The 54,869-nt window shown below is 62.2% G+C and carries 41 protein-coding genes and 2 pseudogenes (1 of these 43 cut by a window edge); 17 read left to right on the top strand and 26 right to left on the bottom strand.

All coding sequences use genetic code 11. The annotated features are described in order from the left end of the window. The 5 genes and pseudogenes from ACTHN9_RS01135 to ACTHN9_RS01115 form a co-directional block, all read left to right on the top strand. Window positions 1–352: pseudogene (locus ACTHN9_RS01135) on the top strand (peptidase S53); the annotation flags it as partial. A 231-nt stretch (window positions 353–583) separates the two neighbouring features. Next, the gene (locus ACTHN9_RS01130) at window positions 584–2,239 is read left to right on the top strand and encodes a S10 family peptidase (RefSeq protein WP_440534908.1); all 1,656 of its coding nucleotides are present in this window, start codon (window positions 584–586) and stop codon (window positions 2,237–2,239) included. Window positions 2,240–2,548: 309 nt separating this feature from the next. Next, window positions 2,549–2,836 carry an H-NS histone family protein gene (locus ACTHN9_RS01125; protein WP_440534907.1) on the top strand — a complete coding sequence of 96 codons (288 nt, stop codon included), beginning with the start codon at window positions 2,549–2,551 and terminating at the stop codon, window positions 2,834–2,836. 163 nt (window positions 2,837–2,999) lie between these two features. Further along, complete coding sequence (locus ACTHN9_RS01120) at window positions 3,000–3,707, top strand: winged helix-turn-helix domain-containing protein (RefSeq protein WP_440534906.1); 708 nt, start codon at window positions 3,000–3,002, stop codon at window positions 3,705–3,707. Then, window positions 3,704–4,882, top strand: a complete 1,179-nt coding sequence (locus tag ACTHN9_RS01115) for an ATP-binding protein (RefSeq protein ID WP_440534905.1) — start codon at window positions 3,704–3,706, stop codon at window positions 4,880–4,882. The genes ACTHN9_RS01120 and ACTHN9_RS01115 overlap by 4 nt, the downstream gene beginning before the upstream one ends. Window positions 4,883–4,918: 36 nt before the next feature. Here the strand turns inward: ACTHN9_RS01115 and ACTHN9_RS01110 are convergent, their stop codons facing one another. From ACTHN9_RS01110 to ACTHN9_RS01100, 3 genes are all read right to left on the bottom strand, one after another. Then, entirely contained in the window at window positions 4,919–8,038 is a 3,120-nt protein-coding gene (locus ACTHN9_RS01110; RefSeq protein WP_440534904.1) for an ATP-binding protein, read from the bottom strand. A gap of 296 nt (window positions 8,039–8,334) precedes the next feature. Then, window positions 8,335–10,623, bottom strand: coding sequence for a patatin-like phospholipase family protein (locus tag ACTHN9_RS01105; RefSeq protein ID WP_440534903.1), 2,289 nt, complete (start codon window positions 10,621–10,623; stop codon window positions 8,335–8,337). A gap of 97 nt (window positions 10,624–10,720) precedes the next feature. Next, window positions 10,721–11,464, bottom strand: coding sequence for a response regulator transcription factor (locus ACTHN9_RS01100; RefSeq protein ID WP_440534913.1), 744 nt, complete (start codon window positions 11,462–11,464; stop codon window positions 10,721–10,723). 411 nt (window positions 11,465–11,875) lie between these two features. Here ACTHN9_RS01100 and ACTHN9_RS01095 point away from each other — a divergent pair, with 411 nt between their 5' ends. The 6 genes from ACTHN9_RS01095 to ACTHN9_RS01070 all read left to right on the top strand — a co-directional run bounded on the left by ACTHN9_RS01095 (window position 11,876) and on the right by ACTHN9_RS01070 (window position 20,238). Continuing rightward, on the top strand, window positions 11,876–13,330 hold the full coding sequence (locus tag ACTHN9_RS01095) for a FecR domain-containing protein (protein WP_440534902.1): 1,455 nt from the start codon (window positions 11,876–11,878) through the stop codon (window positions 13,328–13,330). Between the two features lie 5 nt (window positions 13,331–13,335). Further along, window positions 13,336–15,780 carry a CHASE2 domain-containing protein gene (locus ACTHN9_RS01090; protein WP_440534901.1) on the top strand — a complete coding sequence of 815 codons (2,445 nt, stop codon included), beginning with the start codon at window positions 13,336–13,338 and terminating at the stop codon, window positions 15,778–15,780. A gap of 30 nt (window positions 15,781–15,810) precedes the next feature. Continuing rightward, complete coding sequence (locus tag ACTHN9_RS01085) at window positions 15,811–16,440, top strand: DUF4136 domain-containing protein (protein WP_440534900.1); 630 nt, start codon at window positions 15,811–15,813, stop codon at window positions 16,438–16,440. 242 nt (window positions 16,441–16,682) lie between these two features. After that, window positions 16,683–18,095: a GGDEF domain-containing protein gene (locus ACTHN9_RS01080; protein ID WP_440534899.1), complete on the top strand. Its 1,413-nt coding sequence runs from the start codon at window positions 16,683–16,685 to the stop codon at window positions 18,093–18,095. A gap of 140 nt (window positions 18,096–18,235) precedes the next feature. Next, complete coding sequence (locus tag ACTHN9_RS01075) at window positions 18,236–18,898, top strand: response regulator (protein WP_440534898.1); 663 nt, start codon at window positions 18,236–18,238, stop codon at window positions 18,896–18,898. Further along, window positions 18,895–20,238 (top strand): ATP-binding protein, encoded by a 1,344-nt coding sequence (locus ACTHN9_RS01070; protein ID WP_440534897.1) that lies wholly within the window; start codon window positions 18,895–18,897, stop codon window positions 20,236–20,238. Before ACTHN9_RS01075 ends, ACTHN9_RS01070 begins: the two co-directional genes overlap by 4 nt. Before the next feature lie 52 nt (window positions 20,239–20,290). Here ACTHN9_RS01070 and ACTHN9_RS01065 read toward each other — a convergent pair whose 3' ends face one another. The 10 genes and pseudogenes from ACTHN9_RS01065 to ACTHN9_RS01020 form a co-directional block, all read right to left on the bottom strand. Continuing rightward, window positions 20,291–20,455, bottom strand: coding sequence for a hypothetical protein (locus ACTHN9_RS01065; RefSeq protein WP_440534896.1), 165 nt, complete (start codon window positions 20,453–20,455; stop codon window positions 20,291–20,293). A gap of 253 nt (window positions 20,456–20,708) precedes the next feature. Next, on the bottom strand, window positions 20,709–21,020 hold the full coding sequence (locus ACTHN9_RS01060) for a hypothetical protein (protein ID WP_440534895.1): 312 nt from the start codon (window positions 21,018–21,020) through the stop codon (window positions 20,709–20,711). Window positions 21,021–21,168: 148 nt separating this feature from the next. After that, window positions 21,169–21,714: a thioredoxin family protein gene (locus tag ACTHN9_RS01055; protein ID WP_440534894.1), complete on the bottom strand. Its 546-nt coding sequence runs from the start codon at window positions 21,712–21,714 to the stop codon at window positions 21,169–21,171. A 172-nt stretch (window positions 21,715–21,886) separates the two neighbouring features. Beyond that, window positions 21,887–22,783, bottom strand: coding sequence for an oxidoreductase (locus ACTHN9_RS01050; RefSeq protein WP_440534893.1), 897 nt, complete (start codon window positions 22,781–22,783; stop codon window positions 21,887–21,889). Further along, the gene (locus ACTHN9_RS01045; protein ID WP_440534892.1) at window positions 22,780–24,000 is read right to left on the bottom strand and encodes an MFS transporter; all 1,221 of its coding nucleotides are present in this window, start codon (window positions 23,998–24,000) and stop codon (window positions 22,780–22,782) included. Before ACTHN9_RS01045 ends, ACTHN9_RS01050 begins: the two co-directional genes overlap by 4 nt. 150 nt (window positions 24,001–24,150) lie before the next feature. Next, entirely contained in the window at window positions 24,151–24,447 is a 297-nt protein-coding gene (locus ACTHN9_RS01040) for a hypothetical protein (protein ID WP_440534891.1), read from the bottom strand. Continuing rightward, entirely contained in the window at window positions 24,441–25,181 is a 741-nt protein-coding gene (locus ACTHN9_RS01035) for a hypothetical protein (RefSeq protein ID WP_440534890.1), read from the bottom strand. Before ACTHN9_RS01035 ends, ACTHN9_RS01040 begins: the two co-directional genes overlap by 7 nt. Before the next feature lie 494 nt (window positions 25,182–25,675). Next, window positions 25,676–25,945, bottom strand: a pseudogene (locus ACTHN9_RS01030) (transposase); the annotation flags it as partial. Between the two features lie 106 nt (window positions 25,946–26,051). After that, window positions 26,052–26,675: a Shedu immune nuclease family protein gene (locus tag ACTHN9_RS01025; protein WP_440534889.1), complete on the bottom strand. Its 624-nt coding sequence runs from the start codon at window positions 26,673–26,675 to the stop codon at window positions 26,052–26,054. 292 nt (window positions 26,676–26,967) lie between these two features. After that, the gene (locus ACTHN9_RS01020; RefSeq protein ID WP_440534888.1) at window positions 26,968–29,277 is read right to left on the bottom strand and encodes a 3'-5' exonuclease; all 2,310 of its coding nucleotides are present in this window, start codon (window positions 29,275–29,277) and stop codon (window positions 26,968–26,970) included. 988 nt (window positions 29,278–30,265) lie between these two features. Here ACTHN9_RS01020 and ACTHN9_RS01015 point away from each other — a divergent pair. After that, window positions 30,266–31,564 carry a tetratricopeptide repeat protein gene (locus ACTHN9_RS01015; protein WP_440534887.1) on the top strand — a complete coding sequence of 433 codons (1,299 nt, stop codon included), beginning with the start codon at window positions 30,266–30,268 and terminating at the stop codon, window positions 31,562–31,564. A gap of 20 nt (window positions 31,565–31,584) precedes the next feature. On the opposite strand, the gene fusA is transcribed toward ACTHN9_RS01015, so the two are convergent. Then, the gene (gene fusA, locus ACTHN9_RS01010) at window positions 31,585–33,636 is read right to left on the bottom strand and encodes an elongation factor G (RefSeq protein ID WP_440534886.1); all 2,052 of its coding nucleotides are present in this window, start codon (window positions 33,634–33,636) and stop codon (window positions 31,585–31,587) included. A 1,227-nt stretch (window positions 33,637–34,863) separates the two neighbouring features. On the opposite strand from fusA, the gene ACTHN9_RS01005 reads away from it, so the two are divergent. Beyond that, window positions 34,864–35,529, top strand: a complete 666-nt coding sequence (locus ACTHN9_RS01005) for a hypothetical protein (RefSeq protein WP_440534885.1) — start codon at window positions 34,864–34,866, stop codon at window positions 35,527–35,529. A 64-nt stretch (window positions 35,530–35,593) separates the two neighbouring features. Here the strand turns inward: ACTHN9_RS01005 and ACTHN9_RS01000 are convergent, their stop codons facing one another. The 6 genes from ACTHN9_RS01000 to ACTHN9_RS00975 all read right to left on the bottom strand — a co-directional run bounded on the left by ACTHN9_RS01000 (window position 35,594) and on the right by ACTHN9_RS00975 (window position 43,337). Further along, window positions 35,594–36,664 (bottom strand): ABC transporter ATP-binding protein, encoded by a 1,071-nt coding sequence (locus ACTHN9_RS01000; protein WP_440534884.1) that lies wholly within the window; start codon window positions 36,662–36,664, stop codon window positions 35,594–35,596. A gap of 39 nt (window positions 36,665–36,703) precedes the next feature. Continuing rightward, window positions 36,704–38,308, bottom strand: a complete 1,605-nt coding sequence (locus tag ACTHN9_RS00995) for an ABC transporter permease (RefSeq protein WP_440534883.1) — start codon at window positions 38,306–38,308, stop codon at window positions 36,704–36,706. Next, on the bottom strand, window positions 38,309–39,334 hold the full coding sequence (locus ACTHN9_RS00990; RefSeq protein ID WP_440534882.1) for an iron ABC transporter substrate-binding protein: 1,026 nt from the start codon (window positions 39,332–39,334) through the stop codon (window positions 38,309–38,311). It lies immediately after the preceding gene. 83 nt (window positions 39,335–39,417) lie between these two features. Beyond that, the gene (efeB, locus tag ACTHN9_RS00985) at window positions 39,418–40,722 is read right to left on the bottom strand and encodes an iron uptake transporter deferrochelatase/peroxidase subunit (RefSeq protein WP_440534881.1); all 1,305 of its coding nucleotides are present in this window, start codon (window positions 40,720–40,722) and stop codon (window positions 39,418–39,420) included. Between the two features lies 1 nt (window position 40,723). After that, entirely contained in the window at window positions 40,724–41,860 is a 1,137-nt protein-coding gene (locus ACTHN9_RS00980; RefSeq protein ID WP_440534880.1) for a hypothetical protein, read from the bottom strand. Window positions 41,861–41,879: 19 nt separating this feature from the next. Next, window positions 41,880–43,337 (bottom strand): carbohydrate porin, encoded by a 1,458-nt coding sequence (locus ACTHN9_RS00975; RefSeq protein ID WP_440534879.1) that lies wholly within the window; start codon window positions 43,335–43,337, stop codon window positions 41,880–41,882. A gap of 392 nt (window positions 43,338–43,729) precedes the next feature. Here ACTHN9_RS00975 and ACTHN9_RS00970 point away from each other — a divergent pair, with 392 nt between their 5' ends. The 4 genes from ACTHN9_RS00970 (at window position 43,730) to ACTHN9_RS00955 (ending at window position 48,188) form a co-directional block, all read left to right on the top strand. After that, a complete protein-coding gene (locus ACTHN9_RS00970) occupies window positions 43,730–44,935 on the top strand; it encodes a Bcr/CflA family efflux MFS transporter (protein ID WP_440534878.1) in 1,206 nt (401 codons plus the stop codon). A gap of 437 nt (window positions 44,936–45,372) precedes the next feature. Next, a complete protein-coding gene (tauA, locus tag ACTHN9_RS00965; protein ID WP_440534877.1) occupies window positions 45,373–46,416 on the top strand; it encodes a taurine ABC transporter substrate-binding protein in 1,044 nt (347 codons plus the stop codon). A 42-nt stretch (window positions 46,417–46,458) separates the two neighbouring features. Beyond that, window positions 46,459–47,280: a taurine ABC transporter ATP-binding protein gene (locus ACTHN9_RS00960; protein ID WP_440534876.1), complete on the top strand. Its 822-nt coding sequence runs from the start codon at window positions 46,459–46,461 to the stop codon at window positions 47,278–47,280. Continuing rightward, on the top strand, window positions 47,277–48,188 hold the full coding sequence (locus tag ACTHN9_RS00955) for an ABC transporter permease subunit (RefSeq protein ID WP_440534875.1): 912 nt from the start codon (window positions 47,277–47,279) through the stop codon (window positions 48,186–48,188). The genes ACTHN9_RS00960 and ACTHN9_RS00955 overlap by 4 nt, the downstream gene beginning before the upstream one ends. Window positions 48,189–48,413: 225 nt before the next feature. Here the strand turns inward: ACTHN9_RS00955 and araH are convergent, their stop codons facing one another. From araH to yjfF, 6 genes are all read right to left on the bottom strand, one after another. Continuing rightward, a complete protein-coding gene (gene araH, locus ACTHN9_RS00950; protein ID WP_440534874.1) occupies window positions 48,414–49,409 on the bottom strand; it encodes an L-arabinose ABC transporter permease AraH in 996 nt (331 codons plus the stop codon). A gap of 85 nt (window positions 49,410–49,494) precedes the next feature. Beyond that, window positions 49,495–51,024 (bottom strand): L-arabinose ABC transporter ATP-binding protein AraG, encoded by a 1,530-nt coding sequence (gene araG / locus ACTHN9_RS00945; protein ID WP_440534873.1) that lies wholly within the window; start codon window positions 51,022–51,024, stop codon window positions 49,495–49,497. After that, entirely contained in the window at window positions 51,017–52,033 is a 1,017-nt protein-coding gene (locus tag ACTHN9_RS00940) for an arabinose ABC transporter substrate-binding protein (protein ID WP_440534872.1), read from the bottom strand. The genes araG and ACTHN9_RS00940 overlap by 8 nt, the downstream gene beginning before the upstream one ends. Window positions 52,034–52,203: 170 nt before the next feature. Then, window positions 52,204–53,130 carry a Gfo/Idh/MocA family protein gene (locus ACTHN9_RS00935; RefSeq protein WP_440534871.1) on the bottom strand — a complete coding sequence of 309 codons (927 nt, stop codon included), beginning with the start codon at window positions 53,128–53,130 and terminating at the stop codon, window positions 52,204–52,206. A gap of 14 nt (window positions 53,131–53,144) precedes the next feature. Beyond that, a complete protein-coding gene (locus ACTHN9_RS00930; RefSeq protein WP_440534870.1) occupies window positions 53,145–54,071 on the bottom strand; it encodes a dihydrodipicolinate synthase family protein in 927 nt (308 codons plus the stop codon). Between the two features lie 21 nt (window positions 54,072–54,092). Next, on the bottom strand, window positions 54,093–54,869 hold the 3' portion of the coding sequence (gene yjfF / locus ACTHN9_RS00925) for a galactofuranose ABC transporter, permease protein YjfF (RefSeq protein WP_440534869.1). 333 nt of this gene lie beyond the right edge of the window; 777 of the gene's 1,110 nt are visible here — the last part of the coding sequence; the start codon falls outside the window, past its right edge; the stop codon is at window positions 54,093–54,095.

Below are 54,869 nucleotides of genomic sequence, written 5' to 3'. Positions count from 1 at the left end.
TCGCGGCGTGCCCGACGTCGCGGCCGATGCGTCGCCGGCTTCCGGCTACGAAGTGTTGATCGACGGGCAGTCCGTGCCGGTGGGCGGAACGAGCGCCGTCGCCCCGCTTTTCGCGGGCCTCGTCGCGCGCGTGAACGCGTTATCGGGCCGGCCGGCAGGGTTCGTGAATCAAAAGCTCTACCGCGCGTCCAATGCGTTCAACGACATCACGTCGGGCAACAACGGAACTTATGCGGCAGCGGCCGGCTGGGACGCGTGCACCGGGCTCGGTAGTCCGAAAGGGCGCGGGATTGCGGCCGCTTTGGGGGCCCCGGCCGCACCGAGTGCGTCGGGCGCTCCGACTCCGGGTTAGCTATCGCGGCAGCAGGCGCGTATCGGATAGGCGGAGCCAGGCGCCTCGGCACTTGATCGGCTAGGCATCGAGGCGCCGCGTAGGTATTCGAGCAGTGGGAATTTCAAACGGTAAGGGTAATCGCCGGCCCGCTTCGGGCGGGGTGTGCCGGCGTATTTGAGGGCAGTTCGTCAACACAGCCGCGCACGCGCTCGGACCCGCGGGCCGGCCATAACTGATGGAGCGATCACGATGAATTCCGATACCGGCAGCCCGCAATCCACTCACAACTCTCATGCGCCGTCGCCGGGCAGGGCCTCGATGCCGCACGTCTTCCTGCGTCGACAGGACGATCAACCGTTTCACGACGATGTGGCCTACGGCAACGGGCCCGACGATTTCGTGACCGACACGAGCGAGACCGCGGCGATTACCCACCATACGATTTCGATCGGCGGCCGAAGGATCGACTATACGGCGACGGCCGGGCATCTCGTCACCGTCGACGAATCGAGTTCGAAACCGAGCGCGAAAATGTTCTACGTCGCGTTCACCGAAGACAACCAGAAGGAAGAAACGCGGCCGGTCACGTTCTTCTACAACGGCGGGCCGGGCTCGTCTTCCGTCTTCGTCTTGCTCGGCTCGTTCGCGCCCAAGCGCATCAAGACGTCGATGCCTAGCTTCACGCCGCCCGCGCCGTATTCGCTGGAGGACAATCCGGACAGCCTGCTCGACAAGAGCGATCTCGTATTCATCAACCCGGTCGGCACGGGTTATTCGGCGGCGATCTCCCCGAATAAGAATCGCGATTTCTGGGGTGTGGATCAGGACGCTCGCTCGATCAAGCAGTTCATCAAGCGTTTCTTGACGAAGAACGATCGCTGGAATTCGCCGAAATACCTGTTCGGCGAATCGTACGGTACGGCGCGCAGTTGCGTGCTGGCCTACATGCTGCACGAAGACGGCATCGATCTGAACGGCGTGACGCTGCAATCGTCGATTCTCGATTACACGCAAGCGGGCAATCCGGTGGGGGCGCTACCGACCGCCGCGGCCGATGCGTGGTACCACAAGCGGCTCGGCGTGGCACCCACGCCCGCTGACCTTGGCAGCTTCGTCGAAGAGGTCGCGCAATTCGCCCGTACCGATTACCTGGCGGCGCTGCGCAAGTTTCCGCAAACGGACGATGCCGTGGTCGAGAAGTTGTCGCAGTACACGGGGATCGACAAGACGACGTTGCTCGCGTGGAGTCTCGATATCGCAGGCTACGACAGCCGGGGCAATTCGCTGTTTCTCACTACGCTGCTCAAGTCGAAAGGCGTCGCGCTCGGGTCATACGACGGCCGCGTCACGGCCATCGACACCGGCATCGCGGGCCAGATCGATCCGAACTCGGGCGGCAACGATCCAACCATGACGGCCGTGACCGGCGTATATACGACGATGTGGAACGAGTATCTGAACGAGCAGTTGAAGTACACGTCGACATCCTCGTTTACCGATCTGAACGATCAGGCCTTCCGAAACTGGGATTTCGGACACATCGATCCGACGGGCGCACAAAAAGGCAAGGATGCACAAGGCAACATCATTTTGTATACGGCGGGCGATCTCGCCGCGGTCATGGCGCTGAACATCGACCTGAAAGTGTTGTCCGCGAACGGCTTTTACGACTTCGTGACGCCGTTCTATCAAACCGTCCTCGATTTGCAGCAGATGCCGTTGATCGAACAAACGGTGCGCAACAATTTATCGGCGCGTTTCTATCCGTCGGGTCACATGGTCTATCTCGACGGTGGCTCGCGTACCGCGCTCAAAGCCGACCTGTCGAAGATGTACGACACGATCGGTAGCGACGCGTCCGCGATGGCACGCGTGCGAACGTTGCAGCAACGGCATCGCGCGTAACGCGTAAGGGTCTGGAGGCTCGACCGACGATCGAGGTGGCGGCATTTTAGAGGCCGCCGCCTCTTTTTTATACCGCCGATTTCGCTTCGCCCCACCTCATGCGACACCGCAGCCGCGGTTCCCTCCACACGCGAATTAAATGGGCGATAGGTGGGCATGTATATTGCTTATGGTGTGCCTCGCCATGTCCAAGGGGCATGGCAGATTTGGCGCGCGACGCGCCGTCGATGCTAGGGGAAGGCGGGTTCTTCGCGCTAGCGTGACGACGGAACGCGCGGGCCTAGGACAACCGTAAGGAGGATTGAGTCCGTGGCGACGTACAAGGAATTGCTAGCAAGAAAACATGAACTCGACGCCGAAATCGAAGCGGCGCGCCAAGCCGAAGCGGATGCCGCGTTGGCCACCGTGCGGGAAACCATTGCCGCATTTGGGTTTAGCGCGGACGATGTGTTCGGCACGCGGCGCAAGGCGCGTGGCACGTCGAGCGGGGCCCCGCGGTTCCGCCATCCGGAGACCGGCGAAACGTGGGGGGGGCGGGGGCCTCGGCCACGGTGGTTGAAAGGCAAGGACCCGGAGCAATTCCGCGTGAGAGAGTAACGCGTTCGGGCTAGTTCGGCCGAGTTCGGGGCTGATTTCCGGGGCTGAATTCGGGGCTGACTAAGCGCGCGGCGGGCGGTAAAATTGCGCCTCGTTTCTCGTAAGTTTTTCCGGTCAGCGTGTTGACCGTCGATAAAAAAATCAGACCTCGAGCCGCGCCGTCATGTCCCACTCCATTTTGCTTGTCGAGGACGACGCTCGTCTGTCCTCGCTCGTCGCAGGCTACCTACGCAAGCACGGCTACGAAGTCCGTACCGTCTTGCACGGGAGCATTGCTGTGCCGGCGATCGTCGAGCACCGCCCCGATCTTGTCATCCTCGACATCAATTTGCCCGGCAAGGATGGTTTTTCCATCCTGCGCGAGGCGCGCGAACGTTTCGACGGCGTGATCATCATGGTCACGGCGCGGGACGATCGATTCGACGAGGTGCTCGGCCTCGAATTCGGCGCCGACGATTACGTTCATAAACCCGTGGAGCCGCGCGTGCTGCTCGCGCGCGTCAAAGCGCAACTGCGCCGCACGCCCGGGCGCGGCGGCGATGGGCACGATCAGCCCGATTCGTATCGGTTCGGCAAATTCCAGATCAGCCGCGCGACGCGAGCGGTCGTGCTGCCCGACGGCACGACCCCCGAGTTGACTTCGGCCGAGTTCGACTTGCTTTGGGCGCTGGTGCGCAACGCGGGCGAGGTGGCGAACCGCGACGATCTCTTGCGCGAGCTTCGCGGAATCGGCTTCGACGGCCTCGATCGCACGGTGGACGGTTGCATTTCCCGGCTGCGGCGCAAGCTCGGCGACGACGCCGCTAATCCTCAGCGCATCAAGACCGTGCGCGGCAAAGGCTATCAATTCAGCAAGGTCGCGTGGGAATGACCGGGACGCACGCGCGCGCCCAAGGCGAGGGCAAGAGCCATAGCGAGGGCCGAGCGAGCGGGCAAGCCGCCACGTTATCGGCGTACCGGTATTGCAAATGGCGCTGGCTGCGCTTTAGGCGGTCGTGGACGGACACGCGGGCCGATCGCATCCCGAGTTGGTCCAAGCTTTATCTGCGTGCTTATTTGCATGTGCTCGGTCTCGTCCTGACCGTCGTGGCGGCTGTGCTGGCGATGCTCTGGTTCGCGCTCGGTCCCGGCGTCCTGCGTCACGCGGTGGCGGCGTTGCCGGGTGGCGGTTTGCCGATCGTCGGCGTGGCGTGCGTCGCAACGGCTTATGCCACCTACCGCTGGATTCGGCCGATCTGGCTGGATCTCGTCATGGTGCGCGAGCGCGCGATCGATTTCACCGGCGGGCGTTTCAATACGCGTGCGCGCGAGTCGCATAGCGTGTTCATCGGCCCGCTTGCGCGGACCCTCAATGCACTGGCCGAACGCATGGAGCGGTTGATCGCCGCGCAGCGGGACCTCACGAACGGCATTTCGCACGAACTGCGTACGCCACTGGCGCGCACGCGCTTCGCGTTGGAAATTTTGCGCGATCCCGGCTCCGCGCGCGAATACGAAGGCGCGATCGCGAGCATCGAGCAGGACGTGACCGAACTCGACGAATTGATCGATATGAGCCTGACTTACGCTCGGCTCGAATATAGTTCGCTGCAATCGAATCTGGAGCCGACCCCGCTCGCCGCCTGGCTCGAGGCTCAAGTGCGCGATTCGGCCGTGCTCTATGCCGACAAGGCGGTCGCGCTCTCGATCGAACTCGATCGCCAGGTGCGGGCGACGATGGACAAGCGCTTGATGTCGTATGCGATCCGCAACTTGTTGCGCAACGCGGGGCGCTACGCGCGTGCGAATATCCACATCGCGCTGGCCACCGCGCACGGCAATGTCACGATCGCGGTCGAGGACGATGGCAACGGTGTCTCGGTCGCGGAGCGAGAGCGGATCTTCGATGCGTTCGTGCGGCTTGATCGCCACACGGGCGGCTATGGCCTCGGGCTCGCGATCACGCGCCAAGTGCTGCATGCGCACAACGGACGCATCGTTGCCGCGGATCCCCAGGTGCTGACCGGGGCGCGTTTCGAGCTGAGCTGGCCCGCCGCCCGGGTGTAAGCCCGGCGCGACGGGCGGGCCGCCGCGCGTGCCGCGTTATGCGGGCGGCTCTAGGTCGGCGGTGAGCGTCATGCCGCGCACGAGTTCGATCGTCTGCCGATACGCGGCGTCGAACCGCGCGCCGAACTGCCCGAGGTCGTCGGTTTCGCCTTTCGACGCAGCGGCTTCGATGTCGGCGCATAGATCGCCGAGCGGCAAGGCGCCGATCGAGCGCGACGACGATTTGAGCTTGTGCGCGATCGCGCCCGCTTCATGTGCTCGGCCCTCGGCCAAGCGCGCTAGCAACTGATTCGCTAGCGCGGCCGAGCATTCCAGATATTCGATCAACAAAGCCTGCACGGTTTCCATGTCGTCGCCGACGATCTCTTTCAGCACGCCGATGTCGAGGATCGCTCGGGTATCGGGACGCCCTTGCTCGCGCCGATCGGACGCGATTGTCGCGTCTTCGCCGAGTCCGAGTGCTCGCTGTTCGGTCGCGTCCGCCGAAGCGGGCTGCGGCGAAGGCAAAGCGGGGCGAGCGCCGGCAGTGCCCGCCACGGCGTGTGTCGTATCCATCGCGCCGATGCGTCGCGACGTCGTCCATTGCGTCAGCGCGTGTGCAAGCAGATCGAGCTTCAGCGGTTTGGTCAGGTAATCGTCGATGCCGAGCGCTCTAGCGCGGTTCGCCTCACCGGTGATGGCGTTGGCTGTCAGCGCGACGATCGGTACGCGCTCGCGTGCACCGCTCGCTTCCTCCGCGCGAATCGCTTGCGCGAGTTCGTAGCCGTCGCGCCGGGGCATGTGCAAATCGGTGAGGACCAGCGTGTAAGACTTCTCGCGCCACATCTCGAGGGCTTGCTCGCCGTCGGCGGCCATATCCGCCGCGTAGCCGAGCAGCGTCAGTTGCCGAGAAATCACGCGCCGGTTGACTTCGTCGTCTTCCGCCACGAGCAGCCTGACGTTATCGTTTGGCGGCGCATCGGCGCTAAGATCGTCCTGGCCGCGCGACGCGGCAAGCGCCCCGACATCGGCGCGTCCCGCGGCCAGCGCTACCGCGTCGATCAGGACGCGCCGGCGCAGCGCTTGCGCCCCGATCGACACGGTCTTGCCCGTGCGCGTCATCAAGACGAGGTTGCGCGACGCCGAGATCTGGACGTCGCCCAACAGCCGGCCGCGCTCGCTGGATCCGTTCGGCGCGACGGTATCCGCCGGGCTGCGTGCGTCATGCACAAGCACGCGTGGGCCGTCGGCCCGCGCCAGTGCTTGCTGCGCATCGTAGGCATCGGCCGCGATCTCGACGGTGGCACCGGCGTGGCGCAGATAGTCGGCCGTATCGTCGCAGCGCCAGTCGGGCGAGGCGACGACAATGCACGCGAGGCCCGAGAGGTCGGCCAACTGACGCGGCTCGGCACCGTCGACGGTGTGCAGCGGCAGTTCGACGGTGAATGTCGAGCCCTGGCCTGGCTCGCTTTGCACCGATAGGCACCCGCCCATCAGCGCGACAAGACGACGGCAGATCGCGAGACCGAGACCCGTGCCGCCGAAACGCCGAGTGGTCGACGCCTCCGCCTGGCTGAACGGCTGGAACAGTTTGGCGAGCGTCTCGGCGGTCATGCCGATACCGTTGTCGGAAATATCGAAGCGGACCTGCGGCACGTCGCCCTCGACGAACGCCGCGCGCAGGGCAACGTGGCCCTGAACGCCGCTGCGTCCGGCCGAAAACTTGATAGCGTTGCCGACGAGGTTGTAGAGAATTTCGCGCAGGCGCGTATCGTCGAACATCGCGCTCGGCGGCAGCATAGGCGAAACGTAGGTCCGCAGCGCAACGCCGCGCGCATCGGCGACGGTGGCGAGCGACGATGCCATGCCATCGACGACGTCTTCGATCGAGGTCGGCACGCAATCGATCTGCAGCTTGCCGGCTTCGATCTTCGAGAAATCGAGGATATCGTCGATGATCTTAAGCAGGGCCGAGGCGCAATCGCGAATCGTGCAGACCATCTCCTTCTGATCGGCCGACAGCGGCGAGCGCGTCAATACCTCGCTCATGCCGATAACCCCGTTCATCGGCGTGCGGATTTCGTGGCTCATGGTGGCGAGGAACGCGCTCTTTGCGCGCGATCCGGCTTCGGCGTCGGAGCGCGCCTGCTCCAGCTGCGCCCCTTTGGCGATCTCGCGGTCGTGCGCGGCGGCGAGGTTCATGAGCAGCGTTTTCGTGCGTCGCTCTGTCGTCACGATCAGGATCGTGAGCAGTACCGCCGCCGTCAGCAGCAATAAACATCGGGTGCGCCAAGCGACGAGATATTCGCGCGTGGAGTAGCCGACCGCGACGGCGAGCGGGTAGTCGCTGAGCGTGCGGTAGCTGATGATGGTGTCGTGCGCATCGATGAACGAGGCGGTGCGCAAGTTGCCCGAACGAGCGTGGGCCAACGCGCGCCGGAACGGATCGTTCTTGGGCAGTTCGGCGCCGACCGCTCGATCGCTTCCCGAGCGCAGCGCGCGCACGATATAGTCGTCCGTGCCCACGACGGCCACGACGCCGTCTCCGCCGATTCGCAGGCCGTTGTAAAGCTCCGTGAAATAGCTCGGGTTGACCGAAACGACAACCACGCCTAGGAAGCGGCCGTCGAGCGAGCTGATTCGCTGGGAGAGCTGCAGTTCGGCCCTGCCGCTCGCGCGGCCCACGACGGGGCGCCCGACCATCAGCTCCGTGCTCGGGTTATGGACGTGAATGCGAAAATGCTCGCGGTCGGATAGGTTGATCGCCCTGAAGCCCGGTACGGTGGACGCGCGCAAATACCCCTGCGAATCGATGACGGCGACCTGCACGAACACGTCGAGCTTGAGCAGGCCGGATGCCACGTAATACGCGAGCGGAATCGAAACGCCGTCGTTTTGCACCTGCCACGACACGAGGGCGGCCACCTGTTCGGCTTCGCGCATCACGCGGACGGTGTGAGCGGACAGCGCATCGGCGAGCGCGGTGGCACCTACGCGTGCGCTGCGCATCTCGGCGTTCGCGTCCCAAATCGTCAACGCGCCGAATGCGAACCATAACGAGGCGATCAGCAACAGCGTCTGCAGCTTGACGTGCGTGAATCGGCGGCGCAACGATTTCGGCGCCGGATCGATGGCCGGCGCGGGCGAAAGATTGGATGGGTCGAGCGGGGCGTCCATGTTCGACGTTTTATCAACGTGGAGGCTTAGTCAGCCGGAAGCGAGCGTTTAGCGTCGGAATGACTTGTTCTACGGCACCCGCCAAAAAAACTTCATACGGATTGTTACGAGCGGCCGGATTTTTTCGTTGATATCGATCAATGAAAAACCGGCACGGCTCGCACGGATATTGCAGAGAACACAGGGAAGGCTGAAGCGCCCGCGGCGCTCGGCGAAGCGAATAAGCGTTCGGTTTTTTGTTGTTTGGGCACCGATTATTTCAGGTGCCGCCGCTTTTGCCGCGGGATCGAAACCGTTTAATAGGTATGCCCGAGTTGGAAGTAAATATTGCGACGTCCGCTCGGCGCCAAGGCGATCCCTAAGTACAAGGGCCCGAACGAACTCGTGACGCTCGTAAAAAAGGTCACGCTTCGTTTGAGCGCACCGCTCGCGAAACGATCGCCTTGCTGCCAGACGTTACCGGCTTCGAAACTCACCCCGGCGTACAAGCCCTCGAGCGGCGCGGTGTCGAAACGCATCAACCGATTCAAATAAGTGATCTGCGCGTAGAGCATCGAATTGCCCGCCAACTGATCGGCCGCATAGGCGGACAAGTGCTGAAAACCGCCAAGCGTGAAGCCGAGCGGATTCGCCGCGTTTTGTCCCCCTATATCGCCGCCCGCTTCGACGCTGGCATTGAAACTGTGTCGTCCGAAGCTCACTGCGCCTATTGCCTTGCCGTAAAGCTCTGTAAATGGGCTGCTTTGGCCGAACACGGAGCGTTCCGCGCGCAATTCGGCGAAGTAGCCGGTGCGCGGAAAGAGCGGATCGTCGAGCTGATCGATGACGAGCTTCGCGCGCGCCGAGACTTCGCGTCCGTAGACATCGGGAAACAGCAGCGTTCCATCGTCGAGCGGCAGGTTATAGACCGCCGATCCGAACGCGTGCGAATAAGCCAGGCCGATGCGGAAATCGCCGAGCCGCGCCAGCGGCAGACCGAAGTCGATGCCCACGCGTTCGGTCTGCAAGTGGTACTGGGTCAGGCGCACGCCGGTGGAGTCGTCGTAGAGGTTGGCGAAGCGGCGCTCGAATTCGGCGTACGGCGCGACGTAGTAACCGATCGACGTCGAGAGCGGTTGACGCAATTCCGTATTGAAGTGGAGCAGGTCGCTGCCGAGCGTGGCATCGGCGCGCAACTCCAGGCCCAACTGGGTAAGCCACGGGCGACGGTACCCGAGGTTCAACCTGAAACCGCCTTCGTCCTCGGAACTGCTCGACAAGCCGAGACCGAACAGAATGAAGTTGGGCCCCCAGGATTTTTCGTTGGCGTCGATGACCAGGCGCGGCCCGTCTTTGTCGTCGATCAACTGTTGCGTCGCACTCTCGAAATCGCCCGAGGTGACGAGCGCTTGCAGATCTCGGTTCACGGTAAGCGGATCGTAAGTGTCGCCGGGGTGCAAACCGAGGAACCTGCGTACGCGCTCGGCCGGCACGCTGCCGCGCGTGCGGACTTCGATCCGCGCGAGCTTGACGGGGCGAGGCATCTGGGCGACGTGGTCGGCCCGATAGGCGGCGTACTGTTCGGGCGACAACGCGAACTGGCGCAAGCGGGGCAGCGCGTCGCGCGCGGCGGCCGCACCGCCCTCGATCGCTTCGGTCGCGTGGGCGAAATCGGCGAAGCGCAGATTGCCGAGCGACGGTTTGATCAGCACGTCCTTCGGCGTCAATTGCGCACGATGGCGGCCGACATTCTGGTGGATCAGAATGCCGAGCATTTGTTGCGCAACGTCGGTCGGCGAAGACAGCGCATCGAGTGGGCGCAAGGGCGAACTGATGTCGACGGCAATCAGGATATCGGCGCCCATTGCTCGCGCGACATCGGTCGGCAGATTGTTGACGAGGCCGCCGTCGACGAGTGCCGTCCCGTTGAAATCGGCCGGGGCGAACAGCCCCGGCATCGCAACGCTCGCGCGGATCGCAAGCGGCAGCGAACCGCGATCGAGCACGACTTCGTCGCCGGTACTGAGATTGGTCGCCACGGCCCGGTAGGGGATCGGCAGTGTGTCGAACGGGGCATTGGCGGGCACGGAGGAGGTCCATTCCTGCAACAACGCTTGTAGCCGGTTGCCTTGTACGAGGCCGGCTGGCAGCTTCATGCCGTCGGTGCCGAAGCCGACGCTGCCGACATAGAGCCGCGAGTCTTCTCGCTGCGATTGGGGCAGATCCGAGCGCTTCTCGACGTCGAACGCGATATCGGCGAGATTGACTTTGGCAAGCCGCGCCTGCAGCGTCTCGGCGCTCATTCCGCTCGCGTACAGCCCGCCGACCACCGCCCCCATGCTCGTGGCCGCAATGCAATCGACGGGGATGCGATTTTCCTCGAGCACGCGCAGCACGCCCAGATGCGCATACCCGCGCGCGCCGCCGCCCGATAGGACGAGACCGATCGACGGCCGGCCGGCGGGGCCGCCCAGGGCGCGGCAAACGGTGTCGGCCGCTTGCGCGCCCAGCGGGGCAGTCAGGATCGCAGCGGCGAGCGTGAGCAGCGCGGCATGACGGGTTCCCGACGCTGCGAGCGCTGTGCGGTTCGACAAGGCTTGCCCCATGCGGCCCCAAAAAATACGAAATATTACACGGGCCGTGCTGCTCGCGTCACGACGCGACAGGTCGATGACAACTTCGATGGGGTGCCGCGATGGGGCGTTACGCGTGCCCTGCGTGAATCGGCGTTTGTCCGGGGGGAGCGCCTAGCGCGTCCGGTATGATTTCGAGCCGGTAGCCGTGGCCGTAGACCGGCGCAAGGCGTACCCCGTTGTCGGGCTTCAGTTGGAGCTTCGTGCGCACGCGCGACATGTGCGTATCGAGCGTGCGGGAGATCGCGCTTTGCGGTTGCCCCCAGAGCGTTCCGCCGATGTGCTCGCGCGAAAGCACGCGTCCGGCGTGTTGGAACAACAACAGAACGAGATCGAATTCGCGCCCGGTCAATTCGATCGGGGTTTCGCGCAGAAAGCAGGTGCGGCTGACCGGATCGATGCGATAACTGCCGATTTCGATCAGCGTTTGCGGGGCCGCATCCGTATCGGGGTAGGCGCGACGGCTCAGCGCCTCGATTCGCGCCAGCAACTCGCCGTTGCGAATGGGCTTGATCATGTAATCGTCGGCGCCCGCGGCCAGCGCCGTGACGACGTCGGCTTCGAGCGAGCGGCTTGTCATGAACAAGATCGGCACGCGTTCGCTGAGATTGGCGCGTGCCCAGATCGTGACCTGGTGACCCGTCACACCCGGCACGCACCAGTCGAGCAGAATGAAGTCGAAACGATCGCGTTTCAGGCGGCGGATCAGTTGGCTGCCGTCGCGAAACAGCTCGCATTCATGGCCGGCCGAACGCAGTATCTCGCCGATGTGTTCGGCGAGCACGTCATCGTCTTCCAAATAGGCGATTTTCATTTCTTTCAAGTCTCGCTCGCAAGCATCGGATAGGCTTTCGCATTTCGTGAGACCGCATCCGATCGGCAGTCATAGGCATCGGATTGTACCGCTCTCGCCGCAAAAAGGGATTGCGGCGAGTGTTGCAAAAAGTGGGGCATTGACGTTTGTTTGCAATTTTCGATGGATCGGCCGCTTGCGCCTGCCATTCGCATGCCGCGGTTAAAACGATAAATGTTAGGACAGCTCAGTTTAGCGATGCACGATCGCTTGAAATTCGTTAAGCTCGCGGCTTTGGTGTCCCGAACCGGTCCGCGCGGGGGACGCCGGCAAGAGAGGCCGGCTCGAGTTCGGAGTTCGGCGCGCCATCTGGCCGATACCGCTGTCGGCACCGCTTCGACAGATAACAAATGCGCAATCATAGATACGACAATGCATAACCCACCTGCCGTCACTGCGCCTTCGACCGGGCAATGGGGGGCTTTCCCGGCAGCCGGGGGGCGAAAACGGGGGCGCTGCTACGCGCCGGCGGCAATCGTTGCGGCGTTGGCTGGGTTCGCGGTGTCGCCGGCCCATGCTCAAACGACGATCGATGCCCACGCAACGGCGGCTTATGTGACGGCCGCCGGCGACACGCTCTACGAGGTGGCTCAGCGCTACTTGACCGACGCGGGCGGCTGGCGTGCGCTGGCGCGGCTGAATAACGTGAGCGCGCCGAGACGCTTGCCCGCCGGCATGACGTTGCGGTTGCCGCTCGACTTGTTGCGCCGCGATTCGATGTCCGCGAGCATCGTCGCGTTGAGTGGGCTCGTCACGGCACGTTGGCATGGCACCGCGAAGGGGCAAAAGGCCATGCCTGCCGTGCCGCTGCTGCTCGGACGCCTGCTGGGCGAGAACGATACGATCTCGACGGGGCCCGATGGCTTCGCGACGCTCGAACTCGACGACGGCTCCTACGTCAGCCTCGTGCCGAACAGCCGTATCGTGTTGGCAAGCTTGCGCAAGATGGCACTGACGGGCATCGAAGATCACGTCATCGAATTGCAAAAAGGCGAAGTCAGCAACGAAGTGACGCACGCGAAGCAGCCCGGGGATCGCTTCGAAGTGCGCACGCCTTCGATCGTGGCCGGCGTGAGGGGAACGCGTTTTCGTGTCAACGAGATGTCGGCGATGACCGCCGTCGAAGTGCTCGACGGAACGGTGGCGGTCGGCACCTCGGCGCACACCGAGCCAGGCAATGCCGAGCGGCCGAACGTTCCTTCGCAGTTCGTGGGCGCGGGCCAAGGCAGCGCGACGCCGACCGGCGGGGCGGTGGGTGCGCCTAAGGCGCTGTTGCCTGCACCCACGCTCGTCGATCCGGGGAAAGTCCAAGACGGCAAGACCGTGACCTTCAACGTTGCGCCGGCGCCCGGTGCCGACGGCTATCGTATCCAGATCGCGCGCGACGCCGATCTGCTCGATTTGATCCGCGACGCGCGCGCGGCCTCGCCCCACGCCAGCTTCGACGATGTGCCCGACGGCACGTACTTCGTGCGCATTTCCGCCATCGATGCCAACGGTCTCGAGGGCCTGCCGCGCGTCTACGCGTTCGAGCGGCGGACGAACGAGCTGAGCGCATCGGCTACCGCGCACGCCGGTACGCACGCGTATCGCTTCTCGTGGCGCGCGTCGCGCGCCGATGCAAAGACGCGCTTTCGCCTCGTGTTGTCGCGCTACGCGGACCTCCACGATCCCGTCGTGGACGCGGTGGACCTGACGGACGACTCGCTCGTCGTATCCGACTTGCCGTCAGGCGACTATTACTGGCGTGTCGTTTCCGAGCAATACGATGATGGCCGATTCTATGAAACGAACGGCCCGGTGCGCAGCTTCACGCTCGCTAAGTGAACGATATGGGAACGGCAACTGACGAGTCGCTAGCTCCGGCCCCGCGCGCACGCCTGAGCTGGCGCCCGTCGCTGAGCGTTTGGCAGCGTTTCGTGTGGGAGTGGTTGGCCATCGGCTGCTTCGGCGTCGCCGCGGTTTTCGTTTGCGTGTACGGCGGCGTGGCCACGAACTTCAATCGGCTCGTCTACGACCGAATGCTGACGCTGCGCTCGCAACCGCTCGCGCCGGGAATCGCCGTCGTGCGCATCGACGACGAGAGCGTCGGCGAGCTCGGCCGTTGGCCGTGGCCACGGGCCTTGCAAGCGCGCGTGCTCGACGCCGTCGCCAACGAGGGTGCGGCTGCGATCGTCTATGACGTATTACTGACCGAGCCGTCGCCGGGCGACGACCAGTTGGCGCAGGCGCTACGCTCGGTCCCGACCTACCTGCCGGTGCTCGCCGATTCGAGCGGACGCGGGGAGGCGGTGCTGCCGGTGCCGCAGTTGGCCGCGGCCGCGGCCGGCCTGGGCCATATCGACGTGCAGCCGGATTCGGACGGCATCGTGCGCGGCGTGGCGCTACGCGAAGGCGCGGCCGGCGTGCAGTGGCCTTATCTGGTCGTGCCTTTGCTCGACGATATTCGGAGCGGCAAGATCCCACTCGAGCGCGGGCGATATCGAGCCGACGATACGCGTGCCATTCCGACGTCGGATGCATCGCCCGACGGCTCCGTGGAAGAAGGCTCGTCGCGTGTACTCATTCCCTTTTCGGGCCGCGTGCCGCGCGATGCCGAAGTTTCGGCGCGCGATTTACTCGATGGCCATGTGCCGGCCGGCACGCTGCGCGGGAAGGTCGTATTCGTCGGCTTGACCGCATCGGGCTTACTCACGCATTTGGCGACGCCGATCACCGGGACTTGGGGGCCGACCGCCGACACGCTGCTGCACGCCAACGCGTTGAGCGCGCTATTGATGGAGCGAGAGATTCGGCCGGTGCGCCCGCGCTGGCTCTTTGCCGCATCGCTGGTGCCGCTCGCGGCGTTGCTCGCCGGCTTGCTGTTCTTGTCCCCGTGGCGAACGTTGCTGCTTACGCTCGGGCTGGCCGTTGCTTGTCTCGTGCTCAGCGCGGTGTTGCTCGAAAGCGCATGCGTCTGGCTCTCGCCGGTGCCGGCGGTGATCGCGGTGCTGGCCGTGTACCCGTTATGGAGTTGGCGCCGGCTCGAAATGACGATGTCGCGCCTGCAGCGCGAACTGCAGCGCCTCGCGGACGACGCCGACATCCTGCCGAGCATGCCGCCCTCGCCGCGCAATGTGCGCGGCGACGTGCTCGAACGGCACATCGCACTCGTGGAGCACGCGGCCGATCGCATGCAAGACATGAAGCGCTTTGTTTGGGACTGCTTGAATAGCTTGCCCGAGCCGATCCTGGTCGCGGATCGGCAAGGCCGCATTTGCGTCGCGAACAAGGCCGCGCACGAATGCTTTGCGCGCGTCAGCCATTCGGCGCTCGACGGCCGGCTGTTGACCGAGACGCTCGGCGAAATGACGTTCATCAAGACGATCGCTCACGAGAACGTCTCCGAAGCGGAAATCCTCGCGAAATGGCCCCAGGTACTCGATCCTACCGATCTGCAGCGCGTCTGGATCGTAAAGCGCGGTATCGAAGTGCGCGATCGCGCCGAGCGCGATTTCCTGTTGCGCTATGCACGCTGCCGCAATGCGCGCGGGGAAGCGTCGGGATACTGGGTGGTGGGCCTAGTCGAAGTCACGGAGCTGCATACCGCCGAACAAGCGCGAGAGGATGCGTTGAGGCTGCTCTCGCACGATATGCGGTCGCCGCATGCGTCCGTGCTTGCACTGATCGAAGAGGAAGTGGCGGTTACCCGGTCCGATCGGGTGCGTACGCTGCTCGAACACATCGAGCGCTATACGCGCCGCGCCCTGACGCTGGCCGACGACTTCGTGCAACTGACGCGAGCCGAATCGCAGGCCTACGTGTTCGAGCCGGTCAATCTGGCCGACGTCGTGCTCGATGCGAGCGACGAGATTTGGCCGCAAGCGCGCGCCAAAGGCATCTTCGTCGAAACGCATTTCGAAGGAGAGGGCCATTGGGTACACGCGGACCGCTCGTTGATGACGCGCGCGGTGACGAATCTGCTCAACAACGCGGTGAAGTACAGCCCAACCGAAACCGTTGTGCATGTCTCGGTGGCGAACGTCGCGCCGGATCGTGTCCAGTGCCGCATCGCCGATCAAGGCTACGGCATGACCGAGGATGCTTGCGCGCATCTATTCGAACGTTTTCGTCGCTTCCGGGTGCCGGGTCAGCCGCAAACGCAAGGCGCCGGGCTGGGAATGGCGCTCGTGAAGACCGTGGTCACGCGGCACGAGGGAGAGGTGTCGGTCGCCAGCGAACTAGGACGCGGCACGACGGTCACCGTATCGCTGCCGCAGTGGGACGGCGACGTTTGAGGGATGGCATGGCGATGAGGGCCGCATGAAATGAGAACGATATTGCTCCTAGCGGCTTGTACGGCCGCGTTGACGGCGTGCGCGGGGAACGAAGCGGCTGTGCGTGCAAGCGCGACGCACGCATTCGGCGAGGGCGCGCGCACATACGCGTTGGCGACCGATTCGGCGACGGCAGCGGATGCCGAAACCGAGGCCTATGCGTCGGCGATCGAGCGCCGGCTAACCGAACTCGGCTTCGCCGCGACACCCGCGAAGACGGCGCACTATCGCATTGCCCTATCGCACGAGACGCGTCCCGCCTCGGTCGGCATCGACTATACGCGTTGTGCCGAGGCGATGCCGTGCGGTGCGCCGGTGTTGCCGCCCGGTTTCGAATGGCCCGGCCGCAAAGCGTATGTTCACTCGCTGACCCTACGGTTCTTCGATCCGGCCGACGGGCGGGAGATCTATAAAGTGAGCGCGGCGAAGCGCGATCGCGCCCCGGATGCGCGCGGCGATGTCGACGACCTCGTTGCCAGTGCGTTGGCGCAAGTGCCGTTCGCGGGCCCCGAGCCTGCGACGCGGGAAAGCGGGGGCAAGACCGATTGGAAAGTCACCCTGAGCCAGCCCGACGCGGGCGGCGCCGTCCGCATCAAGGGTATCGTTCCGCTGGCCCGCTGAATCCGCCGCGCTGAGCCGGGTTTACTTTCGAGCGATGGGGATGGACGGCAACGTCCGCTCGGCCCGGCGCACGCGACTCGTACTCGTTGCTATTCTTCCGTAGAATGCTTGTGCGAAGCGCGCATGCGCTGGCGGTAGCCCTGCTTGGGCGAACATGCCGAGCGCATCGCGACGGACGGGACGCGCAAGCTCGAGACCGGAGCGGGCGCAGTTGGCGCAGATCAGCCGACAGGAGACGAACAATGAATACGACAACGACGACGATCGCGGCGGCCGGCGATCCCCCGCAAGCGGTGCGCCGCATCACGCGCTGGTACGCAAGCTTTCTACGCGCCGCCTTCGCGCTGCTGCCGGCTTACCTCATCGCCTATCTCTACTTTTTCCAAGACCCGCACCTGCTGTACGAAAGCCACGTTTTCCACGAAGTGGCGATCGCGGCCGCGACGCTCGAAGGCCTGTTCGTCAGTTACGTGACGTGGCAGTGTTACCGGCTCTCCGGCGAGCCGATCTTGCGCTGGATGACGCTCGGCTTCGTGGGGTTCGTTCTGATCTATATGATGCACGGCGCGTTCACGCCGCTCGCGCATCACGACATGTGGCTCTTCTTGCTGTATGGTCCGGCCTCGCGGCTGGCCATGTCGATACTGCTGTTCATCGGATTGCTGTCCTATGAAGCGAAGGCCGATTCCGTCGAGCGGCGCACGGATCGCTTGCTGTGGGGCATCTGGTTTGGCGCGTTCGTCGTGATCGACTTACTCGTCGCCGTGCTCGCGAATTCGCCGATCGCCGGCACGCTGGCAGTTCGCCTGACGCTCGAAGGCGGGGCGATGGTCGTGTCGCTCGTGAACGTCGCGTGCCTGATCGTGCGTCGGATTCGCTCGCCGCTCATGCAGATCTTCGGCATTTCCGTCATGGCGTTCGCGCTCTCGTCGCTCGCGTTCCTGCTCGGCAAGCCTTGGAACCATATGTGGTGGCTGGCCCATGCCATCTTCGCGGGCGGCTTTTTCCTGCTCAGCTACGGCATCGTCCAAGCGTTTCATACGACGCGTTCGTTTTCGACCATCTATAGTCAGGAAGAGCTGCTGGCCCGCCTGCGCGACGAAATGGCACGTACCGAAAGCGCACTGCAAGAGCTGCAGCGCAGCAATCAAAAGCTCGAATCGCTCGCGGCGGCCGATCCGCTCACGGGGGCGACGAATCGGCGCACGTTCGTCGACCGCCTCGAAACCGAGGTCGGGGCGGCGAAGCGCGGCGGTGCACCGTTCGCGTTGCTGGCCGTGGATGTCGACAACTTGCGGCGCATCAACGAGCGCTTCGGCGAGCAGGTCGGCGACAGCATTTTGCGGACCGTCGCCACCACGTGCACCGACGCGATGCGGCCGTATCATGGGCTAGCACGGGTGGACGGCGGCCAGTTTATGGCCGTGCTGCCCAACGCTGCGCTCGATGCGGCGCTCATGATCGGCGAGCGGATCCGGGCGGCGATCCAGGCACTCCAATTCGACGGCGCGCAAGAGCGGTTTTCGGTGACGGCCAGTGTCGGGATCGCGCAATTCGGGCCCGACGGCACGACGGTCGACGCCATCATGCGCGCGGCCGGCGAACGCTTGAAACGCGCGAAGACGCACGGGCGCAATTGCGTCATCGCCGTATAAAGGAGGCGGCGCAGCGCTGCCCGCCATGCCTTTAGGGCGGTACTGCCCGCGGCGCGGCGCTCGCTAAGCCGGCTTAAGGCTCGGTTAAGCCGGTCTATGCGATGCTCGACCCGGACACCTCATCTTGGGACGGACGAAACATGCGCTTGCTGCTGGTCGAAGACGATCGAATGATCGCCGAACCCGTGGTCGACACCATGCGCCGGGCCGGCTACGCGATCGATTGGGCACAAGACGGCCGCGCCGCGGAGCTTTCGCTCGACAACGGCGTGTACGACTTGGTGCTGCTCGACCTGGGCTTGCCGAAAAAAGACGGCATTGCCGTGCTGCAGGGCTACCGCAATGCGGGCGGGGCGGCGCCCGTCATCATCCTGACCGCGCGCGATGCCGTGGACGAACGGGTGCGCGGCCTCGATACGGGGGCCGACGATTACCTCGTCAAACCGTTCGAACTCGACGAACTGGCTGCTCGCGTGCGCGCCTTGCTGCGTCGGCGGACAGGGCAAAAGCAACCGATCTATACGCACGGCGAACTCTCGCTCGATCCGGCCGCGCACGAAGTGACGAAGAACGGTGTGCCCGTCGCGCTCGTGCCGCGCGAGTTCGCGCTGCTGCGCGCGTTGATCGAATCGCCGACCCAAGTCCATACGAAGGCCCAAATAGAGGAAAAGCTGTATGGCTGGGGCGAGGAGGTCGGCAGCAACGCTGTCGAAGTGCACGTCCATAGCTTGCGGCGCAAACTGGGCGCCGAGCAAATCGTCACGGTGCGCGGCGTCGGATATCGCTTGAGGCGGGCCGAATGACGTCGATTCGGCGTTGGTTGTTCGGGTGGCTCATCTTCGGATTTGCCGCGGCCTCGGCCATCGCGGGCTACGCCATCTTTCGAACGGCCCACGAAGAGGCGAGCGAACTGTTCGATTACGAGCTGCACGCGGTGGCCGTTTCGTTGCCGCCGGGCATGGCGGCGACCGATGCCTTGGCACAAGGCCCCGCCATGCAGGACCTCTCCGACGACCGGATCGCGATCGACATATGGGACGCGCAGGGCCGGCTCGTCTATCGCTCGATACGCTCGCCGAACATCGTGCGTCTGGCCGAGGGCTTTCGCACGATCGAGCGCGACGAGAAGCATTGGCGCGTATTCGGATTGCGGCAGCCGGACCGCTTCGTACAAGTCGCCCAACCTGTCTCGGTGCGAGAAGCGCTTGCGTTGCGGCTTGCCTTGCGCACGCTCTGGCCGCTCGGCATACTGCTGCCGCTGACGGTGGCGCTCGTGCTGATCGTCGTGACGCGCGGCTTGGCGCCGATCCGCGCGTTGTCGCGCATGTTGTCCACGCGCTCGCTCGATGCGCTGGAGCCGGTGCGACTCGCGGGCCGCGTGCCGGTTGAGATGCTGCCGCTGATCGAAGCCCTGAACGATTTGCTCTCGCGGCTCAGTGCGGCGTCGAGCGCGCAGCGCACATTCGTGGCCGATGCGGCCCATGAGTTGCGATCCCCGTTGACGGCGCTGAAGCTGCAACTCCAAGCGGCTGAACGCAACGGCACGCTCAAGGCGGAAGGCACGACCCTCGCGCGTATCGAGGAACGCCTGAATCGGATCATCCGTCTCGTCCAGCAGTTGCTGGCACTGGCGCGCGAGGATGCGGAGAGTACCGGGGCCGCATTGGCGCGTGTCTCGTTGCGCCGCATCGCGGAGCAGGCCGTCAGCGATTTCTCGCTGCTGGCGGAAGAGAAGTCAATCGATTTAGGTTTGGAAATCGCGCCGCCGGCGCAAGAAGGCGATACGTTCGACATTCTTGGCGAACCGCAGGCTTTATCGGTGCTGCTCAACAATCTGCTCGACAACGCCATCAAACATACGCCGAACGCGGGCCGCGTCGATCTCGTGCTGCGCCGCGATGGGACATGCGTTTCGGTCCAGGTGACGGATACCGGCCCGGGTATCCCGGAGAGCGAAATTCCACGCGTGAGCGATCGGTTTTATCGCGGGATGGAGACGCAAGGCGAGGGCAGCGGCCTTGGGTTGGCGATCGTTTCGCGCGTGGCGAGCCGTCATGGTGCGCAGCTTTCTCTGCGGAACAATGCCGACGGGCGGGGGCTTACGGTAACCGTGTCGCCGTTCAGGCCTGCAACCGGCGCGTAGGTTGCGCGAGTGCCTCGTTGCGCTCGCGCTGCCGATTTTCAGATGGATGGACTCAATAGCCGCCGCTGCTGCCGCCGCCGCTATTGCTACTGCCGCTGCTGCTACCGCCCGACGAATTCATATCGCTGCCGGGCGACGAGCATCCGGACGCCGATAGCGAGGACAGCGCGAGCGCTAGCATGACGAATAGTGCCGAAATGACCTTGTGCGATCTCATCTTCATTCCTCCTGTGAGTGCGGCGCACGTACGCCGCGCGATTCGGCGAATCGGCCGCTCCGCGATGGGATCGGCCGTACCCTTGCTCGTTAACGTGGCGACGGGACCGATTATTCCGCTTCTGACGGATCGAGCGGACGAGGATTGCCGCTGGTGGCCGGCGTTTCGCTTGTAGCATAGAACGCGCTTGGGCAATGCAACAGGGCCGGCACGCAATGTTGCGTGCCGGCCCTGGCTTCATGTCGCCTGACGTTTAGTACCGGTTGTCGGGCGGCGGACGGTGGTCGAAATCGCGCCCGTGCTCATGGAAGCGGCGCGGATCGCGGTCGTGCGGATGATGATGCATCCATTCGTCGTGTTCCCAGTATCGGTGGCCGTCCCAGTAGCGATCGCCATGCCAGCCGATCGAAACGTTGAGATCCACCGGCACCAAATGCGCTTGCGGATAAGCGGCCGGGGTTCGGTCAGGCGCGTCCTGTGCGAATGTACTGCTGGCGCCGAGCAGCGCGCCCCCTGCCACTAGCGCGATCAGAATCGAACGGGATGGGCGGTTCGAGCGTTTCATCGCGATTCTCCCTACTAAAGTTGCGATGGAGCAGCGGCGGAATCGAAGGCCGTTGCGTTGCGATTCCTGCTGTCTGCGTAACGCCCACCTTAGCAGCCACGACTTTTAACAAGCGTGACCACTTGTAAGCAAAATTGAGTGGCCGAACCTACTGTGCGAGCAGTTTCTCGATCCAAGCCTGCGTCTGTTCGTATTGGCCCTCGCCGACGTGCGTATAGACGACGTGCCCCGTCTTATCGATCAGATAAAACGCCGGCCAATACTGATTGCCGTACGCATTCCAGGTGGCATAGTCGTTGTCTTGGGCGACGGGAAAACGTATACCGTATCGGCGGATCGCCTCTTTCACGTTTTCAGTATTGCGCTCGTTCGGAAACTCCGGCGTATGGACGCCGATGATCGTCAATCCTTTGCTCCGGTACTGCTGGTCCCATGCTTCGACATGCGGCAACGTATGAAAGCAATTGATGCAACCGTAGGTCCAGAAATCCACCAAGACGACTTTGCCGCGCAAGCTTTGCATCGTCAGCGGCGGGCTGTTGAGCCAGTGATCGATGCCGGTGAATTCCGGTGCTGTGCCTTGGGCAGTTGTCGTGCGTCCGGACGGAGCCGCTTCGACGAGAACCGGGCCCGCCGTCGCGGCAACTAATATCGATGCGGCGATGATGCTTAACGGTGTAGCGGGAATACGCATGTCGGCCTCCATTGCCATTGGGTTCGCGTCTAGTTCTAGTTATACGGACGGGGTAGGCGATTGGATGCAAGCGGGATGCATGCTTGCGACGTGGCGTATGCTACGGCCTGCCGACTCGTTCAAAGATCAAAGCCATGCAGGGTCAATTCGGAGGGCCTTCTTCTCCTTGCTGTTAGCCGGGACCGTCGCTGGCGGCTGCGAGTAGCGGCACGACTAGGTCGCTGATTGGCGTCGGAATGCGGTGAAGTCGGCCGTATCGTTGCACAACGCCATTGCGGCAGTCCCATTCGAGCGGACGATTGGCCACTCGGTCGGCAAGGATGGACGAACCTAGATCCGGCGGATAGCGATGGAACCCATCCACGATCTCCCGCGGTACGTTATCGCCTAGCTTCGCGCCCGCCGCACGGGCAACCTCGAGACACTCGCGCAGGTAGGCCAGTGCGAGTTCGGTGATGTCGCTTCGGGAGAACATGCCGGCGCGGCGACCGGTCAACACCATCAGTCCCGCCACCGCGTTCTGCAACAGTTTGCGCCATGCGAGCGAGATGAAATCCTCCGCAACCTCGACCGAGCATCGCGTACCGCGCAGCGCCAATGCCACGACGTTGCTCGCTGGCGTGTCGGGCACCGTAAGCCTAGGTTCGCCCCGCAACCACACTGACGAATCCGATTCGCGTTGAGCTGGGAACCAGACGACCGATGGCACGACCGCAGCGCCGGCCGCATAGGGTGCGAAAGTGGCTATTTGCTCGACGCCGTTTTGCAGCACGCAAACAACCGTGTTGGCATCGCACAGCGCGGAGACCCAGGGTGCCGCGCTTGCTACCTGCGTCGACTTGACCGCAACGAACACGAGATCGAATTTTTCTGTGACCGCTTGCGGATCCGTGAGTACGGGCCCCGGCACGACGATCTCGCCGCCATCGAAGCGCAACTTCAGTTGTTCTCGCGCCGAGCGGCCGCAGATCGCCGGCGTGCGGCCGGCTTCGTGAAGGGCCGCGGCTACGGTCGTGCCGATTGCCCCGGGGCCGACAAGGGCGACCGTTGGGTAGCCAGACTTTGTCATTGCGTTCCTCCGGATGGGTCATGCGTAAGATGCGGGCGCAGTGCGAGGGCGAGCGGAAAAATCGCCAAGGCGGTGAGCGCGGTGGCATACGTGGCGCCATGCACGCCGATGCTGTCGCCCAGGAAGCCGTAGAAGATGGGAGATATCGCGCCCGATGCGATTGTCCCCGTATAGAAGATCGCGAATGCGCGTTCGGTGCGTTCGGGGGCGGACATCTCTGGAACCGTTCCGTATAGCACGGAGGACGTGCCGTTGAGCATCATGCCGAGCATCGGCAGTAGCGCCATGGCAAGCGTCAACGGGAGATACATCACCGCCATGATGCACGCGGCGGTAGCGCCTTCCGTGAGCAGTACCGTCCTCACCACGCCCATGCGCGCACCCAGCCAGCCACAGATAAATTTGCCGGCCGCGCCGCCGATGAAAACAAGCGCGAGGGCCGTTCCCACCAGTTGAGGCGAGATGCCCTTTGCTTTGAGCAAGAAAGGCAGGAAGGTTAGCAATCCCATGCGTACGGCTGTATCGAGCACGCCGATCGAAAACAGCGCGGAAAATCCGCTTCCCCAAGTGCCGCTGCGTTGTGCGGACGCTTGCTCGTTTTCCGTCGTTTTTCCGGCGGCGCGTGGCACCGTGGGAAACGAAAGGGCGATAACGGCCGCAACGCCGAAGCCTAGTCCAGCGACGATCCATAGCGCGTGACGCCACGGCATTAGGGTGATGAGCAGCGATATGGCTGCCGGGAGCGCGGATTTGCCCAGATCGCCGGAGAAGTTGTAGATGCTCAGCGGACCTCTCGCATCCCTCCCATAGATGCGGGAGACGGCACCCGACGCGATTGGATGCTGCGTGCTGGACCCGCCGCCCGAAATCGCCAATGCCACGCATAAACCGAGCAGGCCACCCGACATGCCCGCGATGGCATAGCCCAGCGCTGCAAGCACCGTGCCGATTGCGAGGGTGGCGCGGCTGCCCAGGTGCTGCGCGAGACGCCCCGCAGGCAACTGCAACGCTGCCATCGTGCCGGCATAGACGCCGCGCAGGATAGCCAAGGCCGCAAAGTCGAGTCCGAAATCCGACTGCCATACGGGGAGCAGCGCGTAGATCATGTCTGTGTAGCCGTCGTGCAGTGCGTGGGCGGTGCATGATAGCCAGAGGACGCGCGGGCGTGATGGGGTGGTGTTTCGGGTAAGGGGAGAGGAGAAAGCGGGTGGGGGCATCGGCGTTCTCTGGGGCGAGGGGGAGTGGAGGCCGCTCGAGATGTTGGGTTCAAGCTCGACGTCCAAATTCTACGGCTGTGACGCGAGCGTCGTCAGCGCAAGAGAATGACGCCCGAGGGCGGCGGCTGGATGCCTGATGACCATACCTAGTCAACCTGCGCGTCCACTCGGCGGAGCGGGTGGTTCCCAGGTCATCGGTTCCTTCGTCGTGATTTGGAGCCGTGCCCGCATTTCCGGATAACCGGCTGCGAGAATCAGAAACGTCGTTCCACCTAGCAGCCTCGCGTCTTCGTCAGTGATCGGAGCATCGGCTGCCTCGGGCGCTACGGAGTGCTGCACGGCGCGGTCGATTGCGCCCTGCACTCGATCCTTAAGCACGACGCAGGTTTTAACAGTCTGCGTCTCGCTGTCGTAGTACGTCACTACGGCTCTGTCTTTCGTTACCATGAATACCCCCTGCAAGCCTGATAGTTGCCGAATGCGTTGTCTGTGCACTGCTTGTATGTCCGAAAATCGCCGCCATACATGGCGGCTCTAACGCTGCACATCTCCATCTCCATTTCGTATTGCGCGTGGCACTCGGCCTCGTCTGCCTCGCTGACGCCACGCGCGGCCACTTCCTGCACGTTTTCGAGCGGGGAATCCTCTCTGTACTCGAACGGTTGCGCATCGGTGAGAGCCATCGACGGAGCAGCGTCGGTGGCAGCAGCCTCAGTCGCCGTCCCACCGACTACGCTTTGAATGTAATTGATTAAATCGTCAGCGCTAACGTCGTTGTAGTTTCGTGGCCAATCGTAAGAGTACGACTTACGAGCCGGAGCTGTTCGAGCGGCTTTCTTCCGCATTTCGAGTGGATACGGGGGGCACGTTGGCCCGGAGGCGTTGATCCCACCGCCTGTCGGCGCGACGCGCTCGATCACAACTAGCACCTTGCCGCTCTTCACAGCGGCCCGGAGTTGGGCGCTTGTATCGCTCGGATTCACGCCGGGGGAGGGCTGCCCGACGTGAAGCCCGAGTCGTCGGAGGTAACTGCTCTCCTGTTCGATGGATCGAGCCAGAGGCCAGCGCCGCAAAAATTTCTCGGCGTCCTGTTGATGCTTTGCGGTTGCAACCCCTGCGGCGGCTCGTTCCGAAAGAATGGCTTGTTCACCAAAACCCAAGTCGATTTTGACCGAGGCCATCGATTACACTCCTCTGTCTGAGGGGATGGGCCGCTATCGTAGCACCCGCCCGCTAGACGAACCTGTATTGATTGGCGGAACGGAATGTCCAATACACTCTCGTGCCGATCAAATCCGCGACTTGCGCGGCGGCTAAGAAATTGCCAAGCCGATGGTGAGGGCGACGAAATTCTGTTGCTCGGTGACGGTGTTTCGCATTGGGTGTGGGACAATCTTAGAAAATAAAATTCGAACCGAAGCATTACGTGCCCACACGTAATGCGCGATATTCTGCGTCGGACAAAGCGCAGTGAGTTCCAGCGATTACAAGAATGGAGAAAAGAGATGTATGGCCGAAAACATCAAGCACTGGCGGGAAACAGCTTCTAGCAGGCTGTGGAAGTATCCCCCTCCTGGCGCGACGGTAGCTTTCCAAACAACTGCCACGCCGATTTTGGGGGCGCCGATTTGATGCTGGATTTCCTTAATTCGGGCCGATTCGATGTCGTTTTTTCCAAGCCGACAAACCAACGAAACAGCATGTTGTAGGAGACTTGCTCCATCAGCATGCATCTCGCTGCGAATCGAATACAGCACTTGCAGCAACAACGCGCGAATCAGCTTCTCGGGCGCGATGCTCGGCCTGCCGCCTTTCGCTCCGCTCTCGTACATGCGCGCGAACGCGCCGTCCCCATATGCTTCAAAGGATCGTTCAACCAGAGGCGAATCGGTCGCAGCGGATGGTTGGCCGGCACGAAGCCATCGAGTTTCGCCATCGTGGACATCGTTTCGGTTAGCCGTCCGCTTTGCTCTCAGTGTTGGTCGATTCCTTGTTTCGACGTTTACCCCTCCCGCTCCGATGACGTCTGTGGGAGGTATTTCAACAACATGCTAGACCCCGTGATAGGTTTTCAACCAGTGATCAAGATCCTCCGCCAGGTCGTCGAATGAAACCATAGAAACAGCATTGGAATCAATCATTGTACGATCCATGCGCCATTTTAATCGATCCCTTTCTTGCTGTGAAAGATTCATATTTTTGCCGATTACAATAAGACCTTGAAAATTTGCGCGACGACTGCCAAAAGTGTTCTCAAAATCGGCAGTGCTGCGCTTGTCTTCAAGTTTCCACAGCCAGTCAACTAGTTGTGAATATGCTCCCTCAAATCGTGGTGCCCAATCTGGCGTCGACTTTTTTCCCTTCGTTTTAAAAACGCTATCAGGAGTGCCATTTTCAAATTCCACCAGAAGGTAGTGATGTGCCTTCGAATCCCCCACCACTAGGTCAGCGATGAAGTCCCCGTCTAACTCATATTCATGGGCAAAATGATCTGGTGTCTTGATTTTTGGAAAGTAGCTGCAGATAAGAAGAGAGAGATCCTTATTTTTCTTGAAAAACGGCAACACGTCCTTTTGTTCTGATAAGATGGGTTTGGTTGCGAGCAACGCTTTATAAGCATTCCACTCGCTGCGGCAATTGATAGAATTTAACGTGTGAGGCTGCAGGTTTTTCATTCCTGTCCCTCTCTCTTGACTAGTCGATCCAGGCGATCGTGATCGACGATGTCCTCGAGAACGCAAATCTCGTTATCGAACGAAAGCACCAAGCGCAGCTTGGGACTCCCTCTGTAGACAAATAATTTTCTACCCGAGGTGCTCGACATAAGCATGTGGATCTTTGGACCACGCTGTAGGTTCACCCTATCGACTGCGAGCAACTCGCCAAGGGCCCTGTCGATATACTTCCGCTCCATTTTCTGCAATGAGCGCAAGGCGATCTCCGCACGACGCTCGATACGTAGCTGCATTATTGGCTTAGCCTCCGCAACTCGCCGTCCCGCAAAAATGCCTCGTCGCAATCTCGCTGAATAGCGGTAAGGAATCGCGACGCTGCAAAGTTGGGTCGCGGACTGTAGGTAATGACAAGGCTCTCTCTAGCACGGGTCATCGCCACGTAGAGCCTAGCCGCTTCTCGAGGGAGATCATCCAAGGCAATCCCAATAGAAGGTAGGACTCCCTCAACGAGCCCCATGATAAAAACGGAGCCAAACTCGTGCCCTTTGGCAGATTCAATCGTACTAACCTTGACGCGCTCGCTTTCATAGTCTGCGTCTTGACGAAGTTCTGCGAACTGCACACCAAGTGAATCGAGCGCGTACTTCACTTCCTCTCGTGTCTTGGTACTGGGTCCGATGATGCAGATCTGCCCGGGCGTTTGCCCCATTGCGAGCAATGATCTTACGTTATTCGCGATTGCATTTGCCTCTTCCGTAAGATTGGTGCATCGTAAGAGAAGGGGTCTCGTACCATGACGTTTCGCGAAGTCAGGGGGGGAAGGCCGAGAGATATTTTCCTCGTCCACATCGGCAAACTCGTACTGCGAAACAAGCCCAAATGCCGCCGTCAGTATTTCATGCGTATTGCGATAGTTCTTTCGGAGACTATAGCTTCGTCCGAGGACGTCGATGCCGAGACGCCGTAATGCAAAGCCCCGCTTGTAGATGCTTTGTGCACCGTCACCTGCGAGGAATAAACCATTCTCTGCCACGGAGATGCCCTCTCCGTTCGGCGTCTTCAAGTTACCAATCAGCGCGACGTCAAGTTCTGACAGATCCTGAACTTCATCGCAGAGTACACATCTAAACTGTCCGTTTCCACTTGGAGATTTGTCCAAAACGCTAAGCACGGAGGAAACGAGGCCCTCGTGATCTATCAGCTTACTCGCTTGCAGTATCTCTACATAATGTTTAATGCCACTGAGCGCAACGCGTCGACTAATTTGATTCAATGGAATTCCGCGGCCGCGTCGTTGAAACGCATGTGCGTCGATGTACGAGTTGAAATCTGCCTCGCGGAGTCGTCCTCGCACGTATGAAATTTCATCGCGCATGAAAATTTGCAAGTCTGCTTGATCCATCGAATGAAATGGCGTTTGTTCCACTTCGCTATGTTTTCTGACATAGGCTGCCGCGGCTTCGACAAACTGAACTTGCCGCTCTGCTGGGATTGATGGCGGCAAAGCAGCTTTGCCAAGATGCGACTCATGAAGAATGTCTTTGGCCAGCATGCTCATCGTCTTAGTGGTGATAAGTGAACGCTCGACCCCACACATATCGTCAGCTAATCGATCCAGTAGTTTGCGCATGCTCTCCGTCAAAGTAACAAGCAGAATGGGTTCGCGGTATTTTTTTGCAAGATATCGCGCACGATGGACAAGGACACATGTCTTCCCACTCCCTGATATTCCCCGCAACCGCGCGGGGCCGCGCAAGTCCCTGTAAGCAATCGTTTTTTGATCGGGGTGGAGGAATAGCATCCAATCTGCGAGCGTGTGCTTCGAAAAGAACTCATCGAGCAATTCTTTGTCATCAAATGTAATGAATGACTCACTGTTTTCTATCGCTGACATGGCGACAGCAGCTTCAGTTGCAGCGGAAACGGCCGAGCTGCCATCGAGAAGTTCAACGCGCCTGTGCAGTTCGGCCCACTCCTTCGTATGGGCATGCCACATAAGATCGAATAATAGACTGGCTTGCGTATATCCGGCAACCAGATCTAATTTTTCCAAAATTCCGTCTGCATCCTGCTGAAAATCTGAACCTGAAACCGTGCTTGCAATTTGCCGAGCGGAGGCGGGCAATCCAATGCGCAGCCATTCACCTTCCGACAAGAATCGCAAGAGAGGGAGTTCCAGTAATTCGTCGGGCGATTCCAGGTCTAACCGGTCCGCCGGAACATGCCGATGGTTTTCGGCTACGGTTACGAGCACGAAGTTCAGTGTTCCATCAGTCCCGCTTTTAACCCAACTGTAATTGCGGTGGGTGTCAAGCCAATGTTCGGCGTCTGCATGATTCCCGACAAACAGAAAAGCTCTAGTCTTTTCCGTACCATCGACCAATTGTACAACTAGGCGAAAAGCGTCCGGCAAATCGTACTTCTCGACATCTGGCACTCTCGACTCGCCGTGCTTAGTTCTCGGAATCGAATTAATTTCCCCGCTGGTGCCGGCTTCGGTCATCGCCGCGCGCACCGCTTGAACCGTTTTTTTATGTCCATGCGCCAAGAGCTTCTTCAAGTCCCCGCTGAACGATTTTGTTAGGATAACTTTATACGTCATCGGATTGAGTCCCCATTATAATGAATTATTTGCCATTTGTAGCGAACAGCGGTTCGCCTTGTCTCGCATGAAGGTAAGGATGATCGTTGCGGTAGGCCGCGGTTGAGCGTCCGGTTCCGCGCGAAAAGCCGCCACGACACCTACTTATCTCGGTCGCAAAACAACGCACCTCACTGTTCCCCCCGTTTCCACGGCCTAACTTCAACATCGTCAGCAGGCACAACCATAGCGCCTCCCCCGCGGCAGCACGCGTGACGTTCACCGAGCATGCTTTCCTATCCTCAACCATATGCGCCACATACGGCGCATTCTTCTCGGATGTGAATGCAATCGTCGTATTGCATCCTCCGGCGATAAATGCCACTGGCAACGAAATGATCACACGATCGACTCTCATGGTCACTGGCATGGCTGCCCCCGCTCGCGCAACAATGCCTTTTGTCGCACCCGGCCTCAACACCCCTCATGCCGCGACGAGCAAGCTCTTGCGACATCGTAAACCTGTATCGCCGCCGTCGAATTCATGTATCGATCAAAAGTTATCTTCGCGGCATCCCCGGGCGAGGGCAGCGCATGCGGACTCACACAGCCCCGACTCAACTAACCATAGCCAACCGCCGCCAACACGCAGAATCCCCATATCCGGAAAGCTTCCAAAAAGGTTTATGTAAGAATGATTATCGAGCAATGTATCGGGGAGCATATCACGACGATTCCCCGCTGCAACTATTCAGTTTTGACGCGCCACGCCGATAACTCCGATGTCCATCATCAGAACACGAATCAGTTGAAATCCATACCCTCAAATGTTGTTCTCGCGTTGTTGGCCCTGTCATCGGGTACGGCGTGCGCGAACATGCACGGCATCGCCCGCGAGCCGCAGGAACTGCCGAGCCTTGGTCCTGCTGGCACCTCAATCCAGCGGGCCCGCGAACAACGCCCATCACAAACCCCGCTAGCCAAAAGCAACCGCTATTTCCAAGCGGGCGTGCAAGCCCTACACGCCGACAATTACGCCGACGCCATCGCCGATTTCACCGAAGTCCTCGCTCTGCGCCGAAGCACCGCAGCGTTGATCAACCGTGGATTCGCCTACCGCCAGCTTGGCGACCCCAAAACGGCGATCGCAAGCTACACGGCGGCGCTCGAAAACAATCCGCGATCCGCGGATGCGCTGGTCGGTCGAGCAAACGCCTACGCCATGCTCGGCAAATACAACAGTGCCTTGGCGGATTGCGATTCGGCGCTGTCTATACAGCCCGATAAAACCGACGCACACACCGCGCGCGGGTACGTCTTGGCGTCGCTGAAAGAATTCGAGCGGGCAGGCGATGACTATCTATTCGTCGCCAGGCAGCAATCGACAATAGCGGACGCATACCGACTCGCCGGCGACTTATACGCCAGAGCACGCCGATACGACAAGGCGATCGCCGCCTATAACGAAGCGATCGGGCTCGCCCCGACGCAAACGCGGTCGTACGGCATGCGAGCGAGAGCCTTCAGCGCTCTCCACAACCCGACCGCCGCGCTAGCCGATTTCGCCATCGCGTTGCGCATCGATCCAACCGACGCCGATGCCTACTGGGGCCGCGGGATGGTCTTCGAACAGACGGGCAACAATCAGGCCGCCGCCAGCGATTACGAGGCGCTCGAACACCTCATGCCTAATTCGAATCGTCCACACGTTTATCGCGCCGACCTACTCGCGAGGATGGGCCGCGACGAAGAGGCACGGCAAGAGTACGCAATCGCAGACCAACTAGCCCCAAACGACACCAAGCTGCTCTACGGCCGCCTCCAATTCCACTTTTATCAAGGCGAGTACGCAGCCGCGATTTCCGATGCCGATGCGTGGCTTCGGATTGAGTCGTCCGCCACCACGCAATCGGCTTACGACCAGCAGGCCTTGTTCTACGTCCTAATCTGGCGACACCTGGCCGCACAACGACTCGGCGTCGACGACGATGCCGAACTCACACAGGCGGCCAAGCATCTCGATCACAAGCAATGGCCGTATCCACTGATTGCGTTTTACCTGGGCCGAATCGACGAAACTCAATTGCGCGCCTTTGCCGCCATGGGTGACGCGCCAACCATACAGGGGCAACAGTGCGAACTAGGCGCCTACGTAGGCGAATCCGCCGCCGCCCGCGGCCTTGAAGACGTCGCGAAACGCGACTTCACCGAGGCATTGCACGTATGCCCAGTGGACTTCATCGAACGAAGCCTAGTAAGCCGGGGCCTCGAAAAGCTCGATACCCTACCGGTCCGCAACCAACAATAGCCCCCACGCCAGGCCACTGCTCACCCCCCATTCCCTTCTTCCTGCCGCCGATACATCGCAGCAAGCTTATCCTGCTGATTCGGCGGCACGGGATCGTAATGACTGAGTTCGATACTGTAATTCCCGTCTCCCCCCGCCATCGCATTCAAGCGCGATTGATACTCGCTCAACTCCGATAGTGGCACCTTGGCCTCCACCGCCACCATATGCCCGCTAAGCGTTCGCGAACCATGCACTTGCGCGCGCCTGGACGATAGATCGCCGATGATGTCGCCCATCGCCGATTCGGGCGCCGTCACCTCGAAATCGACAATCGGCTCGAGCAAAACGGGCTGTGCTTTCAACACGGCATCGATAAACGCCTTCCGCCCGGCCACCACGAACGCGACTTCTTTCGAATCCACGGGATGATGCTTGCCGTCGTGCACGGTGACGCGAATGTCCTGCATCGGAAAGCTTGCCAACGGTCCACTTTCGATCACCTGAAGAATGCCTTTCTCCACGGCCGGCATGAATTGCCCCGGAATAGCGCCGCCTTTCACGGCATCGACGAACTCATACCCGGCACCGCGCGGCAGCGGCTCGACGCGCAGCATGACTTCTCCGAATTGTCCCGCGCCGCCCGTTTGTTTCTTGTGCCGATAATGTCCCTCCGCAACGGAGCCGATCGTCTCGCGATAAGCAATCTTCGGCGGCCGAGTCACCACGGGCAGCTTGTATTGATCGGTCAGCCGTTCGAGCATATGGCGCAGATGAAGCTCGCCCAGCCCACGAACGACGGTTTCGTTCGTGCCCACCGGGTGCTCGATGCGCAAGCACGGGTCCTCGGCGGCCAGCTTTTGCAGGATCTCCCACAGCCGCTGTTCGTTGCCCCGCCGCTCGGGCTCGATGGCCAGCGCATAGATCGGATTCGGGAAGGCGAGCGGGGCAAGGTGGATGTTGCCGTCTTCCGGCGCATCGTGCAGCACGGCGTCGTAGCCGATTTCGTCGACCTTTGCCGTTGCACAAATGTCGCCGGGGCCAGCCTTGACGATGTCGATATGATCCTTGCCTTGCAAGCGCATCAAGTGTGCGACACGAAAGGGCTGGCGAGCGCTGCCTATATAGAGTTGGCTATCGCGTCGAACCGTCCCCTGGTGGATGCGAAATACGGCCATTTTTCCAATATATGGGTCGACGACGATTTTGAACACGTGAGCCAGCACGTGTTTGTCGGCATCGGGCTGCGCTTGCACCGTTTCTCGATGGTCGTCCCCATCGCGGTAGAACAAAGGCGGATTGCCTTCGAGCGGATTCGGCAGCAAGCGGACGAACACGTCCAATAGCGCTTCGATACCTGCACCCGTGGCAGCGGAGGTGAAACAGATGGGGATCAGATGCCCCTCGCGCAGCGCTTGCTCGAACGGTGCATGCAGCTGCTCGGGCTCGATCGCCTGGCCTTGCTCCAGATAAAGCTCCATCAAGCCGGGATCCAGTTCGATCACTTGATCCACCAGTGCATCGTGCGCCGACGCCACCGATAGAAAATCGGCTTCACCCGAAGGCGTGAAGAAACAATCCACCACGCCATGAGCCTGCTGCGCGGGTAGGTTGATTGGCAGGCATGTCTTCCCGAATGTCTCCTGAATCTGTTCGACAAGCGTGGGGAGATCGACTTTCTCGCCGTCGATTCCGTTCACGATCAGGATGGTGCAAAGCTTGCGCGCCTTGGCCCACGCCATCATGCGGCGTGTCGTCATTTCGATGCCGGTGCGCGCGTTGATGACGATGGCGACCGTTTCCACGGCGGAAAGCGCACTGAGCGATAACCCCGAGAAGTCGGGGTAGCCTGGCGTATCGACGAGATAGACGCGCGTGTCGTGGTAATCGAGGTGGGCGATAGCCGAGCTGAGCGAGTGGTGGTATTTGCGCTCGAGCGGATCGAAATCGCACACGGTCGTGCCGCGCTCGATACTGCCCGCGGCGTGAACGGCGCCGCTGCGGTAGAGCAGCGTTTCGATCAGCGATGTCTTGCCGCAACCGGCGTGGCCGACCAGTGCGATGGTCCGAATGGCTTCAGGTGGGTAGTCCATTGCCGCCCCGTCCAGCGATCGCGATGGGGGCATTATTGGCGAAAAACCCCCGCGCCGCTACCCAGCACTGCGCCTATGTGCGGGCAAGGATACGGCCCCAATCCGCGTCCCGCGTCGAATAGTCGACGTTTCGTTAGTGCATCGAATTGCTGTGCTGCGTCATTTTTTGTCGGTCGGATTTGTGCGGCGCTAGTGAAGCGCATCGGTCAATGAGTGAAATAACGAATTTACCCGCCGATCCGCCTTCCATTAGAAATTGCGAGAAATCTCAGTCGCCTGAACTGCGAAAATAAGAAATCACTGAGATACAAGAAACCTAAACAATGTAAATATCTTGGATCCTCATCGAGATAAATCGATCTTGATCGACGCGAAGCGACGTTTTATCGTCTGACGAAAGCATAACAATTGTCAAATCTCGCGTCGTCGGAAGGCTCAGTCGACTCGCTATATGGCACCTTTCTGCGTCGTCGGAGCCGTGAATCCAGGCGGCGTCGCCAAGATTCGAAGTCGCCGGTACTAAAGTCCGACAATGTGAAAAAATTCCGAGCAAGTTGCAATTCGATGCGAGGTATGAATCTTGTGCAGCCCGCTTGACACGTAGTCAGTCGCTAACTAAATTCATTTCAACTTTCCAATTTCATAATATCGTTAAGTATCGAGATACGCTCCGCGGGCTAGGCTAAGTATACGAAACCGTGTGTTAGCCCTTGTCGCGCGAAAAATAAAAGCGATTGGCCGCACGCAAGTTGGCGGGTTGGCGGTGCCTTGCGGCGGATGGTCTGCGGACAGTGCTGGGGAGAGCGTAGCCGCGATGGCGCGGCGGCGAGCCTGCCGCCGAAGCATCGAAACGATTGCGAGGCCCCGACATGAATTGCGATTCGAAGCACGGCGTCAATCGCAGCAGTGCGCGCAGCAGAACGCGGGTACGACGTTCGGCACTGCATCGGCCCGATCCGCGCCGGCCGAATCCGATTTACGCGCGGGCGTGTGAGCTTTTATCTCAATCCGCGTGGTCAGACGGAAAACCACGTTAGCCGTTCGATTCATTCGATTTTACGTTTCACGCTTCGAGAGGTCGGCCGGTGTTGCCGAGGGGGGCGTGCGCGTTGCCGTGCTGATGCATTGCGTTGCGCACGTTTAGACAGACTGGTTATTCCGGCGTAGCCGATGCGATTTCAAAAAATTAGGCGCGTTTTTTCATCAGAGCAAAAACCGAGGGCGAACATGAGAGATTTCGTGCGGTACGGTGATGTCATCGTGCTGGAAAGCTGCGAAAACGACGACCATCTATTCCTGGGAATCGTCTCCCGCAAAGCGGGCAGGCGCCATCCGTTGCAATTGTCCACGGAAGTCGCCGAAGCGGACAAACACCCGGGCAGCGATTATCAATGGCGTGTCTTGCCCGTCATAGGCGCCAAGCGGAAGTGGGGCGATCCCATCGGTTTCGCCGACCGGGTGCGTCTGCAAATGGTCGACGATAAAGGTCAATCGCGCATGCTGTCCGTCAGTCACTTGGACGATCGCTCGATCATGGCCGAACGACGGCCGGCGCGGATCGATTCGTGCACTTGGTTGCTGTCGTACGCAAGCGAGCTAGCCGTCGCTCGCGACGGGCGCGTGATACCGGCGGGGGAGTTTTCGCCGCATGTCGAATACGGCACCGTGAACTATGTCACGCTCGTCAATCGTGCAGGCTACCTCGGCGCGACGGACGACCCGTATCGCATCTTGCGCAAGCGCACGGCGTTGGTCGACGATCTGCCCGAACGAGGAAAAGGGGTGTGGTGGCGAATCTATCGCTCGATCTCGGATGTCGTTCCGCTCGTCAGACACGAGCCGCGCGGCATGTCCATGCGCGATGCGCCGGTCCGTTCGCTTTCGGTAGCCTAAGCCTCGGAACGAAACGCGGCTGCCCAGGCGCTTGCTGCGTACGCTCGCCTGAGTAGCCGTGCGGTCATTGCGGGTAGGCGACGACGTCGCCGTCCACCCATACGCGCACCCGCGTGCCGACGGCCGGCGCCCGATAGCCGGGCACGCGCGCATAGAGGCTGCCGTTGGCCTGCGACGCCGCCGCGCCTTCGAGCCGCAAGCTCAGTCGCGCATCGTGCCCATAGAAGTTCACGGCTTCGACTAATGCGCCGCACCGCTCATCCTCAATGTGGCCCACGGACGGATCCAATCCGGCGATTTGGATTTGTTCGGGGCGGATCATCACATCGACCGCGCCATTGGCATGCACGTCCGATAACTTCAATTGTCCAAGCGCGCAGCGCGCGCTGCCGTGTTCGGCCACGCCCGGTAGCATCAACGCTTCGCCAACGAACGAGGCGACCTCGCGCGATACCGGCCGGCGATAGAGCACATCGGGCGTCGCCGTTTGGATCAATCGGCCTTCCCACAGCACGGCCACTTCATGTCCCATCGAAAGGGCCTCCGATTGGTCGTGCGTCACGAGCACCGCGGTTGCGCCTGCGTGCGCGAGGGCATCGGCTACGGCCTCGCGCGTCTCCGCCCGCAGCGATGCGTCGAGCGACGAAAACGGTTCGTCCAGCATGACCAGCGACGGCGACGGGGCGAGCGCACGCGCCAGCGCGACGCGCTGCTGCTGTCCGCCCGACAATTCGTGCGGCGGCCGCTCGGCGCACGAGGCCGGCAGCCCGACGAGTTCCAATAGCTCCGCCACGCGGTAGCGCGCGCGGCGCTGTTGGCGCGGTAGACCAAACACGATGTTCTCGGCCACGCTCAGGTGCGGAAAGAGCGAGCCTTCTTGCGAGACATACCCGATACGGCGCGCTTCCGCGCGCACGTAGATTTCATCGCTTTCGACCGTTCGCCCGCCGATTTCGATCGTGCCTCGGCTAGCGCGCTCGAAGCCGCAGACGGTGCGCAGTAGCGTGGTTTTGCCGCTGCCCGATGGCCCGAGCAAGGCAAGCAGGCTCCCGTTCTTCACGGACAAATCGATGCCGCGCAGCACCGCATGATCGCCGAAGGCTTTGTGCAGCCCGCGTAGGGTTAAGTCGCTCATGATGATGTCGTGGCCGGCGGCTGTAGCGAGCGTCGCATGTCAGAGATCGGCACGCGCCGCGACAGAGCGGCCAAGGAAAGTGAACAGTAGGGCCGATGCCCCGAGCGAAATGCCGACGAGCAAAGCCGCATAGGGCGCCGCTGCCGCGAAGGCGAGCGTTGCCGTATCGCTCCATACCTGCGTGGCGAGCGTATGCGTGTCGAGCGGCGACAGCAGCAGCGTGGCATTGAGTTCGGTCACGACGGAAATGAATACCATTGTCGCCGCCGCGCCAAGCCCGGCGCGTGCCAACGGAAGCAAGACGCGAGCAAGAATCGGCAAGGTGCCAAGCCCGAGCGAGCGTGCCGCTTCCTCGAGTTTCGGCTGTATCTGAAGCAAGGATGCCCGCACGCTCACGAGCGCAAGCGGCAGAAACAGCGTGGCGTAGGCGGCAACGAGCAAGGCCGTGGTTTGGTACAGCGGCATCGCCACGCGAACCGCGAGCGACACCAGCGCGAGGGCGATCACGAGCCCCGGCACGCCTTGCGCGAGCAGCACGGTGCGCTCGAGCCAGACGGCGTATCGGCTCGGATAACGGACGAGCAAGAAGGCGATCGGCAGGGCAAGCGCCGTCGTGACGATGGCGGCGTTCAGGCCCAAGCTCATGGACGTCTTGGCGGCCTCCCAAAGCGAGGTGGCGGACACTTCGGTCGGCGTCACCGCGGCTGCGCCGTGCTGGGTCAGCCAGTAGCCGATCGTAGCGAGCGGAACCCCCAAGGTTGCGAGACTGAGCAGTGCGAAGCCTGCGACGACGAGCCAGCGCCAACGGCCGAGCGGATATCGCGAGGTGGCGCGCCGCGTGCCGCGATCGACGCGGGCGTAGCGTGCGTGACCGCGCACGCGGTGCTCGAATGCGATGCAGCCCAGCCCCAGGAGAATCAGCACACACGCGAACATCGATGCGCCGCCGCCGTCGAAGCTCGTGCGGTACTCGGCGAAGATTTCCGTGGTAAATGTCCGGAAACGCAGCAACGAGAACGCGCCGAACTCCGACATGACGCCGAGCGCGACGAGCAGCATCCCGCCGAACAGCGCGGGGCGAAGCTGCGGCAGCACGACGCGCACGAATACCGATCGCCGGCCGCAGCCGAGCGAGCGCGCGGTTTCCTCCAGCGCCGGGTCCATCCCGCGTAGCGCAGCCGCGACGGGGAGGTACACGAGCGGGAAGTAGGTGGACGTGACGACAAGCAGGGCGCCGCCGAAGTCCTGCAAGTTCAGGCTCAACGACACCCAGGCATAGCTCGCGATGAATGGCGGCATCGCCAGCGGCGCGACCATCAATGCAGCCCAGAGCCGCCTGCCGGGCAGCGCCGTACGCTCGACGAACCACGCTGCCGATAGCCCGATCACGGCGGATGCGGCGGTCGCGGCCACGGTGATAAGCAATGTGTTCGCCAGCAATTCGCCGACGAGCGGACGCAGCAGGAGGTCGATCGTATCGCCGATCCCGAACGTCGCGGCCCGCCACCCCGTGAAGGCGATCGGCAGCAGGACGAGCAGCGCACCGAGTGCGGCGGCCACCGACAAAGTGCGCGGGGCGTGCGAACGCGCGCGCACGCGGGGCGGGGCGTTTCGTCGGCGCGCTCGCACTCCCGCCATACGCATTTACAGCAAGCCTGCTTCGCGCAGCAGTTTGGCGGCTTGGCTGTCGTCGCCGAGTTGCTGAACCGTCAGCGCGGGCGGCTGCAATTCGTTGAACGGCTTGAGCATCGGATCGGGCGCAACGCCCGCATGCAACGGATATTCGTAGCCGATGTGACCGGCCGCCATCAGCGCTTGGGCCCGTTCGCCAACGAGGTAGGCAAGGAAGCGCTGGGCGCCGCTGGGGTTATGCGCGGCTTTGAGCATCGCGGCACCGGAGACGTTGACGAGCGCGCCGATGTCGCCGTGGCCGAAGTGGTAGATCGCGCTGCGCGTCTTGTCCTTGCCGAGTTCGGTGTAGAGGCGGTCCCAGTAGTAGTTGTTGACGATGCCCGTGGCCACCGCGCCGCGATTGACCGCGGCCACGACGCCTTCGTCGTCGTCGAAGATTTGCGCGTTGACTTTCAAGCCTTTGAGCCAGGCCAATGCCTGGTCGTGCCCCTTCGCGGCCAGTACGCCGCTCACGAGCGGAAGGAAGTCCGAATCGCTCGGCGCGATGCCCACCTTGCCTTTCCACTGCGGCTTGGCGAGGTCCATGAGCGAGGCGGGCAACTGCGCGGGCGTGACTTGGGCCGTGTTGTACGCCAACACGTTTTCTCGTGCGAAGACGCCCACCCACTTGCCGCTCGGGGAATTGAAGCGAGCGGGCACCGTGGCCAGCGTCTTCGGTTCGACTTGACCGAGCAGGCCCTTCTCCTCGAGCAGCATCAGCTCGGGGGAGTTTTCCGTGAAGTAGACGTCGGCCGGCGTGGCCGCGCCTTCGGCGACGAGCTGGGCCGCCAGCGCGGGACCTTCGCCGCTGCGCACGCGCACGGCGATGCCCGTTTGCTTTTCGAAATCCTTGGCGAGCTGAGCCACCAATTGCTCATGCTGCGCGTTATACAGCGTGATGGTTTCGGCCTGGGCGGAGTTCGCCGCGCCACCGAATGCCACGAGTGCGAGCGCGGCGACGATCGTCTTCGCGCGTTTGCCGAGTCGGAATTGCATCATGTTCGAAAATTTCCTAAGCGTAAGCGTAAGGTTGCCGTCGCGGCACGCCGGAGCCGCGATTGTGCGCATATTGATCGAAGTATTCAAGCGTCGAACAAGCCGGCGCCGATGAACGATCCCGGCTTCGCGCCGGGCGGGCACGCAAAGATCGCGCTGCCGACGTGCGTCGTGAACTGGTTCATCATGTCGAACTTCGACAGTTTTTCGTTGATGGGGACGAAGGCCGTGCGGGGATCGCGCTGGTGCGCGATGAACAGCAAGCCGGCGTCGAATTCGGTTTCCTGGCGCCAAGGCGGCCACCGTTCGATGTAAAAGTTCGTGCCGTCGTTGTACGAATAGGCCCGGCGCAAGAGCCGCATGCCGTCATTGTTGCCGGGGTTTGACAAACGCACATGCGAATTGTCGGGAATGACCGGGTTGCCGTCCTTGTCGACGGCATCGAGATCGACCGGATCGAATTCGTTCTGTTTGCCGATCGGCGCGCCGCTGAGCTTATGACGCCCGACCACTTGCTCTTGAAAGCCGAGCTGCATTTGGTCCCAGTGTTCGAGCGTAATGCGAATACGTCGAACGACCGTATAGGTGCCGCTTTGCATCCACGCCGGGCCTTCCGCACCGGCCCAAACGAACTGGGACATCAAGGCCGGGTCCGACGGGGCAGGGTTGTTGGTACCGTCCTTGAAGCCCATCAAGTTGCGTGCCGTTTTGCCGCGCGCACCCGATAGAAAGCCGGCTTGGCCCCAACGCATTTGGATGGCGCCGTATCCCATGCGCGCGAGCTGGCGCACGGCATGGAAGGCCACTTGAGGGTCGTTGGCGCAAGCCTGCACGTACAGATCGCCGCCCGATTTCGCGGGTAAAAGCTGATCGCCGTTGAAGCGAGGCAGATCGATCAAGGCTGCGGGCCGGTGCGCGGCCAGCCCGTAGCGGTCCTTGCCTTCATGCGAGAACAGGCCGGGCCCGAATCCGAACGTGATGGTGAGGCCGGCCGGCCCCAGATCGAGCACTTCGCCCGAATCGGCAGGCGGCGCGTCGTCGGCGCTTTGCAGCGGGCGCGCGGCTTCGCCACGGGTCATGCGCGCGGCGGCATCGGTCCATTCGCGCAGGAGGCCGATCACGTCGGCGCGCTTGTCGGTCGTCAGATCGAATGCCGCGGCGTAGGTATGACTTTGCTGCGGCGTCACGATGCCGCCCTGGTGCTCGCCGAAGAACGGCTCGATGCCGGCTAGCGTATCGGGGCGAGCGTCTGCTCGATGCGCGTGGGGGGCAGCGTGGGCCGTCGTTGCCGCACTCAATGCGCCCGCAGCACCCGCAGCGGCCGTGGCAGCGCCGGCTTTTAGAAAGGCGCGCCGAGCGGCATATGGAACGGTGGGATCGTCGTGTGCCATGTCACTTCGCCAATACGAGCGTGTTGACGTCGTCCTCGACGTAATAGAAGCCGTCGCCTTGCGGTGTCATCGCGATGCCGAACAAGTCGCCGCTACCGGGCGGCGATTGCGCCTTGTCGGTGTCGATCCAACGGGCGTAAAGCTGCTTGCCGGCCACGGGGTCGATTTCGACGACTTGTCCATTCAATGCGTTCGTGACGAGCAGATGGCCATTTGGCGCGGTCGCCATGGCAAGCGGGCGATGCAAGAAACCGTCCGCGGTGAGTTGACGGCCGACGCCGGCGCTCGTGTCGCGCGTCATCGGATCGTCGATCACGGTGATGCGATTGCCGATCGCATCGGACACATACAGTTGCTTTTGGTCGCCGGAAAATGCGAGGCCCGTCGGCCCGACTAGGAACACGCCTTTGTCCGCTTGTGCCCCGAAGCCGCTCGCGACAACGGTTTGCTGTTTGACGACCGGGGCTGTGCCCGGTGCGATCTCGAGGTCGAGACGCACCACGGTGGACTGTTTGAAAACGGGCACTTCGCCGTCGGGGCCGGGCGTGGGCCCGCCGACGCCGAAGCCCGCATTGCTGACGAACAGCGTAGCCGTATCGCCGTGGTCGACGACAGCCATGTTGCCCCATGGATCGTTGATGTTCTCGCCGGTGATGGTCGAGACCACTTTGCCGGTGTGGTCGAGAACGATCAAACAGCCGGCGCCTTTCGTCGTCGTGGTGCCGTCGTTGCTCGGTGTGCTGCCGACGATGACCCAGCCCGATTTGAGCATGGTCATTGCCGTCGACAAGCCGATGCCGCCGGGGCAGGCCTTCAAGTCGCGCGGCACCGTGGCAAACACCGACATCTGCTTGGTGTCGGGGTGGTAATCGACGATCGTGCTGCCTGTGCCTTGCAGATTCGCGGCGTTGTTGAAATTGCCGACGAGGACGTCGCCGGCCTTGATCGTGCCCGACGAAACCGGTGCGACGGCGATCGCGTAGGGGTTTTGGTCGCCGTTCTCGGGAACGGTATTGATGAGCGTCGTGTCTCGATGGATCGTTTCGAGGAAGCCCTGCGGCTCGGCGAGCGCTACGCTCGACGCGACCGCAAGCGCGGCCGCGACGGCCGCCGTCCGGGCGTTGACGATGGATTTCATAAAGAGGCCCCGCCGGAAATTAGAAGGTGATCGTGGTGCGCGCGCCGACGACGAACGTATTGCGCAGCGTTTGGGTCGGATTGGCGGGGTTCTGGCCGGCGCCCGCATTAAAGGTGTATTGCGCGTCGGCTTGTAGAACCCACCATGGCGTGACTTGATATTGATAGGTGGCTTCGAGCGCCGTCTCGCTGCCGCGCACGACGTTTCCGCTATCGGCGTCGAGCCCGGCCGCATGGCTGCCTACTTTGATATAGGCCAGGCCCAGCCCGACGCTGTCGTTGTCGCGGCCCTTGAACGGCGCTTTCATGACCACGCCGACATTCGCGCTGACGCTGACGAGATTACGGTCGCCGGGCGCACCCATGACGCGTGCGAACACGCCGATGCTGCGCGGCTCGTCGGGGTTCGGGCGCCACACCATTTGATCGGCCACCGCGTAGAAGCTGTAGTCGCCCTTATGCTGGGCCGCGGTGCCGGTGGCCGAGTTCGCCAGCGAGGCGCCGGTGTTGTCGAAGCGCTGATCGGCGAATCGTTCGTTGTTGTACCAGACGCCAACCTTATAGGTGCCCGGCAAGCCGCTGCCTTTGCCGAGGTCCATTTGGCCTTCGCTCGGCTGATTGATCGCGTATTGCAACTCGCCGATATACAGCGCGCCGTTATGCAGATTGAAATTCGTGCCGCTGCCGTTGAGCCGTTGCGGGTCGCCCGTGCCTGGTGCCGGGTTGCCGTCGAACACGCCGGCGAGTGCGGTTAGCGAAGGGGTGATCTGGCCGCGCACGCGTACCCCGAGCGCCGAAAGCGGATAGGCGGGACCGCCCGACGGCATATCGTACGAGGGCAAGCCCGCCCAGCCGAACATCGTATTGACGAACGTGTTGGCATAGGTGCTGACCATGAATTCTTGGTCGAGACTTTGCTGCCCGATTTTGAAATCGACGCGGCCGTTCAGGATCGATTGCTGGTACCAGAGTTCCCACAGGCGCGTGGTGTCGTCGGCTTCGATGCCGCTCGCCGTGTTCAACGTGCCGAGGTTGTATTGACTCAGATTGCGGCCGTGAATCTGCAGGCCGCTGACGTTGAAGGTGCCGCCGGGCAGGCCGAACGACTTTTGCGTGTCGATGGCGAGCGTTGCCGTCGTCAAACCGTCGTACGTCCCGCCGTGCGCGAGGCCGCCGCGCAGGTTCGAGAGGTATTCGCTCGTCTCGGTCATCGTGAATGTGGCGCCGTACTGGCCGATGAAGGGCCGCAGGCCGCCGATATCGCCGAGCAATGTTTGGCGCGTGGCGATGCCGGTCCATTGGTTCGTCGGCTTGGCTTGGATGCTGAGATCGGCCTCGGGCGCTTGCGGCAGGGCATCGGTCGATCCCGCTGCGACGGCTGCGCATGAAGCGAACGCGCTCCACGCGAGTAGGGCGCAGCGCGCCAAGGGATGAACATCGTGACGTGTGACGCGCCGCGCGGCTGGTCTGAACCTCATCGGAACTCCTGTCGTTGTGGGCGAGAGGTGCGAACGCGCTGGCTGCAAAAGGCCGCCCCTGAGGTGCGTGAACGCTCTCGCGCTTGTACGTATGCGATTTGTGGAACTGGAGCGAATTGTACCGAGTAAGAGTGGAAATGCAAATAGAAATACGAACCGTTCTCATTAAGAATTATTTGTGTGTATATTTCAATTTGCTTTCAGTGGGCCGGCCGTCCCACGCGCCGTTGAACACGCAATCGCACGCCTTCTCGTAACATCCCGCGCTTCAGTCGGTCGTGTCGGTCGATCTCGGGCGCGCGACGGAAGATGCGCAAGTTCGCTTCCGCGATGTGTCAAACTCGCTCCTTTTTCCGCCAAGCGCTCCCCCGTTCGAGTCGAATTCCATCGCCATGGATAGAAACCGCGTTGTCTTGATCAACTCATGCGTCATCCTCGTATTAGGGCTTTTTTCGATCGACCTCTATAACCCCGCGCTGCCCAGCATCGTTGCTTCGTTGAAGATCAGCCATGCTCAGGCCGAAAGCCTGGTGGTGTTCTATCTGGCTGGGTTCGCGGCGTCGCAGCTCTGGTACGGTCCGGCTTCCGATCGGCATGGACGAGTCCGTATCATTCTCGCTTCGCTGCTGCTTGCCGCGGCGGGCAATCTGCTGACGGCATTCGCCAGGTCGGGCCATGAATTGATGCTATGCCGTCTCGTCACGGGGCTCGGAGCGGGAGGCTGCCCGGTCATCAGCCGGGCGGTGCTGAGCGATGTGTTCAAGGAAAAGAAATCGCTGACGCAAGCGCTCGCGGTGTTTGCGATGGCGGCGCAGGTTTCTCCCGCATTCGCGCCGATGATCGGTGGTGTCATCACACTGTATTTTTCGTGGCGCTACGACTTCGCCGCGCTATGCCTCATTACGTTGGCAGGGTTTTTCATCGTCAGGGCGACGCTGCCCGAGACACGTCCCGAACGCGATGCGCATTCGCCGGGCAACGCGCTCGCGAGCTACAAGATCCTGGTTTCGAGTGCGACCTTCATGGTGTACAGCATCGTGTCGGCATTGCTGTTCGCCGTGACGATCGGTTATTACACGATCAGCCCGTTCATCTTCCAAGATCACTACCGGCTGACGTCCGCCCAAAACGGCCTGCTTTACGTGTTCTATGCGGTCGGCATCGCCATCGGCGCTTTCGGAACCAAGCAACTCGTGGCGCGATTCGCGCCGGAAACCGTGTTGAGGGTTTCGCTTGCGTTTCTAGTCGCCGTGAGCGGTACGGCGGTTGCGCTTTGCGTGTCACAGCCTAGCGTCGGATTGCTCGTCATGCTGCTGTTGGCGTTTCTTGTGGCCGTGGGCTGCGGCGTTTCTGCTCCGCTCTTGCTTGGCCCGAGCCTGCATCCATTTCCGAAGCTCGCCGGTGCGGGCAGCGCCTTGCAGGGAACGATCAAGATGGCGGGTGCCGCCCTCACGCTTTGGCTGATCGCGTTGCTTCGCCCGACGGAACTGACGGCGCTCATGGTCATCATCTTCGTGCTGACGGCAACTTCGTTGCTGCTCGGGACACTCGTGGCTCATCCTCGCTTGCGTGAGGCGATGGCGGCCGCTAATCGTTAGCAGGGCCGGCGGTAGCGGCGCCGCTTCGTCGCTGTTTTTCCTCGTCATCGGGGATTGTCGCGAGGTCGGCGAGCCATGCGTCGGCCGTCGAATCGCTCGGGGCGCGATCGTCGCCCCGGGGCGATAGCGAGCCGCCGGAGCCGCCCTTGCGGCTATTGGGATGCGAGGCACGGGAAATCGATATCCGCCCGAGTTGCCTGCGCATGCGTGCGCGGCAAAACAGCCGGGACAATGACAGTGCGAACGCGCGCGCAGGTCGTTCGATGATCGTAAGCGGCATCGCCGCAGGGCGATCGACTGCCGTCGATCGATGTCTACCCCATATCTCGCGCAATGGTATCGATATGTCGAATCGTCGTTGGACACGTTGGCGCCTGCGCCGGTAGCCTTCATCGATACCTATTTGTACGACCGGAACACACGAAGGGGAGCCATTCATGCAGCGTTTCAATCTCGCTAGGTTATCGGCTGTCATCTCGGCAGCACTCGTGTCGGCTTTGTCGTTGTCGTTGACGTTCTCGGGGCCTGTTTTTGCGGATACGCACGAAGTCGTCATCGCGTATCAGGACATGGTCGTACCGTGGCGCTACGCCCAGGCGAGTGGGGCCGTCGAAAAGGCCACCGGTTACAAGGTGACGTTCCGCAAGCTCGATAGCGGCGCCGACGTCATTCGTGCGCTTGCCTCGGGTTCCGTGCAACTCGGCGAGGCGGGCTCCAGCCCCATTGCCGCCGGCCTATCGCAAGGCGTCGACATTTCACTGTTTTGGATTTTGGACAACATCAACGATGCCGAAGCGCTCGTTGCGAGAAACGGCTCGGGCGTCAACAGCTTGGCCGATTTGAAAGGCAAGAAGATTGGCGTGCCGTACGTGTCGACATCGCATTTCCATACGCTGGTCGCTTTGAAAAACGCGGGCGTGAATCCGGCCGACGTGCAGATCCTGAACCTACGTCCCGCCGAAGTGGCGGCGGCTTGGTCGCGCGGCAACATCGATGCCGCCTATATATGGGATCCCGTGCTCGCCAAGGTCAAGCAAAACGGCCGCGTGCTGATCACTTCGGGCGAGGTGGCGAAACGCACAGGCGAAGCCACGTTCGACGGCTTCGTCGTCAGCCGAAAATTCGCCAGCGCCAATCCGGAATTCGTGACCCACTTCGTCAAGGTACTCGCCGAAGCGGATGCCGATTATCGCGCGAACCATGCCGCATGGAGCGTGGGATCGCCCCAGGTCGAAGGCGTGGCCAAGGAGTCGGGTGCCAATCCGAAGGACGTCCCGGCGAGCCTCGCGCTGTATGCATTCCCGACGCTCGCACAGCAAGCGTCGAGTGCGTGGCTCGGAGGCGGCGCACAGGCTGGGGCGGCGAAGTCGCTGTTGGCGACAGCGGCGTTCTTGAAGACCCAAGGCACGATTCAAACGGTGCTGCCCGACTATTCGATTGGCGTCGACCCCGAATTCGTGCAACGCGCGTTGGCGCATTGAGTACGGCGCAGCCGCGGGTATTTTCGAACGCAGGAACGATCCATGAGCAGGCTAGACATTCGGCACCTTTCAGTGTCCTACCCAGGCGAACGCGGACGAGCGAGCACGCGGGCGCTTGCCGATGTGGACTTACGCATCGAGTCGGGCGACTTCGTGGTTGCGCTCGGCGCCTCGGGATGCGGCAAGACGACGTTGCTCAACTGCATTGCCGGTTTCGTCACGCCGACGGCCGGGGAGATATTGCTCGATGGAGCGCCGATCGACGGGCCGGGTGCCGATCGCGGTGTCGTTTTCCAAAAGTACGGTTTGATGCCGTGGTTCAACGTGATCGACAATGTTGCCTTAGGCCTGCGCTTCCAACGCGTCGGTAAAAGGGAGCGCGAGCAGCGGGCACGTGAAACGCTGGCGCTGGTCGGGCTCGAGCGCCATGCGCTTGCACGTACCTATGAGCTATCCGGTGGGATGCAGCAGCGAGTGGGCCTCGCGCGAGCGCTCGCGAGCGACCCGCGAGTCCTGTTGATGGACGAGCCGATGGGTGCGCTCGACGCGATGACACGCACGGCGATGCAGGAACTCGTTGCCGATATTTGGGTGCGTACGTGCAAGACGACGTTCTTCATTACGCACGACATCGAAGAGGCGCTTTTCCTGGCGACGCACATTGTCGTGATGACACCGGGGCCAGGCCGCATTGCTCATCGCTTCGACGTACCGTTCGCCAGGCGGTATGCCGAGACCCGCGATGCACGGGCGATCAAATCGTCGGCCGAGTTCATTGCGTGGCGCGAGCGCTTGGTCGATCTCGTGCAACAGCACCCCGGGGCACGTCCGGTGGGCGCATGCGAGGCGCAGGCGATCCTATGACCCGACCGCCATCGTTGTTTGAAGAAGCGTTCGCCGCCGCGGCGGCTGCTGAAGTCTACGCATATCAGTCGGATCGAGATCGCGGCGCGGCAGGACAGTTGCCCGCCAAGCGGACACGTCGGCGGCGCCGTGCCCCACCCGGCGAGGGAGGACCCGCTGCGCTCAGCATCGCTTCCGTGCTCGTGCTCGCCTCATTGTGGTGGGCGGCGACGCATCTGGCTTGGGTGCCGCCGCTCTTCTTGCCGACACCGGAAGCGGTATGGGCCGCATTCGTCGATGCCTGGCACGGCCGCGTTCAAGGCGGCCTACCGCTCGCGCAGCATCTGGGCTGGAGCACGCTGCGCGTGTTCGGCGCATTCCTGCTTGCAGCCGCCCTTGGTGTGCCGACGGGCATCCTCATGGGCGTGAACCGCGTGGCGAGCGCGCTCCTCGATCCGCCGCTCGAGTTTTATCGGCCGCTACCGCCCCTCGCATATTTGCCGCTGGTCGTCATTTGGTTCGGTATCGATGAAACGGCCAAGATCGTTGTCATCTTTCTCGCGTGCTATGCGCCGATCGTCATGTCTTCGCGCGCCGGTGTGCGCAGTGCCACGATCGAGCAAGTCAATGCCGCCTACTCGCTCGGTGGCAGTTTTGCGCAGGTCGTCCGGCATGTGGTGCTGCCGGCCGCACTGCCTGAGATTTTGACGGGCCTACGTATTGCGATCGGCTTTGGATGGACGACGCTCGTTGCGGCGGAGATGGTCGCGGCGACAGCCGGGTTGGGGCAGATGGTCCTCAATGCATCGAGCTTCTTGCGGACCGACGTGGTCGTCATGGGCATCGTCTTGATCGGGATTGTCGCCTGGAGTGTCGATCTTGCGATGCGCGTGTTGGAACGGCGTATCGTGCCTTGGAAAGGGCGGTAGGCCTCGCAAGGCTCTCCCTGTTGCGCTTGAGGGGGCGCGCCAGACCCTGTCGGCCGACAAAGCGTAGGCAAAAAAAAGGCCGAACGAAGCGCTCGGCCAAGCCGCCGATCAGACAGGATCGCGGGGGACTTCAGGAGAGAGGCAAGGCGGCCGGGCGAGGATGCGCCCGGTCCACCGTTGAGGGTTGCGTTCGCGGAGGAGCCAGTAATGGCGACCCCGGCCGCTTTACTTCACGCGCGCGGCACGCGAGCGCCGGATGTGATCGAAGAAGACCGCCAGCAACAGAATGCCGCCGCGAATCAGATACTGATAGAACGTCGGCACGTTGAGCAGGCTCATCGCATCTTGCACCGACCCCATGATCAGCACGCCCACGAGTACGCCCGAGATCGTCGCCACGCCGCCGGTCAACGACACGCCGCCGAGCACGCAGGCAGAAATCACGCCGAGTTCGAGGCCAACGGACGTCTTCGGATCGCCGAGGCTCATCCGCGAGGCCAGCATGACGCCTGCGAAGCCGGTCACGAGCCCTTGCAGCACGAACACGAGGATCTTGATCCGCATCACGGGCAAACCGGCGAGCAGGGCGGCTTCGCCGTTGCCGCCCACCGCCAGCACGTTCTTGCCGAATACCGTTTTGCGCAAGATGAAGCCGAAGACGAGAAAGCCGACGATGTTGCTCCAGATCGGGTAGGAGATGCCGAGGAACGAGCCGCCGCCGAGATCGAAGAAGCGCTCCTCCGAAATCATGACGGCATCGCCGTTGGACACGATGAAGGCGAGGCCGCGCACGACTTCCATCATGGCAAGCGTCACGATCAGCGAATTGATCCGGTAGCGCGCGACCAACACCCCGTTGACGAGGCCGACCGCCCCGCCGGCCACGACGCCGCAGGTCACGCCGAACAACACGCTGTGCGTGGCCGTGATGACCGTCGAGGCCACGACGCCCGAGAGCGCGACGATCGACGCCACGGACAGATCGACCTCGCCGAGCGCCAGCACGAACATCATCGTGACGGCGATCGAGCCGATCAGCGTGACCGACAGCAGCAAGCCCTGCATGTTGCGGCTCGTCAGAAAATCGGGCACGGTAAAGCAAAGGACGACGAACAATATCGCGAACACCATGACGATGCCGGATTTGTTGAGCAGTCGCCAGGTTTTGGCCGCGTAGGCTGCCGGACCGCTCGGGGCGGTGAGGGTTTGAGGTTGTTGCATGGTCTCGTCTCTTTCGGTGCCGTGTTCGCAAGGGCGGCGGACACGGCCAAACAATCGGATCAGTACTGCTTACGAATCGATCGGCTCATTGAGGCAGGGCGAGCTTGATCAATTGGTCGGGGCTCGCCTGGGCCTTGGGCAGATCGCCCACCACGCGGCCTTCCTTCATCACGATGATGCGATCCGCTACGCCGATCACTTCCGCCAAATCGCTCGACACCATGAGCACCGTCCGGCCCGCTTCGGCCAAGCCGTACAGCAGCTCGTAGATTTGCGCCCGCGCGCCGACGTCGATGCCGCGCGTGGGTTCGTCCATGACGAAGACATCGATCTGCTCGGCGAGCCAGCGTGCCAAAATCACCTTCTGCTGGTTGCCGCCCGAGAGCGTGCCGATCGCCGTGTCGCCGTTGCGCGTCTTGATCGACAGCTTCTCGATGTACTCGTCGGTCAGATCGCGTTCGCGCCGGTCGTTCAATAGCCAGCTCGCGAAGCTGGAATGGCGCCGCGCGCTGATGTTCAGGTTGTCGGACACCGAGGCGATCGCCACGATGCCTTCTTGCTTGCGGTCTTCCGGACACAATGCGATCCCGGCTCGCACGGCATCGCGCGGCGTGGCAAATCGCATCGAGCGGCCGTCGAGTTCGATCTCGCCTTGGCTCGGCCGCACAGCGCCGCAGACAAGCTTCATCAATTCCGAGCGCCCTGCGCCGACGAGACCGAAGAAGCCGAGGATTTCGCCTTTTCGGGCACTGAACGAAACGGGCTCGGAGAGCCCCGGGCCGAGTAGGCCCTTCGCTGCGATGCGCACGTCTCCGACCGGGCGTTCGCGATAGCCGTAGACGTCGCGGATCGAACGGCCGACCATCGAGCTGATCAATCGATCGCGCTCGAGCCCGTCGACACTTTCGAACGTTTCGATCGAGTGCCCGTCGCGGAAGACAGTCACGCGATCGCACAGCTCGTACACTTCGTCCATCCGGTGCGTGACATAGACGATCGCGCGGCCTTCTTCTCGCAAGCCGTTGATGATCTTGAATAGCTGCTTGGTTTCGCGCGCCGAGAGCGAACTCGTCGGTTCGTCGAAGGCGATGACGCGCGCATCGCGCATCAACGCCTTGCCGATCTCGATCATTTGGCGCTGGCCGATCGAGAGATTCTTCACTTGCTCGCGCGGATCGATGCGCTCGCCGAGACGTTCCAGCGTTTCGCTGGCTCGCTCGATCAACGCCCGCTCGCTGAGCACGCCGAGACGGCTCGGCAGTTGGCCGAGCATCAAGTTCTCGGCCACGGTCAACTCGGGAACGAGGTGCAGTTCCTGATAGATGATGGCGATGCCGGCTTCGATCGCCGATTTCGTCCCGGAGAAGTGTTGCTCGACGCCGCCGAGCTTAAGCGTGCCCGACTGCGGCACGTTCACGCCCGACAGCACCTTCAGCAGCGTCGATTTCCCGGCGCCGTTCTCGCCCATCAGGCCGTGCACTTCGCCGCCACGTACCGCGAACGACACATGATCGAGCGCAAGCACGCCGGGAAAACTGACGGTAATGCCGTCCAGCTGCAGGTAAGGCACGGCCGTTCCGGCGTCCGCCACTAGAATGTCGTTCGCGTCATGCATGACGTTTAAATCCCAGTTCCTTACGCACGTCGAGCCAGTTGTCGCGCGTCATCAGCTTGCCCGTGGTTTGCGTATCGGCCGGCGGTTGCTTGCCCGTGCGGATCCAGTCGATCAGGTTCTGCGCGGTTTGCTTGCCGTGATTCGTCGAGCTGACCGCGATCGTGCCGTAAAAGCCCGTCGGTTCCTTCTTTTGGAACTCGGCGAACGCTTCGCCGGCGCCGTTGATGCCGACACCGATCACGTCGGCCGACGGAATATGCAGCTGTTCCGTCGCGCGCACGCCGCCCAGGACCGATTCCTCGTTCAGCGCGAAGATCACCCACTTCTTGATGTTCGGGTGCTTGGACAGCACGGGCGAGGAGGCCACGAAGCCGCCTTCGTCGTCGGTCGTCTTTTGCGGCGCGTCGAAGATGTTGTCCTTCTTGAAGCCGTTCGCAAGCAGCGTTTCCGTGGCGCCGTCGGTGCGCAGCTTGGCCGTGGGCAACTCGTAGTCGGAGATGCGGATCGCGCCCACTTCTTCCGGCTTCCAGCCGCGGCGCTTCATTTCGTCGGAGATGGCCTGGCCCACTTGATTGCCGATCTTGGATGCGGACATGCCCAGGTGCGGCACGCCGGCGAGCGGCTTGCCGGCGGAATCGACGAGCTGGTCGTCGACCGTCACGAACTTCATGTTGTACTTCTTCGCCCGGGTTTGGATCGCCGGTCCCAAGCGGACGTCGGGCGCGCAAATCACGAAGCCCTTGGCGCCTTGCGCGCCGAGGTTGTCGATGGCGCTAAGGACGCGTTCGCCATCGGGCGTGCCGATGTCGACCACGCTGACGTTGTCGGCCTTGCCAACCGCGTTGGCTGCCTTCTGCTCGTTAATGAACCATGCCTGCTCGGGCATCTTCACGAGGAAGCCGATCTTCAAAGGCTCTTCCGCATGGACGCCGAGCGGGGCCATGAGCGGTGCGGCCAGGAGCGCGGCCATGGTGGCACGCAACGTGAAGCGGCGAAGCTTGCTGGTCATACTAGTCTCCTTCTTGTCGGCCTGTCGTAGACCGTGTTGTGAAGCTAAAAACTAAACAAGTCGCTTAGGACGACTAAACATATAACGATGTCCGCCGCCGACAGGCAAGCGGACAACGGTAATCGGGGCAGGGCGCCGCGGTTCGAACCCGCGGCACGCCGCAACTTACGTCATTCGACGAACGCTTCGACGATCTCCCGTTTGCCGAGCAAGAACGCGTCGGCGACCAGGCTGAGCGGCCGCGCATCGACGTCGCACTCGCCGCGCAAAATGAGGTCGTGCCAGCGGCTGTAGAGCGACGGATACTCGTGCACGAAGCCCAACGCGACATCGCGCTCGTCGATCTGCAATCGATTTCCGCCCTGAGACAGCAAGAGCGTTCCGTCGGCGGTGCGCACTTCGATTTCCCAGAGTTCTTGCGGGCCGTGGCGCCAGTCGAACTCCACGCGCATCGGCACGCCGGCCGTGTCGGTCAGTTCGAGATCGGCTGCGATCGGCATTGCCTTGTTCGCGGGAATGCTCAGCGTCGACGAAACGAGGGCGACTTCGCGCGGCAGAATTTGCGTGACGATCGACAAGGCGTTGATACCCGGATCGAACACGCCGAGGCCACCCGGTTCCCAGATCCAGGCTTGGCCCGGGTGCCAACGGCGCACGTCCTCTTTCCAGCGCACGTGCACGTGGCGAATATCTTGCGTCGCGAGCCAAGTGCGGGCCGCCTCGACGCCGAGCGCATGCCGCGAGTGCCAGGTCGTGAAGATCGTTTTTCCCGCCGCACGCGCCATTTCGTCCAGCGCGCGGACTTCGCTCAGGCACGCGCCCGGCGGCTTTTCGAGCATGACGTGTTTGCCCGCGGCCAGCGCGGCGCGCGCCTGCTGAAAGCGCGGAATCGGGGGCGCGCACAGCGAAACGGCTTCGATATTCGGCTCGGCCTCGAGCAGCGCTTCAAGGGTCGGATAATTGCGTGTGCCGTCCACGACGGCATTGCGGCTCGCGCAGGCGACGAGGTCGAAGCGCGGATCCGCCTTGATGGCCGGTAGATGCTGGTCGCGTGCGATCTTGCCGATACCGACGAGGGCGATCGAAATCTTTTTCATCTGTGCCTCTCGGATCAGCGGCCCCAACGCAGCGCGAGCGGATTCGCCTCGCGTGCGAGTTCGAGCAATTCCGCGCGCGTGGCGGGCGCCAACGGATCGAGCGGACGACGCACCGCGTCGCTCTTGATCACGCCGCCTTCCATCATGACGGTCTTGGCGGCACGCAGGCCGCATTGGCGGTTCTCGTAGTTGATCAGCGGCAGGATGCGCGCATAGCCCGCGCGCGCTTCGTCGCGTCGGCCCGCGCGGTGATCGTCGAACACGGTGCGGATCAAATCGGGCAGCAAGGCGCTCGACATCGTGCCCGTTGCACCGGCATCGAGATCGGGCAGCAGGGTGATGGCTTCTTCTCCGTCGAACGGGCCGACGATCGCTTCGCCGCCCGCGGCGATCAACGCGCGCAGTTTGGCCGCGGCCTGCGGCGTTTCGATCTTGAAGTAGCGAACGAGCGGCAGCTCACGCGCGACGCGGATGAGGAACGGTATCGTCAACGTCACGCCCGACAGCGGCGCATCTTGAATCATGACCGGCACGTTGGCCGAGGCCGCCACTTGTGCGAAGAAATCGAACATGGCGTTTTCGTCGACGCGCAGGTTCGCGCCATGGTACGGGGGCATCACCATGATGATGCTCGCGCCGGCCTGCGCGGCGCGCTTGGCGCGTTCCGCCGCGATTTGCGTGCTGAAGTGGCTGCAGGTCACCATGACGGGCACGCGGCCCGCCACGTGCGTCAAGCACAAGTCGACAAGCACGTCGCGCTCGGCATCGCTCAGCAGGAACTGCTCGGAGTAGTTCGCGAGAATGCAGATGCCGTCCACGCGCTGGTCGATCATGCAATCGAGCACACGGCGCTGGCCGTCGAGGTCGAGATCGCCCGATTCGGTGAACGGCGTCGGGGCGACGGGGAAGACGCCCGAGAATGGGCGGGTCGATGCGGTCACTATTCGTACTCCTAATAAAGACTATCCAAGCATGCGGGGCCGGCGCATCAAGCGTGCGCGCAGTCCGAGAGGAGCAGCGCCGTCGGCTTGCTCGCCGACGCTGCGCTTCTTGCCGTCGGGCGCGGCGGCGCTGCCCAGCCCCGAGCCGCTCGACTTGCGGCGCGCCGCTTGCCGTTCGATCACGCGTTGCAGCAGGCAGAAGATGCAAAGCAGGGCGCCGATGACGATGCGCGTCCACCATGAACTGAGCGTGCCGTCGAAGGTGATCAGCGTTTGGATCGTGCCGAGCACGCCCACGCCGAACACCGAGCCGATGATGTAGCCGACGCCGCCCGTGAGCAGCGTGCCGCCGATGACGCTCGCGGCGATCGCGTCGAGTTCCATGCCCTGGCCTTGCAACCCATAGCCCGACAGCACATACAGCGTGAAGACGAGGCCGCCCAAGGCCGAGCACAGGCCGCCTAACGCATAGACGCCGATCTTCGTCTTGGCGACAGGCAAGCCCATGAGCAGGGCGGATTTTTCATTGCCGCCGAGGGCATACACGTTGCGTCCGAAGCGCGTGAAGTGGGCGACATAAAGGGCGACCGCGAGCACGACGAGTGCGATCAAGGCGCCGCTGTTCAACTGGCCGCTGCCGATCTGAAGGTTGTAGGCGGCCACCGCGTGAAACGACGGTTCGGTGATCGTGATCGATTCGGTCGTGATGAGGAAGCAGGCACCGCGGGCGAGGAACATGCCCGCCAGCGTCACGATGAAGGGTTGCAGCCGCAGATAGTGGATCAGCGCGCCCTGGGC

It is taken from the genome of Trinickia sp. (assembly GCF_051953405.1).
In the GTDB taxonomy this organism is placed as follows: Bacteria; Pseudomonadota; Gammaproteobacteria; order Burkholderiales; family Burkholderiaceae; genus Trinickia.
The sequence above is the reverse complement of the archived record's forward strand: the minus strand, read 5'-3'. Positions and strand labels throughout refer to the sequence as shown.

Bases quoted from the DNA above. Each gene is read 5' to 3' on its own strand.
- araH (WP_440534874.1), bottom strand. From the start codon at position 49,409: ATGCAACAACCTCAAACCCTCACCGCCCCGAGCGGTCCGGCAGCCTAC.
- ACTHN9_RS00970 (WP_440534878.1), top strand. From the start codon at position 43,730: ATGGATAGAAACCGCGTTGTCTTGATCAACTCATGCGTCATCCTCGTA.
- ACTHN9_RS01075 (WP_440534898.1), top strand. From the start codon at position 18,236: ATGCGCTTGCTGCTGGTCGAAGACGATCGAATGATCGCCGAACCCGTG.
- ACTHN9_RS00955 (WP_440534875.1), top strand. From the start codon at position 47,277: ATGACCCGACCGCCATCGTTGTTTGAAGAAGCGTTCGCCGCCGCGGCG.
- fusA (WP_440534886.1), bottom strand. From the start codon at position 33,636: ATGGACTACCCACCTGAAGCCATTCGGACCATCGCACTGGTCGGCCAC.
- ACTHN9_RS01050 (WP_440534893.1), bottom strand. From the start codon at position 22,783: ATGACAAAGTCTGGCTACCCAACGGTCGCCCTTGTCGGCCCCGGGGCA.
- ACTHN9_RS01095 (WP_440534902.1), top strand. From the start codon at position 11,876: ATGCATAACCCACCTGCCGTCACTGCGCCTTCGACCGGGCAATGGGGG.
- ACTHN9_RS01105 (WP_440534903.1), bottom strand. From the start codon at position 10,623: ATGGGGCAAGCCTTGTCGAACCGCACAGCGCTCGCAGCGTCGGGAACC.
- ACTHN9_RS00975 (WP_440534879.1), bottom strand. From the start codon at position 43,337: ATGAGGTTCAGACCAGCCGCGCGGCGCGTCACACGTCACGATGTTCAT.
- ACTHN9_RS00940 (WP_440534872.1), bottom strand. From the start codon at position 52,033: ATGACCAGCAAGCTTCGCCGCTTCACGTTGCGTGCCACCATGGCCGCG.
- tauA (WP_440534877.1), top strand. From the start codon at position 45,373: ATGCAGCGTTTCAATCTCGCTAGGTTATCGGCTGTCATCTCGGCAGCA.
- ACTHN9_RS00960 (WP_440534876.1), top strand. From the start codon at position 46,459: ATGAGCAGGCTAGACATTCGGCACCTTTCAGTGTCCTACCCAGGCGAA.
- ACTHN9_RS01020 (WP_440534888.1), bottom strand. From the start codon at position 29,277: ATGACGTATAAAGTTATCCTAACAAAATCGTTCAGCGGGGACTTGAAG.
- ACTHN9_RS01110 (WP_440534904.1), bottom strand. From the start codon at position 8,038: ATGGACGCCCCGCTCGACCCATCCAATCTTTCGCCCGCGCCGGCCATC.
- ACTHN9_RS01040 (WP_440534891.1), bottom strand. From the start codon at position 24,447: ATGGTAACGAAAGACAGAGCCGTAGTGACGTACTACGACAGCGAGACG.
- ACTHN9_RS01000 (WP_440534884.1), bottom strand. From the start codon at position 36,664: ATGAGCGACTTAACCCTACGCGGGCTGCACAAAGCCTTCGGCGATCAT.
- efeB (WP_440534881.1), bottom strand. From the start codon at position 40,722: ATGGCACACGACGATCCCACCGTTCCATATGCCGCTCGGCGCGCCTTT.
- ACTHN9_RS01035 (WP_440534890.1), bottom strand. From the start codon at position 25,181: ATGGCCTCGGTCAAAATCGACTTGGGTTTTGGTGAACAAGCCATTCTT.
- araG (WP_440534873.1), bottom strand. From the start codon at position 51,024: ATGCATGACGCGAACGACATTCTAGTGGCGGACGCCGGAACGGCCGTG.
- ACTHN9_RS01085 (WP_440534900.1), top strand. From the start codon at position 15,811: ATGAGAACGATATTGCTCCTAGCGGCTTGTACGGCCGCGTTGACGGCG.
- ACTHN9_RS01005 (WP_440534885.1), top strand. From the start codon at position 34,864: ATGAGAGATTTCGTGCGGTACGGTGATGTCATCGTGCTGGAAAGCTGC.
- ACTHN9_RS01120 (WP_440534906.1), top strand. From the start codon at position 3,000: ATGTCCCACTCCATTTTGCTTGTCGAGGACGACGCTCGTCTGTCCTCG.
- ACTHN9_RS01025 (WP_440534889.1), bottom strand. From the start codon at position 26,675: ATGAAAAACCTGCAGCCTCACACGTTAAATTCTATCAATTGCCGCAGC.
- ACTHN9_RS00980 (WP_440534880.1), bottom strand. From the start codon at position 41,860: ATGAAATCCATCGTCAACGCCCGGACGGCGGCCGTCGCGGCCGCGCTT.
- ACTHN9_RS01045 (WP_440534892.1), bottom strand. From the start codon at position 24,000: ATGCCCCCACCCGCTTTCTCCTCTCCCCTTACCCGAAACACCACCCCA.
- ACTHN9_RS00990 (WP_440534882.1), bottom strand. From the start codon at position 39,334: ATGATGCAATTCCGACTCGGCAAACGCGCGAAGACGATCGTCGCCGCG.
- ACTHN9_RS01080 (WP_440534899.1), top strand. From the start codon at position 16,683: ATGAATACGACAACGACGACGATCGCGGCGGCCGGCGATCCCCCGCAA.
- ACTHN9_RS00935 (WP_440534871.1), bottom strand. From the start codon at position 53,130: ATGAAAAAGATTTCGATCGCCCTCGTCGGTATCGGCAAGATCGCACGC.
- ACTHN9_RS01090 (WP_440534901.1), top strand. From the start codon at position 13,336: ATGGGAACGGCAACTGACGAGTCGCTAGCTCCGGCCCCGCGCGCACGC.
- ACTHN9_RS00995 (WP_440534883.1), bottom strand. From the start codon at position 38,308: ATGCGTATGGCGGGAGTGCGAGCGCGCCGACGAAACGCCCCGCCCCGC.
- ACTHN9_RS01130 (WP_440534908.1), top strand. From the start codon at position 584: ATGAATTCCGATACCGGCAGCCCGCAATCCACTCACAACTCTCATGCG.
- ACTHN9_RS01060 (WP_440534895.1), bottom strand. From the start codon at position 21,020: ATGAAACGCTCGAACCGCCCATCCCGTTCGATTCTGATCGCGCTAGTG.
- ACTHN9_RS01115 (WP_440534905.1), top strand. From the start codon at position 3,704: ATGACCGGGACGCACGCGCGCGCCCAAGGCGAGGGCAAGAGCCATAGC.
- ACTHN9_RS01070 (WP_440534897.1), top strand. From the start codon at position 18,895: ATGACGTCGATTCGGCGTTGGTTGTTCGGGTGGCTCATCTTCGGATTT.
- ACTHN9_RS01100 (WP_440534913.1), bottom strand. From the start codon at position 11,464: ATGAAAATCGCCTATTTGGAAGACGATGACGTGCTCGCCGAACACATC.
- ACTHN9_RS01055 (WP_440534894.1), bottom strand. From the start codon at position 21,714: ATGCGTATTCCCGCTACACCGTTAAGCATCATCGCCGCATCGATATTA.
- ACTHN9_RS01065 (WP_440534896.1), bottom strand. From the start codon at position 20,455: ATGAGATCGCACAAGGTCATTTCGGCACTATTCGTCATGCTAGCGCTC.